The sequence below is a fragment of the Methylomonas rapida genome, assembly GCF_024360925.2.
GTDB lineage: Bacteria > Pseudomonadota > Gammaproteobacteria > Methylococcales > Methylomonadaceae > Methylomonas > Methylomonas rapida.
On record NZ_CP113517.1, the window covers coordinates 4106200 to 4161905 of the forward strand.

Sequence of the window (55706 nt, forward strand, 5' to 3'; positions counted from 1 at the left end):
CGACATTCAGCGCGGCAAAGTCACTGCGATCATGGGGCCAAGTGGCACAGGAAAAACCACGCTGTTGAAATTGATCGGCGGCCAGCTTTACCCCGACGCGGGAGAAATTCGCGTGGATGGCCAGAACGTGCATCGTCTGAAAACCAAGGAACTGTATACCTTGCGCAAGCGCATGGGCATGCTGTTTCAGAGTGGCGCGTTACTGACGGATATGAACGTTTTCGACAACGTCGCCTTCCCGCTTCGCGAACACACCCATTTACCGGAATCGATGATACGCACGCTGGTGCTCATGAAACTGCAAGCCGTCGGCTTGCGCGGCGCCCGCCATCTGATGCCCAGTGAATTATCCGGCGGCATGGCCAGACGGGTGGCCTTGGCGCGCGCGATTGCGCTGGACCCGTTGATGATCATGTACGACGAGCCCTTTACCGGCCAGGACCCCATATCGATGGGCGCATTGGTGCACTTGATCAAATCACTGAACACCACGCTGGGATTGACCAGCATCATCGTTTCCCACGATGTGCAAGAGACTGCCGCCATTGCCGACTACATCTACGTGCTATCCGACGGCAAGATCGTTGGCCAGGGCACGCCGGCCCAATTGGCGCAATCCGACTCGGCCTGGGTGCAACAGTTCATGAACGGCGACGCGGATGGACCCGTGCATTTCCACTATCCAGCCAAGGATTATCTGGACGATTTACTGACCACTCGCTGAAACGATCACACCATGCTCGAATACCTAGAACAACTGGGAAAAACCACCCGACACAGCTTTGCCAAGCTGGGCCGCGGCTCATTTTTCCTGCTGCATGCCTTGGCCGGCATCCGTGAAATCCTGCCTCGCCCCAATTTGCTGGTCAAACAAATATATTCGGTCGGTGTGCTGTCATTCCTGATCATCAGTATTTCCGGCTTGTTCGTCGGCATGGTATTGGGACTGCAAGGATTCAACATTTTGTCCGACTTCGGTGCCGAAGAATCGCTCGGAGTCATGGTCGCCGCCTCGCTGGTGCGCGAACTGGGCCCCGTAGTGTCGGCCTTGTTGTTCGCCGGCCGCGCAGGCTCGGCACTGACCGCCGAAATCGGCCTGATGAAAGCCACCGAACAACTGTCCGGCATGGAAATGATGGCGGTCGACCCCATCTATCGCATCGTCTCGCCGCGCTTTTTGGCCGGTTTTTTATCCATGCCATTGTTATCAGCGCTGTTCAGCGCAATCGGCGTAATGGGCGGGCACTTGGTCGGCGTGGGCATGCTGGGCGTCGATGACGGCGCGTTCTGGGCGCAAATGCAAGCCAGCATCGACTTTCATGAAGACATCGTCAACGGCATCATCAAGAGCATCGTGTTCGGCTTCGTCGTGTCATGGATCGCCTTGTTCGAAGGTTACGATGCCATTCCGACCTCCGAAGGCGTCAGTCGCGCCACCACCCGTACCGTGGTGAACTCCGCTTTTTCCGTACTCGGACTCGATTTCATCTTAACCGCTCTCATGTTTGGAGATATTTAACATGCAGCATTCCAAGACTCAGGACACCCTGGTTGGCCTGTTCGTCGCATCAGGCATTGCGGCCTTGTTTTACATGGCCCTGCAAGTCAGCAATCTCGGTACTTACACCAGCAATGACAGCTATACGGTGATCGCCCATTTTCAAAATTCCGGCGGCCTGAAAGTCAAATCTCCGGTTTCGGTCGCCGGCGTGCGCATAGGCCGCGTGTCCTCGATCCGACTGGACAAGGATTCGCACGAATCCGTCGTCGAAATGCGTATCGAATCGCAATACGACAACTTGCCGGTCGATTCCGGCGCCAGCATTTATACCGCCGGCTTGCTGGGCGAACAGTACATCAACATCGATCCCGGCTCCTCGGAAGAATTCTTGCATGACAAGAGCGTGCTCGACATCACCAGCTCCGCGATCGTGCTGGAAGAAATGATAGGCAAGTTCATGATGAACAAGGCAGATGGCAAATAATGGCCAAATTGAGCTTGATCGAGCAATCGCCGGGGCATTTCACGGTGGAAGGCAATCTGACCTTCGCCAGCATCGACAAGGAAACCCTGAAATCCTTCAAATTTCTGAAGGGAATCGATACCATTTGCATCGACCTGGCGAAAGTCGGCACCACCGACAGTGCCGGCCTGGCCTTGATGATCGAATGGATCAAGCAAAGCCGCATGATAAGAGCCCAGTTACGCTTCAAAAACATACCCGACCAACTCCTGGCCCTGGCCAAGCTGAGCGGTTTTGACGAAACAGAATACTACTCCGGCAGTTCTTCCAGACCTGCCCCCAACACTGTAAACAATATCCATGGATAAATTACTGATTACCGGCGGCCAACCGCTCGATGGCGAATTGAGAATTTCCGGCGCCAAAAATGCCGCCCTGCCGATTTTGGCCGCCACGCTGCTGTCCGAAGCACCGGTTAGCGTCGGCAACATTCCGCATTTGCACGACATCACCACCACGCTGGAACTGCTCGGCCAAATGGGCGTCAAGCTGTTGGTCGATGAAAAAATGAACATCGAAGTCGATTCCAACAGCATCGATAAATACGAAGCGCCGTATGAATTGGTTAAAACCATGCGGGCTTCGATCTTGGTGTTGGGGCCATTGCTGGCCCGTTTCGGCGAAGCCCACGTTTCGCTACCCGGCGGCTGCGCGATCGGCACGCGACCGGTCGACATCCACATCGACTCCTTGATCAAAATGGGCGCCGACATCCAGGTCGAAGCCGGTTACATTCACGCCAAGGTCAAGCGCCTGAAGGGTTGCCGCCTGGTGTTGGACAAGATCACCGTGACCGGCACCGAGAATATCCTGATGGCCGCCACGCTGGCCGAAGGCACCACCATCATCGAAAACGCCGCCAAGGAACCGGAAGTCAGCGACTTAGCGCATTTTCTAAACAAGATGGGGGCCAAAATCACCGGTATCGGCACCGACATTCTGACGGTCGAAGGTGTGGAAAAGCTCGGCGTGCCCGGCCTGCATTACGACATTCTGCCTGACCGCATCGAAACCGGCACCTATTTGGTAGCCGGCGCGATCAGCCGCGGCCGGGTCAAATTGAAAAATACCGACCCAAACACGCTGGATGCGGTATTGGACAAACTCAGGGAAGCCGGTGCCGACATTACCACCGGCGACAACTGGATCGAACTGGACATGCACGGCAAGCGCCCCAAGGCTGTCACCGTGCGTACCGCGCCTTATCCCGCCTTCCCGACCGACATGCAAGCCCAATTCACGGCATTGAACTCCGTGGCGGAAGGCGTGGGCCTGATCACAGAAACCGTTTTCGAAAATCGTTTCATGCACGTGCAAGAGCTGCAGCGCATGGGCTCGCAAATCAAGCTGGAATCCAATACCGCGATCATCACCGGCATCAATAGACTGACTGGCGCGCCGGTCATGGCAACCGATTTACGCGCCTCGGCCAGCCTGGTGCTTGCGGCCCTGGTAGCCGACGGCGACACCTTGGTCGATCGGATTTATCACATCGATCGTGGTTACGACCATATCGAAGAAAAACTGACCCAACTCGGCGCCACCATCCGCCGCGTGCCCAACTAAATTAGCCACAGCATCATGTTGACAATTGCCGTATCCAAAGGGCGGATATACGAAGAAGCCCTGCCGTTTTTGCAGCAAGCCGGCATCACGCCGATCGACGATCCGGACAAGAGCCGCAAATTGATTTTGCAAACCACACGACCCGATGTACAACTGGTCATCATCCGCGCCACCGACGTGCCGACTTTCGTCGAATACGGCGCGGCGGACCTGGGCATAGCCGGCAAGGATGTGTTGTTGGAGCATGGCGCCGAAAGCTTGTACGAACCGCTCGACTTAGGCATAGCCGGCTGCAGGCTGATGACCGCCGGCCCTGTGAATGTCCAACCGGTCAAGGGCCGGCTGCGGGTGGCGACCAAATATGTCAAAACCGCGCAACGTTATTTCGCCGATTTAGGGATTCAAGCCGAAATCATCAAGCTTTATGGTTCGATGGAATTGGCGCCGCTGGTGGGCCTGGCCGACTGCATCGTCGATCTGGTCGATACCGGCAACACTTTGAAAGCCAACGGCCTGGAACCGCGCGAACTGATCGCCAACATCACCTCGCGCCTGGTCGTCAACAAGGCGGCGATGAAGATGAAGCATCAAGCCATTCAGGCCCTGATAGATCAGTTCGAAACCACCTTAGCACAACGATAATCCCATGACTGCGATCAACATGCTCAGACTCGATAGCTCTTCCGCCGATTTCAACGCCCAGCTGAAACAGCGTTTGGCATGGGACGCCAGCGAAGATTTGGAAATCCACAAGCGAGTACTGGACATCATCGCCGACGTGCGCCAACGCGGCGACGCGGCATTGATCGACTACACCAACCGCTTCGACCATACCCACTTCAACACCGGCACCGAGCTGGAATTGAGCAAAGCCGTGCTGCAACAAGCCTGGGATAGCCTGCCCGCTGATCAAGCCCAGGCGCTGCAAACGGCCGCCGACCGCGTCCGCGCCTATGCCGAGCATCAAAAACTGCAATCCTGGCAATTCACCGAAGCCGATGGCAGCTTATTGGGGCAAAAAGTCACCCCGTTGGATAGAGCCGGGCTGTATGTGCCGGGCGGCAAGGCGGCTTACCCATCGTCGGTATTGATGAACGCGATACCGGCCAAGGTTGCCGGCGTCGGCGAACTGATCATGGTGGTGCCGACGCCACGCGGTGAAACCAACGCGATGGTGTTGGCGGCGGCTTATATCGCCGGTGTAGATCGAGTCTTCACGATCGGCGGCGCCCAAGCAGTGGCGGCGCTGGCCTATGGCACAGAGACCGTGCCGGCGGTGGATAAAATCGTCGGCCCCGGCAATATCTATGTCGCCACCGCCAAAAAACTGGTATTCGGCCAGGTCGGCATCGACATGATCGCCGGTCCTTCGGAGATCTTGATCATCTGCGATGGACAGACCAACCCCGACTGGATTGCGATGGACCTGTTCTCGCAAGCCGAACACGACGAGAACGCCCAGTCCATCCTGATCAGCAACAGCGGCGAATTTCTGAATCAAGTAGAAATCAGCATCAACAAACTACTGCCGGAAATGGAGCGCGCCGACATCATCCGCGCGTCAATGACGGGTCGCGGTGCGTTTATCAAAGTTGCAAACTTGTCCGAAGCCGCCGAAGTCGCCAACCGCATCGCACCCGAGCATTTGGAATTGTCGGTAGCCGACCCGGAGGCCCTGTGCGCACAAATCCGCAACGCCGGCGCCATCTTCATGGGCCGCTACACCGCCGAAGCCTTGGGCGATTACTGCGCCGGCCCCAACCACGTGCTGCCGACCTCCAGCACCGCCCGATATTCATCGCCGCTGGGGGTTTACGATTTCCAAAAACGCAGCAGTTTGATCAATTGTTCAGCTAAAGGTGCATCTGAATTGGGCAAAGTGGCTTCGGTACTGGCGCGAGGTGAAGGGTTGACGGCGCATGCGCGGTCGGCGGAATTTAGAATTTAATCACCAAACTGGCATAGGCAGGAATGCGCGCAAGCTTTTCCGACTTACCGAGACCTTTCGTACTCCCCCGCGCACTCAATAATTGCCCATATTTTAACCTCGCCAGAGCCGCCTTGAGCTTGCCAACCCTAGGCCAATGACCCACACTCGTACCATGAATTTCGAATGAGACGATGCCAAGAGTGAAAGCTGTTTCCGTGAACGCGGATTCGATTCCGCTTATGCAGCCAGGGCATTTTTTGATCGCAATCGCCTGGTTCGTGCCGACAATCGACGCTGTTATGGTGAAGATCGGTATCAGCGCTTCAACACCGCCTGTTCGTCGTGGTTTACACGCCTCGTCAAGACGCCATTCGTATTATCTCGACCCGGAAAGCCAATCAACGCGAGATTAAACACTATGAAAACAGTACACGTAACGATTGAGGCTGATTCTGATATTGGACGCATCGATCCCGCGCGTGTCGACGCTACGACGGAAGCCGATATTGTCCGACACATCGCCCAGGATGAAACCAATGCCATGCTGGACTCCGCGCGATTTGCCCGCAGCGTGAGTAAACACCGGGGTCTGAGCCAAGCGGAATTTTCCCAGCGCATCGATGTATCTCTGGAAACCGTACGCAACTGGGAACAAGGCAAACGCTCGCCCACCGGCGCGGCCAAAGCATTGCTCAAAGCGCTGGATAAAGCGCCCGAAGCGGCGCTGGCAACATTGGATTGATGTTGGTTCGCGGACCGACAGCCGCGATACTTTTCTTTGCTCGTCCTCGGCAATCGCTCCTGCATTGACCTACGCGAGGACTTTATCAGCCATAGATAGGAAAGGCTTAATGAATTGGAACGAATATGTACAACTGTTGGCCGGTTTGGTTTCGGTGGTGAATCCGATCAGCGCGATGCCGATTTATCTGTCCTTGACTGCGCGCAAAACTCCGGCCGAGCGTCGGCAGACAGCAATATCGACAGCGTTTGCCGTGGCAATGGTGCTGTTGACTTCGCTACTGGCTGGCGAACCTATCCTGCGTTTCTTCGGTATCGGGTTGCCGGCGTTCCGCGTTGCCGGTGGTTTGTTGCTGCTGTTGATGGGCATTTCGATGTTGCGGGTCAGTGACGACCGTTCGCGCCACACGCCGGAAGAAGAGGCAGAATCCTACGACAAAACATCAGTGGCGGTGGTGCCGCTGGCCATGCCACTACTGGCGGGACCCGGCGCCATCAGTACAACCATCGTTTATGCCCATCGCGATTTATCGCTGAACCACTACCTGCTGTTCAGCACGGTCATTGTATCGGTCAGCTTGATCGTACTGGTTACCCTGCTACTGGCACCGCGCATCGTCGCCATCATGGGCCAAACCGGCATGAACGTCGTCACGCGGGTCATGGGGTTGTTATTGACTTCGATCGCCGTCGAATTCATTGCGAATGGCGCGACGGCATTGTTCCTTAGAATTTAGATGTGGCGGCTTGGATTTGAAAACGGCCCGACGCCAAAGCGTCGGCACTATCTTCCGCATTCAGCGCTGCGACAACCCGCCGCGCGGCAATGCACCGCATTTTGGCGCCAAAACCGTTCTGATAAATTAAACGCGCTCGTTCGTTGGGGGAACGTAACAGGGTAAGTTCAAATCCATTTTTTAAGGAATGAAAGCATGAAAAAATCCGTGGTTACCTCAATGTCCATCCTTACGCTGGCCTTGGTCGGCTTAGCGATGTTCAACAGTAGCATTGCCGGCGAAACCAACGAAGACGCCAAGTCAGTTGCCTGGTACGTCGCCAATATTCAAGAGGCCCGTCAACAAAATAGAGTGTGCTACAACACGCCCAGCCTGAAGTCCACGCCAAACTGCGTCAACGCCTTACACGCCTTGGAAATCAGCTTCAAAGGCGGCAACTAATCCTTTCAGCCCGTTTCTCGATAGTACCCAACCTGCCCGATGGCAGGTTTAGCTTGGTATGCGCGTAATATCCTTCTCATATCCGGCTTTATGCTGGATTTTTTTCGGCGAACAGCATGGAAACGATGCGTTGGGCTACGAATCCCCGACCCGTTGGCGGCATAATGGCAAGGACTGGCGATCAATGTCAGCCGGAATCAGTGCCATAATCCGCCATTTTTGACCAAAAGGAGTCACGATGAACAAATCCGAATTGATCGATAGCATTGCCCAACACGCCAATCTGACCAAAGCCGAGGCCGGCAAAGCCTTGGACGGCTTGATCCATAGCATCGAAAACACACTGAAACAAGGCGATAGCGTAGCCTTGGTGGGGTTTGGCACGTTTGAACTCAAACACCGAGGCGAACGCAAAGGCCGCAATCCACAAACCGGCGCCGAAATCACCATAGCGGCGGCGACCGTGCCGAGTTTCAAACCTGGCAAGGCCTTGAAGGAAGCTGTCAACGGATAAAGCCGCGAAAGAAAAACGGTTACGCCATTCGAGCTATTGCATTCTTGCCCTAAAGGCTTAACCTACTATTTTTTCCGAATGCTGTGACCATCCTAAACCAAACCGATGACAGACTCCGCCTGGACTAAACAAGGATCAACTCTAAGCCTCAATAACGCGTGCAAGGAGTTTGGCCTTTCCGAACAAGAAATCATTCATTCCATCAAACAAGGCAAATTGCAATATCGGCTCAATTACGCGCATGGAAATCCTTATTACAAGTTACTCAGAAAGGAAGTACAGGCATTGGCCCAGGCATTATATGGCGATGATTACTTGAAAAGGCAGGCGCTTGAACATGAACTGCTGACAGTAAACAAAGAAATCAATAGCCTGAAAAGGAAGCTTTCAAAGCTCGAAAAACAAAAGGCAGACCTGTCCCAAAAACTGGGTATCGGTTAGAGCGGTTTTGTCCGCTCGGGGGAATGTAAGCAGATGCAAGCGAGCGAATGGTTCGGTTTATTGTTTGGCGTGCTATTGGCCGGCAGCGGGTATTTTTCCATCAAAAGAAAACGCTCCTCACACACCCAGTACGGCCGTTTTGAAGGACAGGGCGCCATAAATGTGGGCCATTTCTGGCTGGTGCTGGGCTTGATTTTTATTGCCGGCACCTTGTTTGATATTCCGATTTTCAACTCATTGATCGGATTTATCCTGGAAAGCCGGCGTTATTGAGGGCGTTGGTCTTCGCGAAAGTGGGTTTAAAAAGCGTATGCGTATGCTTGATATAGCTTATCGCAGGAACTCAGAAGTGTGCTTGACAACGCGAAGCCCATAATTGCCACCTATCGGTGAGTTTCCTTCGCCAGCTAATCCCCTTGCGACTATGAATTGTCAATACTGATCAATCTCATAAATGTTCTTTCATCGACTGAATATCCTCAAGTTCCTTCGCTCGTTTGGCCGTTTCGGTCATGAAACAATCGTTGACTTGTAGACGAGCCATCGTTCCACCATCGGGTTCGTAGTAAAAATCGCAGTTCGCCTCCCGGTATTTCAGCCAAGCCCGTTGTGCATCTCGCAAGGCTGTTTTACGCGTTGCCGGAAGTGTGTCCATCAAAGTCTTGTAGACTCGATTAAGCCTGACATCTTGACGTTCACTTTCCTGACCCATGCAGTCGATCATGCTCATCGTTCCGCCCCCAGACTGGTCCATGCAGATGGAAAACTCAGGATTAAGTTCGGCATCGGCGGCAGAAGCCGATTGACTCAATAGCAGCAACAAGGCGCAGACGCGGTATGCTCGATCTGTCATTTGAAAATTCATCGAAGTAAGTCTTATTTTTGTATGATGCTGAAGATAATTATATCCCTGTTTATTAAAACATCCCCTCCAACACACCCGGCGTCTCGACCTTGCCCGTCCCGCCATCAAACCTCAACTCCACCGCCTCATCCCCCGGCCAAAGCCAAAACTGCACCACTGCCTCGCCCCGGATTGCGGTCAGGTTCAGGTAGTCGCGCAAGTCCTCGACCTTGGCGTAATGCAGCTTGACCTTGTCGCCGCCCCACAGCACCGGATGGTAGGTTTCGATCTGGCTGACGTTGACCACCTTGTCGGCGTCGACGTAGAGCTCGCCCAGCAGGTAATAGGCGTGGCTGGCTTGCAGGTGGTCGACCAGCCAGCGCAACGAGCGACCTTGCAGGTTCACCCGCTGCGAGATCACGCGTAACGGCTCGCCCTGGATCAGCACCGCATCGATCGGGTACAGGTTGTGGTGCATCTGGCTCTTGCCCACCGAGCGGGCCTTGCCGTGGTAGTCGACGATCAGGCCGTTCTGCCAGGCGCCCAGCACCGGGCAGGTGCATTCGATATGCTCCAGGGTCAGGTTGTCGATGGCTTTGAGTTCCAGCGTGTACCAATGCGTCCCTTGCACCTCGACGAACTCGTCGTAGGCGATATCGAAGTCCTTGAGCAATTGATGCAGGCCGCCGCGCAGGCCCATATTGCTGATGGGATACAGTCCGACGCAGAACACCAGCAGCGCGCACAACAGGATCATTTCCGCCTTGCTGCCGACTTCCAGCCGGTATTTGATCTTGCCGGGCATGACCACGCGGATCGGCGATGGCCAGAACAAATCCACGCCGCGGATGTTGCCCATGTCGATCTGGATGTGCGACCAGTAGCCGCCGAGCATCGCCCAAAAATAAGCGGGATGGGAAAAATACAGCGGCGACAGCAGCACGGCCAGGCCGCCAAAGCCGATAAAGGAATGGGTGATAGTACGATGGCCGAAGCGTTTTTCCAGCGGCACCGAGAGAAAAAAAAGCGGTCGGCCTACCCGCGAGGTGGGGATGTCGATATCGGGCATGAAGGAGAACAGCACGGCCAGCGCCCAGTCCACGGGTTCCGCCTGGTACTCGAACACCGCCGCGCCGCCCAGATACAGCACGGTGGAAAAGGCGGCATGGGTGGCGGCTAACAGCTTTGCCTCCTGGATAGGCACTCAACCTAATTCAAAACTGGTCACACCATAAACGTATTCAATGGGAACCGCCGGCGCCTGACCTAAATACATCCGAGCCGTCTCGAAAACCGGTTGCATGGCATGGCGATTAACCAAATCAACGGCGTGCGAATTGATAGAAGGAATATCGAGAAAGTAGCTCGTGCGGTGCGGTAATGATGAGATTAAAGACAAAAACAATTGTTCGGCCTGCTCCGGGGTTTTGGCGAACAAGGGACCGATTTTGTAACCCACTCGGCATGGTCTCGCCACGCCGTAGCCTGCCAGCCGATTATCTTCGAGGTAAGCCAATGCGGTAGATCCCGGCTGTCTGAGCCAGTTCGCCAAAAAGACGCGACGTGCTTTTGAAAAGATGTGTCGATCAAACTGATTGATCTCTTCCTCATTGCGGGACAGTAGTTCGACGACGGCGCTGGATGGCGGAACGCTGAATACGGCCGATAGGCCTTGATAGCGGATGTTTGGATAGGCTAACTGGAAGCCATACTTTTTGTAGTTGTCCTGTTGACTCAGCACGCCATCCAGCCCAACCGTCCGTCCGGCAAGCGCATTCATGGCGGCTTGCCATATTTTGAGGCCATAACCATGGCCACGAAACTCGGGCTTGACTAGATAAAACCCAATGAAACCAAAATCATGCTCGTATTTCACCGCGGAAATGCAGGCAATCGGATTGCCGTTCAACAGGCCAAGCAAAAAGCCTGTCTCATCCGCCGCAAAGAAACTGTCCTGATCTTGTAAGCCTGGGTTCCAACCTTCACTGGCCGCCCAATCAATGGCCAAGCTCACTTCATCATGGGTCATGTTACGAATCTGGTAATGCTGACTATCCACTGTAGCTCCTGGTAAGTAACTGTCTAAAAAACTACTTCCCGATTTCGCTGGATTGAGAAGCCAAACAATGCGCAGGGAGGATTAGCACATCCACCAAGATGCACTCTCATCCGGTGGACGCGGCTAACGCCTTATCCGCCCTACCGAATTTGATGACGATTGATCGCGGATATTTTTAACCTGTTGATGACATCAATTAGGCTCATTTCAGGAGCCTTTTTTATACCCCAAATATGCCTTTAAGGCATTAAAACGGTATCATCCAACACGACCAAGGGATCGTTAACCCAATTGGCGTCTCTATATTTCGCCGCTGATCTTCCTTACGGTTCGGTGGTTTCACACGCGATAACGAAAGGCGGTTTCTTTCCGGAAATGCCAGCATGGTTATAGCCAACAGGTTCCCCGATAAAACGGACTATAAAACACAAGGGGAGCTTCTTAGCATGTTCGATGATCCTGCCTCGGTGAAGGAACTGAAAGAGATGCTTACCGACTACGACCCTAAAAAGGAAGGCATTTTGTTGTTGATCACCGACTACGCTAACGCCACGTTTTTTGTTACTCTGAAAGTAGCAAAATGTGAGGGTGCGGTTGCTTGTTGGACAGGCGTCGGCGGCAAGGATGCCGCCGTCGAGCCTACATGGATGTATTCACGGCGACCTGTCCGGCAAGCAACCTTACCCTGAAGACTATTTTCATTTGCCGGGGCGATGCACAGCCTTCATGAGCGTTACTTTCAAATTCGATGCGGCCAATGGATAGGGCTTGAAGCAATTCCGGCGTCAAAACGATACCCATTTGGCACATAACAGGCATTAAAAAGGCTCCTTTATGATGCCGTTTTGACTCACCGCCCTACCCCTTTGAACACGAAGTAACGGAAGGTCAGGAACAAGGCCGTACCCAGCCCGCCCATGATGTACAGCGTCTTGTCGCCGGTGCCCATGCCCACGTAGCGCATGGACACGATCACCGCGCCCAGTATCATCACCAGCGGCGTGAAATCCAGATAAAACACCCCGGCATCGTGGCGCATCTCGCGCACCTTGCGCTTGTCGATGATGCGTTCCTTGCCGGACTCGTCCAGCATGTCATGGATAGCCTGCGGCACCCCGCCCGACTGCTTGACGACGTGGCTGATGTACAAATCCGGCGATTCGATCAGTACGCCCTTGGCCTCGATGTACTTCCTGACAATCTCGCGGATCACCGGCGGCGGCAACGGTTTGACGGCGATTTCCTTCATCTTCCACCACAGCTTGCGCACGCGGGCCTTTTTCTCCGAGGCGCAGCCGATGACCTGGGCATGGTCGAAAATCGCCAGCCAGAACGCCATTTGCGTGGGCGTCAGCGTGGTCAGGTCGTCCACCGCGATCACCGGCCGACTCTCCGCCCTGGCCAGCGCCGGGATGATGGCCTGGGTCAAGTCCCGCATGCTCGCCCGGTTGACGTGGGTTTTTATCTCCCGCCAATCGATTTGAGGCCCCGGCACGCCCTGAAACTTAGCCGGCAAATCCAGTTCCACGGCGCTTATCAGGCCCAAGGCCAACATTTGCCGGGCCATGTCCACGAACTGGCCCTTGGCCTGGTGGTCGTGCAAGATGATCAGCAAGCCGACCTTGTCCTTGACTTTGGCCAGCGCCGCGCGGGATCGAAGGGGGGGGGGACCAAAATAACCAATTCTGCCCTAGGGTAGGGTTAGGCTTTCATCCCGCTCTTTGTTAAAATCCGCCCCCTGTTTAAATTACGCCAATCGCCTTTTTGGTCGCGCCCGACCCGCAACTTTTCAACATGCCAAACCAGCCACTTACATCCCTATTCCGCCCCGAAATTCTCGCCATGTCGGCCTATCATGTCGCCGATGCCAGCAATTTTATTAAACTCGATGCGATGGAAAATCCTTACGGTTGGCCCGAGGCCATTCAGCAAGCCTGGCTGGAGCATTTGAAAGATTGCCCAATGAATCGCTACCCGGACCCGGAAGCCAAAGCCTTGGCGGACGCCTTGCGTCAAAGCAATCAAATACCGGAACAAGCGGGGATTTTATTGGGCAATGGCTCGGATGAAATCATCCAGATTCTGCAAATGGCTCTGTCTAGCGACGCTACCGTACTCGCACCGGAACCCGGCTTTGTCATGTACAAACAAATCGCCCTCAGCCTTGGGCTGCGCTATCAAGGCGTGCCACTTTTAGCTGACAGCTTCGAGCTGGACATGCCCGCCATGCTGGAAGCCATATCCAGCCTGCAACCCGCTCTGATTTTCCTGGCTTATCCGAACAATCCGACCGGCAATTTGTTCGATGCAAAAACCATCAAGCAGATTCTTGCGGCCGCTCCTGGCCTGGTCGTGGTCGACGAGGCTTATGCCCCCTTCGCCGATGCCAGTTTCATGGATCAACTGCCTCATCACCCTAATCTATTGGTCATGCGCACGGTTTCCAAGCTGGGTTTGGCGGGCTTGCGCCTGGGCTTTCTCGCCGGAGATAAGTCCATCCTGGAGCAGTTGAATAAAATACGCCTGCCTTACAACATCAACTGCCTAACCCAAGAAACGGCCCGCTTTGCGCTGGAGCATCAACAATTTTTGCTGGAACAGACTCAAACGATTTGCCAGCAACGCACTGAAGTTTTAGCCGCCTTGCAAAAGATTCATGACATCAAGGCCTACCCGAGTTCAGCGAATTTCATCCTGTTCAAAACCCTGGAAAAATCAGCGAACGCCGTGTTCGACTCGTTGAAACAGCAAGGCATTTTGATCAAGAATTTGTCATCCCAGGGCGGCTTGATGGGCAACTGCCTGCGGGTGACGATAGGCAAGCCGGAAGAAAACCAGGCTTTCCTTGCAGCACTGCAGTACGCCCTGAATAATACGCCCTAGACAATCCTGCCGGGATTACTTCATTTCCATCGCAATAACGCTTTCAATAGTCAGGGACTGTAAGGTATATTTGCGCGAAAATTATAATAATTGATGCAGCTCAGCCGCATCATCATGCAACAGGAGCGATACTTATGATTCAAGAAGGCGTCGATACTTCAAAGCGCCAATTCCTAACCACCGCGCTATCGGTGGTTGGGGCCGTCGGGGCCGGCTACCTGGCCGTCCCATTTCTTTCCCAAATGCAACCCAGCGCCAAAGCCATGGCCGCCGGCGCCCCTGTTGAAGTCGACCTCAGCAAGATGGAACCGGGCCAATTGATCCGCGTTGCTTGGCGCGGCAAGCCCGTCTGGATTTTAAACCGTACCCCGGAAGTCATTTCCACGTTGTCCACCTTGGACAGCAAACTGGCTGACCCCATGTCCAACGAATCCAATCAGCCCGAGTACGCCAAAAACTCGCTGCGCTCTATCAAGCCGGAAATTTTTGTCGCCGTTGGTCTGTGTACCCATCTTGGCTGCTCGCCAACGTTCCGCCCTGAAATTGCTCCTAGCGATTTAGGCGAAGACTGGAAAGGCGGTTTCTTTTGCCCCTGCCACGGCTCCTGGTTCGACCTTGCCGGCAGGGTCTACCGTGGAGTACCCGCCCCTACCAATCTCGAGATCCCTCCTTACCGTTACGTTAAGGACACCTTGATCATCATTGGCGAAGACACCGAGGCAAGCGCAGCATGAAAGAGAGAATGAATCAATGCAGCAACTGGCTGCAGGAGCGTTTCCCAATCTCCGATTTGTGGAACGAACACATGGCGCATTACTACGCGCCGAAAAACTTCAATATCTGGTATTTTTTCGGTTCGCTGGCCTTGTTTGTCCTGGTCAACCAGTTCATCACCGGCATTTTATTGACGATCAACTATAAACCGGATGCGAAACTGGCGTTCGACTCGGTCGAATACATCATGCGCGACGTCAACTGGGGTTGGCTGGTGCGCTACATGCATTCCACCGGCGCTTCGGCGTTCTTCATCGTCGTCTACCTGCACATGTTCCGTGGCCTGGTTTACGGTTCGTTCAAGCAACCGCGCGAATTGATCTGGATCTTCGGCATGCTGATCTTCGTCTGTCTGATGGCCGAAGCCTTCATGGGCTATCTGCTGCCTTGGGGACAGATGTCCTACTGGGGCGCGCAAGTCATCATCTCGCTGTTCAGCGCGATTCCGGTGGTGGGCGACGAATTGTCCTTGTGGATTCGCGGTGACTACGTGGTAGCCGACGCCACCTTGAACCGCTTCTTTGCCTTCCACGTCATTGCCGTGCCGCTGGTGCTGCTGATTCTGGTGTTTCTGCACATCGTCGCGTTGCACGAAGTGGGCTCAAACAACCCTGACGGCATCGAAATCAAGGAAAACCTGAACTGGAAAGGACACCCGGTAGACGGCATCCCTTTCCACCCTTACTACACCGTGAAAGACATCGTCGGCGTCGGCGTATTCATGTTCTTCTTCGCCACGGTCATTTTCTACATGCCGGAAATGGGCGGTTACTTTTTGGAACACGCCAACTTCATCCCGGCCGACCCCTTGAAAACCCCGGAACATATCGCGCCAGTCTGGTATTTCACCCCGTTCTACGCCATCCTGCGCGCGGTACCGGATAAATTCGCCGGCGTCATCGCAATGGGCGGCGCCATCGTGGTGTTGTTCATGCTGCCTTGGCTGGATCGCAGCCCGGTCAAATCGATCCGCTACCGCGGCGGCATTTTCAAAAAAGCCGTACTGTTGTTCGTGATTGCCTTCCTGGGCTTGGGCTACTTGGGCACGCAACCGGCCACGCCCGGCGCCACCACCGTTGCCCGTATCCTGACTGCTATTTACTTTGGCTTCTTCTTGCTGATGCCGCTTTACACCCGCTGGGAAAAAACCAAACCGGTGCCGGAACGCCTGACAGAGCAACCGACCCTGGAAGACCGCATTCCAGCACTGAAGGCTTTGGTCGATGAAGTGGTCACGACCGAAACCACGCCGGGCGTATTGGGCTCAACCGTTGTCAAAAGAAGACCGAATTATGCAGGCATCAAAGCCGTCTTGATTCGTTTTGCCAAAAACTTGAAAGAGAGCCTGGATTAAGTCATGAAAAAAGTTCTTTACACCCTTTTACTGTTGCTGCCTTTGACTGCCGGCGCGAGCGGCGGCGGCATCGAATTGGAATCGGCCGACATCGACCTATCGGATAGCGCCTCGCTCGAACGAGGTGCCAAGCATTACGTAACCTATTGCCTAGGCTGCCACTCGGCCAAGCATATTCGTTACAAACGCATCGCCCTCGATTTGAAACTGGATGAAGGCGAGATCCTGAAAAACGTCGCCCCCCTGGGTGCGGGCATTTACGACCAAATGCACTCGGCCATGAACGGCCATGACGCGGAAAAATGGTTTGGTACCACACCACCCGACCTGTCGCTGATCGCCCGTTCGCGCGGCGCCGACTGGCTGTATAGCTACCTGAAGGGCTTCTACAGCGAACCCGGCAAGCCTACCGGCGTCAACAACGCCATCTTCAAAGACGTAGCGATGCCTAACGTGTTTTGGCAACTGCAGGGCACGCAAACAGCCGTGACCAAAATCGTCGACGGCCAGGAAGTCATCACGGACTTGAAACTGGTGGAAGCAGGACAATTATCGCCGGAGGAGTTCGACAAACTGGTCAACGACTTGGTGAATTTCCTGGTTTATGTCGGCGAACCCGTGCAACTGGAGAGACAGCAAATGGGTAAATATGTGCTGTTCTTCATCCTGATGTTCATCGCGCTGGCTTATCTGCTGAAAAAAGAATACTGGAAAGACGTTCACTAGCCCTCTCAAAACGGGGCGCCAATCGGCGCCCCGCCTTCACTAAAACCCTTGCTGGGCTTGGCCTTGCCTCCCCCAAATCCATGAGCAACCATGGTACAATCCGCCCGGTTTTGAACTCTGTTTATTATTAGAGGTTATTCTTCGTGGCAAACATCACCAGCCGAAAATCCGCAATGATTCTGTTTACCTCCGCGAATTGCATCATGAGTCACTGTGTCCGCCTCGTCGTCCATGAAAAAGGCGTCCCAGCCGACATAGAATATTTCGACCCTAATGACCCCCCCGAAGATTTGATTGAACTCAACCCGCACGGTAACTCGCCTACTTTTATAGAACGAGACTTGGTGTTATTCGATGCGCGCATCATCATGGAATACCTGGACGAGCGTTTTCCCCATCCGGCACTGCATCAAATGGACCCGATCGCGCGCGCCAATGCCCGCATGCGCATCAATCGCATAGACCGTGAGTGGTACCCTTTGCTGGAAGAAGTACAGATTCACGGCGACAAGAAAGCCGCCAAAGCCAAGAAAATGCTCAAGGAAAGCCTGATGGCCGCCGCGCCGGCTTTCGAAGCCACGCCTTATTTCTGCAGTGAAGAATATTCGTTGATCGATTGCGCGATGGCCCCGTTCTTGTGGCGCCTGCCCAGCATCGGCATAGAGATTACCAGCCTAGGCAAAGGCATCACCGCTTACGCCAACCGTTTGTTCTCGCGCAAGGCTTTTCAAGACAGCCTGACGCGTGAAGAAAAAGAACTCATGCCAACAAGCAAATGACACCTCTCAAACCTTACCTGATTAGATCCATCTATGAATGGATCACCGACAACAATCTGACTCCCCACTTGCTGGTCAATGCGGAATATCCCGGCGTCAATTTGCCGATGGACTTCGTTGAAGACGGCCGCATCGTATTGAACGTCCGCCCCGAAGCAATTCAAGGACTGATGCTTGGCAACGATGAAATCCAATTCAACGCCCGTTTTTCCGGCAAGCCGATGCGCATCAACGCACCCATTCAAGCCATCCTGGCGATTTACGCCAAAGAAAATGGCAGAGGCATGGTGTTCGACCCGGAAGAAATAGACGACGAGCCCCCACCGCCGCCCGAACCCGAAACCAAACCAGCGCACAAACCACAACTCAGAGTGGTCAAGTAGCGAATATGCCGCGCAGAGAACGGGTGCCGCATGCCCGCTCAGCGACCGCCACGCCCCTGAAGACATCGGCAAAGCAATTGCGATAGAATGCGGCATCATTTATTCGCAGAGTAATGCCGATGACTCATGACATTCAAGCACCGATGTCCGACGCCGAAATCATGGCTCGGCTCGAAACCGAACTACCGCATTGGTATTATGAAAACGGCTGGATACGCCGCAAGATCAAGACCAGCGGCTGGAAAGCCACGTTGATGGTCGTCAACACCGTGGGCCATTTGGCGGAAAAAGCCTGGCATCATCCGGACTTGACCGTGTCCTATGCCTTCGTGATCGTCAAACTGGTCACCCATGCCGCCAAAGGCGTTACCGAAAAGGACTTTGCATTGGCCAAAAAAATCGAAGAAGTCGTGCTATGGGATGCCGCAACCGAATCCGCCGGCGTCTTCGAAGGCACGCCCGACGATCCCCGTTTCAAATACATCAAAAAAGATTGAGGACAGCACGATGACTGAAATCACCGAGGTACCCAGCCCGTTCTGCGGTATCGGCACCGACGACCTGAGCATTCAGGTGGACGGCATCCATTTAAAAGTCACCGCCAACGGTTGCGCGGTCAATACACCGGCGTTCGAACAAGCGATTGGCGATACCAGTCCGCGTATCGCCGGGCAAGAAACGGATTTAGAAACAGCAATCCAAAAAGCCGCCGAGATCCTGCGCGACACCCAGCAACCCGTCATCGGCGGCTGCGCGACCGACGTGAACGGCATGCGCGCCCTGCTGGCCTTGGCCGACAAAACCGGAGCCGTTGTCGACAATATCAATTTCAACGCCGCCCGACGCAATCTGCTGGCGATGCAGGACTCCGGCTGGATGAACACCACTCTGTCAGAGGTGAAGAACCGCTGCGATCTGCTGTTGATCATCGGCACTGACCCTGAAGTATTTGCACCGCGTTTTTTCGAACACTTCCTGTGGAACGAACACTCGATGTTCCTTGAAAGCACCGACCAGCGTGAAGTGATTTATCTCGGCAAAACGCCGACAGGCAAGGCTGCGACATCGCCATCAGGCAAAAGCCCTAGCGTAATACCCTGTGAAGATGCGGATTTACCCGACGTTGTCGCCGTGCTATCGGCATTGATTAAGAATCGTCCCATACAAGTCGAAACGGTCGGCAATATTACGGTTACTGAATTACAAGCCATAGCCGAGAAATTACGCAGCGCACGTTATGGCGTTGTCCTATGGAGTGGCGGCAAGTTAACCTTCGATCATGCAGAACTGACCGTACAAACGATCTGCAATATCGTCAAAGACATCAACTTGCAAGATACCCGCTGTTCCGGCTTGCCATTGGGCGGCAAGGATGGCGATTACACGGCCAATCAGGTTTGCGGCTGGACGACCGGCTACCCAGCCCGAATCAATTTCGCCAGAGGCTATCCAGAATATGACCCATTTCTTTACGATAGCCAGACCATGATCGCCAACGGCGAAGCCGATGCTTTGCTATGGGTACATGCTTACAATTCGGCGGCGACGCCACCGCAAACCAAGTTGCCGACCATAGTGATTGGCCGTTCGGGCATGCAATTCGAACAAGAACCCGACGTCTTCATTCCGATCGGCACACCAGGCATCGATCATGCCGGTCATGTGTATCGCATGGACAGCGTAGTGGCTTTGCGACTGAAAAAACTGCGCGACGCCGGTTTGCCCAGCACCGCCGACGTACTGCACGCCATCGAACAAGCTCTTTAGGAAACCGACATGCTGATAAAACTCACAGGTGGCACCGTTTACGACCCAGCCAGCGGCATAGACGGCCAACAACTCGACATTTACATTCAGGACGGCCGCATCGTCGATGCACCGACCGACGGCCGCCCGGTCGATCAGGAATACGATTTGCGCGGCAAGGTGGTGATGTCCGGCGCGATCGACATGCACACCCATATCGGCGGCGGCAAGGGCAACATCGCTCGTACCTTGTTGCCGGAAGACCACCGCGCCGACCCGGTACATCGCACTCACCTGACCCGCTCCGGCACCGGCCATGCCATGCCGTCCAGCTTCGTCACCGGTTATCGCTACGCGGAAATGGGCTACACCGCCTGCTTCGAACCGGCGGTACTGCCGATCAACGCCCGCCAGGCGCACATGGAAATGGGCGACACCCCCATCATCGATAAAGGCGGCTACGTGATGCTGGGCAGCGACGATTTCTTGCTGCGCATGCTGACCGCCAAGAAAGACCAGAAAGCCGTCAACGATTACGTGGCCTGGACCTTGACTGCGGCCAAAGGCATAGGCATCAAGGTGGTCAACGCTGGCGGTATCAACGCGTTCAAATTCAACCAGCGTAAACTCGATTTGGACGAACAAAACGCCCATTACGGCGTTACCCCGCGCCAAGTGCTGCAAACCCTGGCACGCGCGGTCAAGGAACTGGGCATCACTCATCCGCTGCACGTACATGGCTGCAACCTGGGCGTGCCCGGCAACGTCGATACCACCTTGAATACCATTCAAGGCATCGACGGCCTGCCGATGCATTTGACCCACATCCAGTTCCACAGCTACGGCACCGAGGGCGATTTCAAATTCTCGTCCGGCGCCGCGCAAATCGCCGAAGCCATCAACAAGAATAAGAACATCACGGCCGACGTCGGCCAGATTTTGTTCGGCCAGACCGTCACCGCATCCGGCGACAACATGCGCCAGCACGCCAACCACAAGTTCGCCAGCCCGAACAAATGGGTGTGCATGGACATCGAGTGCGATGCCGGCTGCGGCGTAGTGCCGTTCAAGTATCGCGACCAGAACTTCGTCAACGCCCTGCAATGGGCCATCGGCCTGGAAATCTTCCTGCTGGTCGAAGACCCGTGGCGGATTTTCCTGACCACCGACCACCCCAACGGCGCGCCGTTCACCAGCTATCCGCATCTGATTCGGTTGTTGATGGATAGAAGCTTCCGCAACGACATGCTGGCGACCATACATCCGGAAGCGCAAAAAATGACGACGCTGGCCTCGATCGAACGCGAATACACCTTGAACGAAATCGCCATCATGACCCGCGCCGGCGCGGCCCGGATCATCGGTTTGAAAGACCGCGGCACATTGAGCACCGGCAACTGGGCAGACATCACGGTTTACACCGAAAATGCCGATAGACAGGCGATGTTCACCAAGCCGGATTACGTATTCAAGGACGGCGAACTGGTCGTCAAGGACGGCGAGGTAGTCAAGGTCACCTGGGGCACCACTCACATCGTCAAGCCTGAATACGACTTGTCTATCGAGAACGACTTGAAGCCTTATTTCGACAAATACCTGACCATGAAACTGGGCAACTTTAAAATCAGCGACGACGAAATTAGCGAAGACGGACGCGGCAGTTTGACGGCGCATCCGTTGCAGAGCGTAGTCTAATGACATCGCCGGCTTTCGGTACTTATGCAGAGGAAATAGTCAATAAGCAGGATTCGAAAGACACCTTATACGGATGGAATTAAAAATCGCCGAGACTAATTAGGATTGGATGCGTTGGATAGCGAGGGGACTGGTTTGCTTCAAACTGCATTAATTACAGCTTTGTTGCTTAAATTGAGTAGTGGGATATGAGCAGCGTACGGCACGAAGCGCATGCCCCTCAAGTCGTCGATAACTGTATTCATAAAGGTACGGCGCGCCCTTTATGCAGCTAGCACCCAAGGTCACTGCAACGCTGTTGACAAGGCTGTTTTTCATATTTATACGAACTTGCAGTTCTTGAAAAAGAGGCGGAATACAAATTTAGAATTTTGTTATCCGGCATGATTGAATTGCCTATGTAACAAGAAGCCTGAAACGGCTTAATGTTTCGGCGCATTTCGTGAGCACCTAGATGATCTCAAATGACACCAACCTCTTTTTCGATTTTAACGGAGATATAAAGTTATGAAAGTTTTTTGGGTGGTGTTTGCAATAGGATTGATAGGTCTTTATTTCGTCAATATGGCCACGTTGAGAATGCCGCTATTGAATTGGGATTGGGGAATGCATGCTGCAATCCGTTTTTTTCTCGGCTTTTTTATTTTGGGCATCAATGCTTTCTATGCACAGCACTTGAAATTCACAAGCGCGCTTAAAGTAATATTAGTCATAGCTCTTCTGGACTATTTGTACGACTATTATATTGAAGCCTATCGACTGAATTTAGAAATTATTTTGCACGGCCTGTACATGGTCACATGGGGTTCGATAATGGGCTATCTCGCCTGCAGAAACCTTAACAACAAGGAATATTAAAGGCTCTCCAAGATTTCCCGTGGCAATGGTCAATCGATACCATTTTAAAGTTGATTGAGCTATCGGTTGCATGCGTAAGCATATGAAATTGATAGGATTTAAAAATCCATGGAGTCATGCAAATTTCAATTTATCACCGATACCATCAGATACCACAGCAAATCTGGGAGAGCCAAAATCAAACCTTTGGTATAAGAATATGATTATTAGTGTAAAAGCAGCCAAATATCTTGAAGCCTATCGATTGAATTTAGTTTTTGATACGGGTGAATCGGGCGATGTTGATTTAAAAGATATTGTGTTTAAGTACGACGCCGCTTCGCCATTACGAGATACCAATAACTTCAAATTATTTCGCTTGGACGACTGGGCGACGGTGGTTTGGGATTGCGGCTTTGATGTTTCGCCCGAAACGCTTTATGAACGAGCTACCAGTAAACGAGTGGATTGGTTTCAACCTGAAAAGATGACTGAACAATGAGTACCCCCCATGATTATTAACGGCGTAACCATAGACAAAACCTTCGCTGAAGCCTTTCCAATGAAGGCGACGCGAGCCATCATCACCGCCCATAACGAGAAATGGGCGATGATTTCCGCGCAAGCCATGACCGGATTTGCGACATCCGTAATCGCATGCGGCTGCGAGGCAGGTATCGAACGAGTATTGTCACCCGAAGAAACCCCAGACGGACGTCCCGGCGTAGCCATCATGATTTACGCGATGGGCGGAAAAGGCCTGGCCAAGCAACTTGAAACCCGTGCCGGCCAATGCGTTTTGACCTCGCCGACCTCGGCGCTGTTCGCCGGCATCGAAGGCGGCAAGCCGATTCCTCTGGGTAAAAATCTGCGTTATTTCGGCGACGGCTTCCAGATTTCCAAAAAAATCGGTGGTAAACGCTATTGGCGCGTACCGGTCATGGACGGCGAGTTTCTAACCGAAGCCACCACGGGTATGGTCGATGCGGTCGGCGGTGGCAACTTCCTGGTGCTGGCCGAATCGCAACCACAAGCCTTGGCAGCATGTGAAGCGGCCATCGAGGAAATGAAAAAAATTCCCAACGTGATCATGCCTTTTCCAGGCGGCGTGGTGCGTTCAGGCTCCAAAGTCGGTTCCAAATACAAGGCCTTGGGCGCATCGACCAACGACGCCTTCTGCCCTACATTAAAAGGCGTCACCAAGACCGACCTGTCACCGGAAATCGAATCGGTCATGGAAATCGTCATCGACGGATTGACGAAAGAAGACATCGATAAGGCGATGCGGGTCGGCATTCAAGCAGTATGCGACTTGGGAGCGGCCAACGGCATCAAACGCATCAGCGCAGGCAACTACGGCGGTAAATTGGGACCGTTTCACTTTCACTTGCAGGAGATCATGGCATGACCACGTTGACATTCACTCTGATCGCACCGCCGGCCCAGCGTGTCGACATGTCGCCGCTGGTGTGCCAAAACCTGGAAGGCTTGGATCTTGACACCATCGCCGCCATCGAATTGCAATGCGGCAAACGCAAATTGCGCGTCGATCAATTGTTTTACATCAACGGCAGCAATACCCAGGACATATTGATTGCCGACAGTACCGATAAACTGGATTTCATCGGTAAAGAGTTGAACGGCGGCAGCATCAGCGTACAAGGTAACGCCGGCGCTTACCTTGGCATGCAGATGAAGGCAGGTACGATCAACGTCAGCGGTGATGCCGGTTTGTATGCGGCCTGCGAAATGAAAAATGGCCTGATTCAAATCGAAGGCGACGCGGGCGATTTCTTGGGCGGCGCGCTGCCCGGCAACAGGCAAGGCATGAAAGGCGGTACAGTGCTGGTGAAAGGCAACGTCGGCCAGCGCGCCGGCGACCACATGCGCCGCGGCCAGATTCTGATCGAAGGCAATGCCGGCGATTACTGCGGTTCGCGCATGGTGGCAGGTACGATAGCGGTGATGGGCACTGTCGGCCGTTACGCCGGCTACGCGATGCGCCGCGGCACCCTATTGCTGTGGAATCAGCCTCAACTTTCCGCGACATTCAACGACTGCGGCTCACATACTCTGGCATTTTTGCCGATGTTTTTCGCCTCGTTCAAATCGTTGAATTCAAAATTTGCCGATACCAGCGCTGCTTTCAACCGCGTACGCCGCTATGGTGGCGACATGGCGGAAACGGGACGCGGCGAGATTTTGGTGCGCATTTAACAATCTTTTGGTCCACGAAATACACAAAACCTGTATTTAGCGAAGTCGAAGGAAGCACGAAAATTTTCAGTTATTGGCTGATTATTTTCGTGTGTTTCGTGCTTTTCGTGGACGGATGGCTTTAAAAACAAAGTCTGCTCGATGACGCCTCAACTCACCACCACCAACCACGCCCGGGACATTGCCGGACTCAAATACATTTATCCGGTCATATCGCGGCGGGCGGGCGGCTTGTCGATAGGTGTCAATTTCAACACCAACAACGCCTGCAACTGGCGCTGCATTTATTGTCAGGTGCCCAATTTACAGCGCGGCACAGCCCCTGATCTGGATTTTGCTTTGCTGGAAGAAGAACTCACATTTTTCCTGCTTTCCGTAACGCAGGGCAATTTTTTTGATCAATTCAATGTTCCCGTAGAGCAACGAATCATCAAGGATATCGCCATCTCTGGCAACGGCGAGCCTACCAGCCTTAAACCATTTGCCAAGGTCGTTAGGTTGATTGGCGAAATCGCTACACGTTTTAACCTATTTCAAAACAGCAAGTTTGTATTGATCTCGAATGGCAGTTTGCTACATCAACCCGACGTCCAAGCAGGATTACATGAACTGGCGCACTACAACGGTGAATTGTGGTTCAAGCTGGACAGTGCGACGGCAGAAGGGCGCAGCCTGATAAACAATGCCAAACAAAGCCAGGAAAGACTGTTGGAAAATTTAAGAATCGCTGCCGAGCTGTGTAATACCAAGCTGCAGACTTGCATGCTGCATTTTAAGGATAAAGCTTGGTCGGCCGGGGAAAAAAAGATGTATCTGGATTTTTTGGCGGAGTTGCTAAAACAACGAACCAAGATAAAACAAGTGATGCTTTACAGCATCGCCCGGCAATCGTTTCAGCCTGAAGCCGCTGAGCTAAATCCGGCTGATGCCGAGGAAATGGAGGCCTTTGCGGCTGACATCAAAGCGCTTGGCTATGATGTCAGCGTCAATCCTTAAGCTTTTTCGTCAAACAAGCTGCCGATGGTTTCTTGCATTTCTTTATCGGCTTGAATGACTTTGACGGCGGCACTGGTTTCGAATTCGGCTTCCTTCAGGCTTAACACGGGCTTGAAGACATCGTTTGCTTTAAACGCTTCGCCGCTGCCCCCTACTTCCTGATCTTGTATCGGCATTCGCGCAATGGTTTGCGCGGCCGTGTCCGCCTTTTGCTGTGCCGACGTGATCAGATTGGTCGCGCTGGATAATGGGTTTATGTTCATCTCACACCTCCGGAATAACGATCCCGTTATCGACCAATTCCGCCAAAAACTCAAATAGGGTTTACGGTTTTGCAAACCCTGTCACATCGCCCATTAAGGTTTCTTTTGCAAAACTTTTTCCAACAACTGCTTCAACCGCGGCAGGCCGCGCTCGAGTAATTGTTGCCATAATCGCATCGTGGCCGATTTACCCATGCAACAGACGCGCTTGCCCACCGACACGGCGCTATCGCAGCCTGTCTGCTTCAATTTTGCCTCAACTAATGCGCTCCACTGCGGCCGAGGCTGACCGTTGGCATCGAGAAATACTTTGTCGTAAGCCCACATTTCCGCCACCGAAACCATCCACATGAACGCGAATGAAATCGCCATGCCGGCGCCGGCCAGGATTACCAAAATCGCGAACATGGGATGCAGCTTGGTTAGCCACCACGACAGTATGTCCACCAATAAAAACAAATACGGCATGCCGATGGCGATGGATTTGTATTTGACGGTACTGGTTTCGGCAAAACTGAAAATCAAACCCACGAACATGAAGATAAAGCTGATGCCGAACAAGTGGATGTGCGAAACCCGGGTCAAGGAACCAAAGGTCGCGCCTTCATCCTGCGTGGTCAGCGACTTCAGGACTTTGAAATCAGTGAAATCCGGCAATGAGGATTCCTTGTTGTGACACATCACGCAGCGTTCCTGAATGATCTTTTCGACGCCGGATTCGGCATATTCGTCTTCCTCGGCACCGTCGCGCACCCATTGTATGATAACGAAACGTTCGTGCTCCGAGGCATTTTCCTTCATCGAACCGTTCAGTTTGGTTTCCATCACGGTACCGGAACGGTTGCCGTAATAACTGTAAACGATGTCGTCTATCGACAAGCCGAACTTGCCATCCGCCATACCGTGAGTAAACAAAATCTGAATCAAGGCCATCAGATAACCCACCGCAACGGTAGTCAAATAGCCTGTGAACAATACCTTGACCGGAATATCCAGATTTTTTAACGATGAAAAGTCGCGTGCCATAGCTGCCAGGAGGGGTAGTTTTAGGATGATTTCGATTATAGCCTGCTTGATGGATAAGCACCCCAACTTTATGCAGGCAAAAAAAAGCCCTTGAATTCAAGGGCTTTTTTCTGTGGAGCTTCTATTGCTTATCTAGGCTGAACGTTGGCAGCTGTCAATCCTTTTGGACCAGACTCAATATCAAACTCAACGGATTGACCAGGGGACAAAGTCTTGAATCCTTCGCCCAAAATCACCGAGTGGTGAACAAAAACATCTTCCTTACCTTCGGAAGGCTCGATGAAACCAAAACCCTTGGTGTTGTTGAACCACTTGACTGTGCCTGTTGCCATCTTAAAACTCCTACAAAATAAAACTAAGTGTGACTCAGAAAACAATATTGGATAATCCGCCCCGTGGCGGCAGCGCTATTAGTCAACATCTATTTAGCCTGAGCGGCGCAATTGTACTGTGATTTATTTGCCAAGGCTACCCGCGAAAACCGTTCCCGTCCATGCCCTAACAATTAAAATACGGCGACACAATATAGCGACAATCGGTCCCAATCCCGCTAAAAACCTCCCGAAAACCATACTCGCCTACAGTATCCAGTTTTCGGTTACAGCCGCCAGCGGACCAAACGCCGGCATTTTGCATGGACAATCGCTTTATCGCCAATGCTACGTGCGCAAATTTTTCCAGATACCATAGGCATAGTTCAACACGGCATGATCGGCAAAGCTGCGTAGCAAACAGTTGTCATTCAACAAAGGCACGGGCCATGCTTGTAAGGGATATAGCCAGCGCGCTTTAAACCGATCGCGTTCGATAAACGTCTTGCCCGGTTGCGTATAAAGCGTACCGCCCGCATCGAAATATTGCAGGGTACCGGTATGCTGAAAACCCAGCCAAACTTTCAACGGGACTTGAGGAACCACATCGCTGCAATTGACGAAACGCTGAAAATTCAGCCCGGCCAGGCTGGCGCAAAATGCCGCATCGCCCACGCGCGGCGAGCCAAAATTATGGCTCTTCCGTATTTTGCGGAGAAACCACTACATGTAGTGCTATAGTCTTTGCCTGCCACAGTGAGTTTTGCTAAGGTCGACAATTTAACGCTGGAGTATCGTGATGACACAGTCGCTACTTCAAATACCGCTGGATATACCTGATGTTTGTATCGAAAAAGTTGAAACCACCGCCAAAGGCGAGTTCATCATCACGGTCAGTAGTACGTTAACCAGTGCAACCTGCCATCAATGCGGCCAGAGGATCGATAAGTTTTATGGCTATGGCAGAGAAATCACCTTGCGTCATTTGTCGATTTTCGATCGGCCGGTTTGGATCAAGCTAACCCCCAAGCGCTATCGATGCCCTGACTGCCCCAAAGGTCCGACGACCACGCAACAATGTGGCTGGTATAACTGGAAAAGCCCCCATACCAAAGCGTATGAGCAGTGGATATTGCGTGAATTGATCAACAGCAGCGTGACCGACATGGACGTGAAGCACGGCATCAGCGCCGAAGCGGCGGAAGGGATTATCAATCGGCACGTGGCCCAACAAGTTGATTGGTCTGCCATCCAAGGCATTCGCTTGCTGGGACTGGATGAAATCGCTTTGAAAAAAGGGCATCAAGATTTTGTGGTCATCGTGTCGGCTATCGATACCGAGGACCATAAGCGGATTCTGGCGGTGCTGCCCGACCGCAAAAAAGAAACGGTTAAAGCCTTTTTGCAGAATATTCCCGAGGCACAGCAACACGCGTTACAACGCGTCTGCGTGGACATGTATGAAGGGTATCGCAACGCCGTCTATGAGACATTGCCCGGCGTCGAGGTGGTGGTTGATCGCTTCCATGTCGCCAAGCATTATCGAGACGGCGCCGACCAGGTCCGCAAGGCGGAAATGAAAAAACTCAAGAATACCCTGTCTGCCGAGGATTATGCCAAGCTGAAAGGCGCGATGTGGGCTTTTCGGAAGCGCTGGATGGAACTCTCTGCCGATCAGCAAACCGTTTTGCTTTTTCTATTCCAGCAAGCCCCCATTTTGCGAGAAGTCTATATCCAACGGGAGCTTTTGACGGGTATTTTTGAGCGCCGACTCAATAAGGCTGAGGCCGAAAAAGCCTTGGATCGCTGGATGGAGCATATCAAAGTCTTGAAGTTGAAGGGCTTTGATGCGTTTGTCAAAACCTATCAAAACTGGCGAAATGAAATCACCAACTATTTCATTCGCCGGGAAACCAGTGGCTTTGTTGAAGGGCTTAACAACAAAATCAAAAGCATCAAACGACGCTGCTTTGGCATTTACAATACCGTCCGCCTGTTTCAGCATATCTGGCTTGATATCGAAGGGAGACGGTTGTTCGGTTATGCATAACCCTATATGTCGGGGCTACTCCGCGAAATACGGAAGAGCCAAAATTATAAACCCCTGTCGGCTCCAGATAGGCCGCCGCCATGGTCGCCAATGCCGCGCCCAAGCTATGTCCCGTGATCCATAGCGGCTTTTTCCTGATGCCAGGCCGCTCCAGTACGTCCAGTATGTGGCGCCAGCAATCACCGCTCAACGCATGATAAAACCCCGCATGCACCCTGCCCCTGCCCGGAAAATCAACCGGCATGAAGTACGCATCGGTCAATACATCCTTGAAAACATCCTGTTCGGTCCCGCGAAACACCAGCATAACCGCTTCGTCATTCGATACGATCAGCGCTTGAGTATCCTTGATGGGCTGATCCTGACTATCTTGCTCCTTTCTATCGTCGATAAAGGCTTCCAAAGTCAACCCCATGCGCTGCAGCACAGGCTCGGCATCCGCTTCATCGTAGTAAACCAAATGACTGAGATTACACAACCACCAGGCATTGACTAGCGACAACCCTTGGGCCTCGGGATCAAAACACCAACTGGCCTGGTGCTCAACAAAGGCTGGAAAACGTTCGGCGTGATAGACTGCATCGCGGGTAAAATTTGGCTGCATAAAGCCCCCGAACCGGAATGTGATAATGCACAAAGTCTAGACAAAATGGCTTGAACATGAAACTGGCGCTTGAAAAAAATCGATGGAGCCTCATCTCAGCGGCAACATCCCATTTTTTAGAGGTATCAACATGCGAATGGATAAACTCACCAGCAAATTCCAGCAAGCACTCGGCGACGCGCAGAGTCTTGCCCTGGGCAAAGACCATCAATTCATCGAACCGCTGCACGTGATGCTGGCATTGATCGACCAGGAAGGCGGCAGCGTCAAGCCCTTGTTGCAACAAATCGGCATTCAGGTCAATGCGTTGCGAGGCGATTTGCTCAAGGAAATCGATAGACTGGCCAGCGTGTCCGGCGCCGGCGGCGACGTGCAAATTTCCAACGAATTGTCACGGATGCTGAATTTGACCGACAAATTGGCGCAAAAGCGCAAGGACGCCTATATCTCCAGCGAATTGTTCCTGCTGGCGACACTGGAAACCACCGGCACCTTGCAAAACCTTCTGAAGAAGGCCGGCGTTACGACCGCGGCCGTCGAAAAAGCCATAGACAATCTGCGCGGCGGCCAGACCGTCAACGACGCCAGCGCCGAAGACCAGCGCCAAGCCCTGAAAAAATACACCATCAACCTGACCGAACGCGCCGAACAAGGCAAGCTCGACCCCGTGATCGGCCGCGACGACGAAATCCGCCGCACGATACAAGTCCTGCAACGCCGCACCAAGAACAACCCGGTCTTGATTGGCGAACCCGGCGTCGGCAAGACCGCGATCGTCGAAGGCTTGGCGCAACGCATCGTCAATGGCGAAGTGCCGGAAGGGATCAAAGGCAAGCAATTGTTGGCTCTGGATATGGCGGCCCTGATCGCCGGCGCCAAATTCCGCGGCGAATTCGAGGAACGTCTGAAAGCGGTGCTGAACGACATCGCCAAACTGGAAGGCCAGGTGATTCTGTTCATCGACGAGTTGCACACCATGGTCGGCGCGGGCAAGGCCGAAGGGGCGATGGATGCCGGCAACATGCTGAAACCGGCCCTGGCGCGCGGCGAGCTGCATTGCGTCGGCGCTACCACGCTGGATGAATACCGCAAATACATCGAAAAGGACGCCGCCCTGGAACGCCGCTTTCAAAAAGTGTTGGTCGACGAGCCCAATGTCGAAGACACCATCGCGATTTTGCGCGGCCTCAAGGAACGTTACGAAATCCATCACAGCGTCGACATCACCGACCCGGCCATCGTCGCCGCCGCCACATTGTCGCACCGCTACATCTCCGACCGCCAGCTGCCGGACAAGGCGATCGATTTGGTCGACGAAGCCGCCAGCCGCATTCGGATGGAAATGGATTCCAAGCCCGAGGCGATGGATAAGCTGGATAGGCGCTTGATTCAACTGAAAATCGAGCGCGAAGCCATGAAAAACGAAACCGACGCCGCCTCGAAAAAACGCCTGGAAACCTTGCAGGAGGAAATCGCCGAACTGGAAAAGGAATATTCCGATCTCGACGAAATCTGGAAGGCCGAGAAAGCCGCGCTGCAAGGCACAGCCACGATCAAGGAGCGCCTGGAACATGCACGATTGGAACTGGAGGCCGCCCGCCGCGCGCAGGACTACACCCGCATGTCCGAACTGCAATACGGCGAAATCCCCAAGCTGGAAAAGGAACTGGACTTGGCTTCGCAAGCCGAAATGCAGGAAGCCAAATTATTGCGCAGCAAGGTCACCGAGGAGGAAATCGCCGAAGTCGTCTCGAAATGGACCGGCATCCCGGTTTCCAAAATGATGGAAGGCGAACGCGAAAAACTCTTGCGCATGGAAGACGAACTGGCCAGACGCGTGGTCGGCCAGACCGAGGCCTTGAAAGCCGTCAGCAACGCCATCCGCCGCTCCCGCGCCGGCCTGTCCGACCCCAACCGGCCCAATGGCTCGTTCCTATTCCTGGGCCCGACCGGCGTCGGTAAAACCGAATTATGCAAAGCCCTGGCCGAATTCATGTTCGACACGGAAGAAGCCATGGTCCGCATCGACATGTCGGAATTCATGGAGAAACATTCTGTGGCTCGCCTGATCGGCGCGCCTCCCGGTTACGTCGGTTACGAGGAAGGCGGCTATTTAACTGAAGCCGTGCGCCGCAAACCCTATTCGGTCATTCTGCTGGACGAAATCGAAAAAGCCCACGCCGACGTGTTCAACGTGCTTTTGCAAGTCTTGGACGACGGCCGCCTGACCGATGGCCAGGGCCGGACGGTGGACTTTAAAAACACCGTCGTGGTGATGACCTCCAACCTGGGCTCGCACATCATTCAAGAGCTGGCCGGCGAGGAGAATTACGCAAACATGAAAGACGCGGTAATGGAAATCGTCGGCCAACATTTCCGCCCGGAATTCATCAACCGTCTCGACGAAGCCGTGGTTTTCCATCCGCTCGGCCAGGGCCAGATTCGGGCGATCTGCAAAATCCAGATCGAACTGTTACGCCGCCGGTTGCAGGAAAAAGAAATTGGTCTGGAAATCAGCGAATCGGCACTGGATTTGCTCGGCGAAGCCGGCTTCGATCCAGTCTACGGCGCCCGTCCGTTGAAGCGGGCGATTCAACGGCAACTGGAAAACCCGCTGGCCAACGAGTTGTTGTCCGGCCGTTTCATGCCGGGTGACATGATCAAAGTGGACAAGGCCACCGATGGGTTGACGTTCAGTAAATAAATCAACGGTTACGGGTTACGACGACCGCATCGGCTAGCAAGCGTCGTAACCCGGCACCTGAAGCTTAATCGCACCGTTGGTTTTACTCTCTCGCGTTGCTCAGTTCTTGCGCTAACTGCTTGGTTTTCCGTTGAATCAAACGGGTATTTTCCGGCCCCATGCGCAACATCAATTTAGCGACGGGGTTTAGTTTTTCCAGTTCTGCATCGGCAAACTTGTAAAACACCGACGGCCTGACCACTGGGATCGGCTGTTCGATGATCGGTGCCGCCAGGATTTGCGCCGCGGCTTTCAAAAACAGGTCGTCCATCGGTCGCTCCGGCGGGTAGCCAAATTGATCAAAAACCTGCGACAACAAGGGCTTGAATTTTTGATATGCCATTATGGCCGCCCTGGCATCGATGCCATCGATAGCCTGCGCCAGGCTGTCATAACGGCGGTAGCTTGCCTCGGCAATCACTGATCCGTTATCGGTTTGTTGCACGCTGAAGGCTGCGGGTGGCTGCAAAAATTGCCTGTGTTTTTCCAGCCACAAACCTTGCGAAAAGTCATTGGCGATGATCAGGTATTTTTTGATCAATTGGTCCGTCGCCAACCAGGGCGCCAGTTGCGGAGATACGCCGAGCATGGCTTGGCGCATCATTTCGTCGCTATCGGCAAGCTCCGGCAAAGGCTGCGCTACAGCAGGCGAGGCCTGAATCGCGAAATCAGGCGGGTCTGTTGGTGCTTGCTCTATTGCCAACTGATCGGCCGTCTGCTGGTCTGCCTGGACGGTGTCGGACGCAAGCGGCAGTTCGATCTGTTTGATTTCAGGCTCTGCCGCGCGTTGCTCAGTTCGGTCAAGATACAGCCAGCCGCCCGCCAGTAACAGCACGCCAATCGCGCCTATTACCAAGCCGTTCGATTTTTTGCTGTCTGTTTGATCATAACGCCCCATTGCAGCCCCCTTTTTGCCTTTCCAACCAGCAGCCTGTCACGATGCCTCAAACCTCTATCCGTTTGGCGAAAAACACACTGTCGACCGCCATCAGAGGAAATCTGGCCGGTAAAGCCTGTTTGTCGATTTCGATAAAGCCGTTTTTCCGATAAAAACGCTGAGCGGATTTGAATTGCTCCGTCGTGCCCAGATAAATCTCCCGCATGTGTTTTTGCTGGCACCAACACAACAGCGTATCCAACAACCGCCCGGCAACGCCGTGTTGACTACCGCGAAACGGCGCGGCGACGAACATCTTGCGCACCACGCCTTGGCCATCGCCTATGTCCAATAAGGCGATGCTACCAATGACGCGCGCATCCTGCAGCGCCAGCCAAAAGTTGCCGGCAGCGTGTTGATAAGACGCGGGGATATTCAGTAAGTCGGGTTGATCTTGCAGCGTGAGCGGAAGACCGAATTCATGTTGTTGAATCGGCAGAATCAGGGCTATCACGCCGGCTTGATAGTCAGCTGAAAAAGGGACGATGTCCATCACGCTGCCCTCGCTTTCCAAAATGAGTTTGGTCGTAGGAACGCCTTACAAAGCAGATTTCCCTGGCAGGGACCTCGTATCGACGACGTTAATGGCTCACACCGGACAAAAACGGCACGAAGGTCACGGGTTCGATGATTTCGTCGATAAAACCGTCTTCGCTACGCGTGATGCGATGCAATTCCTGACGCGTTTCGGTGCCGATAGGAATCACCATGACCCCGCCGACGGCCAATTGCTGTAACAAGGCCTCTGGAATCTCGCTCGGAGCCGCCGCCGCCAGTATCGAGTCGTAGGGGGCATGCTCCGGCCAGCCCCAGCCACCGTCGCTGTGTTTGAAGCCCACGGTTTTGATGTCCAGCTCCCACAGCAAGTCACGGGCTTTTTTCATCAATGGGGCGATGCGTTCGACCGAATAAACCTGTTCGGCCAACTTTGCCAAAATCGCGGTTTGGTAACCGCAGCCAGTGCCGATTTCTAACACCTTGCCCAGCGCGCGATTTTGCATCAGCAATGCGGTCATCTTGGCCACGATGTAAGGCTGGGAGATGGTTTGATTGTGCCCTATCGGCAGGGCCGTATCTTCATAAGCCCGGCTTTCCAAAGCCTCGTCGACGAAGACGTGACGAGGGATTTCCGACATCACCGCCAGCACCTTGCCGTTACCAATCCCTTGCTGCCTAAGCCGGCTAATCATGCGTTCCCGGGTGCGTCGCGAAGTCATGCCCATACCCTGCAAACGTCGCTTCATGCTCATGTCTCCAATGCTAGCCACTCGCGCAATCCTTCCATGCGGTCGTAGCGGGTCAAATCCAGTTGTAAGGGTGTGATTGACACGTAACCATTGCGTATGGCGTCGAAATCGGTGCCCGGCCCCGCATCCTGCTCGCAGCCCGGAGGCCCGACCCAATAAATGGTATGGCCGCGCGGATCGTTGGTGCGAATCACGGCTTCAGCCTTATGCCGCTGCCCCAATCGCGTCGAGAGCAAGCCTTTGATCTGGTCTAGCGGCAAGTCCGGCACATTGACGTTCAACAGGGTATCTTGCGGCAAGGGATAGGCTTGAATTTTCCGCATCAAGGTCACGGCCACCTCGGCGGCGGTATCGAAATGTTTGGGATCGCTGCCGACCAGCGAAATTGCTACCGCCGGCAAGCCGAGGAAACGGCCCTCGGTTGCCGCGGCCACGGTACCGGAATAAAGGACGTCGTCGCCCAGATTGGCGCCGTGGTTGATGCCGGCAAACACCATGTCCGGCTCGTGCTCCAATAGTCCGGTAATGGCCAAATGCACGCAATCGGTCGGGGTACCATCGACGCGCACGAAACCGTTGTCGCACAGCGTCGCCCGCAGCGGCATATCCAGGGTCAGCGAGTTGCTGGCCGCGCTACGGTTTTTATCCGGACACACGACCGACACCTTGGCATGCTGCGCCAGCGCGTTCGCCAGGGCATTAATGCCCTGAGCCAAATATCCATCGTCGTTGCTGATCAGAATGTGCATACTGTCGTGAAACACTTTAAAATTGCCGCATATTAGCAAAAAAACCGCAAAACCAGCAGCTTACGTGAGAAAAAAAACCACTTCCGCAGACGACAGCGCCTTGTTCAGAAGCACTGTCGGCAACGTCCGGCGCGTCGACACCAATACGGTGAATCTAAGGCCCGATAAAAAACCGCGCCCGGTGCCGGCATTCAAACCCTTGGAACAAGTCGATCCCTTGCAGAATGAAGTGGGCGAGAGCCTGGAAACCCTGTTTCAAGAAGACAAGGTCGGCTTTCTGGCCCCCGGGTTACAAAAAAGCGTGCTGAAAAAACTGCGTAAAGGCTATTACGGCCTGGATGCCGACATAGACCTGCATGGTTTGACCAGTCGCCAAGCCCAGCAGCAGTTATTGCGTTTTTTGCATTACTGCGTGGAAGATGGCTGCCGCTGCGTGCAAATCGTACATGGCAAAGGCTACAACTCGCCGGATAATCAGCCTGTGCTGAAAAACGACATCAATTTATGGCTGCGCCAGCACAAGGACGTGCTGGCTTTTTGCTCCACGCCGCCCAGGGCCGGCGGCACCGGCGCCCTCTATGTGCTGCTGAAATTGTCCGACAAATTCGGCCAGCCGGAAGACGAATTGTAAGCCGATGGCCGACATTCGGAGTTTCCCACCCATTGCCAATGCCGCCGCCCGCCTATTGATTCTGGGCAGCATCCCCGGCAAGGCCTCGCTGGAAGCCCACGAATATTACGCCCATCCTCGCAACCTGTTTTGGCGCATCATGGCCGACCTGTTGAACTGCGGACCGCTACAAGATTACCGCAGCAAAACCCAAGCCCTGCTGACGGCACATATTGCCCTGTGGGACGTCATGCAATCCTGTTATCGGCCGGGCAGCCTGGATGCGGCCATCGACAAAAACACCATTGTCGTCAACGACTTCAATGTTTTTTTTGCCAGCCACCCCAAGATAGACCGGGTGTTTTTCAACGGCGCCACCGCCGAGCACGCCTTTCGCCGCCTGGTGCTGCCGCAGCTAGTCAATCCAGCGTTGACGCTACAAAGACTCCCATCCACCAGTCCGGCGCACGCGGCGATGAGTTATTCGCAAAAACTGGCTGCCTGGCAAGCGCTAATGGATTGAGAAGCCGATCAATCGCGACAAGCCTCTCATGCGACATTCGATGCGCTTTGTTAGGCCCCCCTATGCGATACTAACGATCATGAAAAAGCAGCCTCACCCCGATAAACAAAAGCTTGCCCGCAAAGAGCTTGACAAAATCTTGAAAACAAAACCAAACTGACTTGCAAAAAGCCTGTCGGCTAACGCGAATCTCTAAGTCAATACCGCTGCGAGGCCCCATGATGAAACCACTCACTCAATCTGTCGCCATCGTTGTCATGGCTTGCAGCATCTGCGCGCCGAATATCGCCCACTCAAGTCTGGCGTCGGCCGAATTCCATTGGCTGGGCGACGGCGGCTACAAAGCGTCTGGAACTTTTACTTATAACGATACGCTCGAATCCATATCCGCCAAAGGTAGCAACTATGACGGCGGCTTCAACAACGGTTTGGACCATCTTGACATTAGCTTTTACGATCCCTTTGACAATCTTCTATTCAATACCACGAATGTACAAGATGGCGTGGTTTCCTACGAGTATCTACAGTTTACATTCAACCCCGGCACGATGGCGTTTGAAGATTATTTCGACTTGGGCGCCTATAGCGAAGACAGTGAAGCCCTCTATTACGTATGGGGACAAATGGGATCTGGAGATTCCTATCTGGAACGTAGCGACGGGGTAACCTTGGACTCGCAGGCCATTCCCGCGATCACCGTAAGGCCAGCCACCATCCCGTTACCGAACGGCCTTGCCCTCTTTGTCACGGGCATATTGAGTTTGCTGGGCCTCAGGAAATTGGCGTAAGCCCATTCTTGGAAAAGCCAGGGCCTGTTTTCGGCGATGGCCTTGGTTACGGCAGCCGTCAAACCGACACCTCCACCTCGTAACCCGCAAACTTGCGGATATTGATCACACCGGTATCGAATATCAAATACTGCCCTTTGATGCCTTGCAGCACGCCTGAAATCAGCGGGTTCTTATCGAAATTGAAGGACTTGACCTTGACGGGATATTGCTGCACCGGATAACGAATCTCGGAGGGCTTGGCATCGCGCAAAAACTGCAATGCCTCCGCGCCAAATTGCTCCACAACAGCAGCCAGACTGTCGCTGCATGTTGCCAGCAACTCGTCGCGCAATGCCGGCAAATCCAAGGGTTGCACGTTGTTTTTCAGCATCTGCTGCCAACTGGTTTTATCGCTGACATGTTCAGCCAAGGCCACTTCCACCAGACCCGACACATGCCGGGACAACACCTCAAACACCGGCAAGGCTTGCACGGCGCCCTGGTCTATCCAGCGCGTCGGAATTTGCGACTTGCGGGTAATCCCCACCTTGATGCCGGAAGAATTGGCCAGATAGACGATATGCGGCTGAAAGCAGAATTCTTCGCCCCAGCTCGGCTCGCGACAGGTGCCGTCGGCGTAATGGCAGGTTTCCGGCTTCATGATGCACAGGTCGCATTGCGCCAGCTTGATAAAGCATGGGTAACAATACCCCTGGTTAAAGCTTTTATTGGTCTTTTTTTGGCAATGCACGCAAAAGATTTGCCCTGTGTAGCGCAATTGCATGGATTGCCCCAACAAGGGATTCAGCTCCAGTTCGGCCTCGCCAACCGGCAAACGGTATTGCACCGGCTCCGCCAGTTGCGTCGTCATTTTTTCCAAACAGCCCTGCACGATGTCAATCTCGGTCTCGTTAAATCAGTCGGCTATAATGACAGCGTTTTTGATTTGTACAAGGCGGAAGTGAATGTCTTTTTTCCAGACGGGCCCGTTTTTTTATCCCCCGTACCAAGCGATTGCCGCCGATTTCATCTAGCCAATGGATTTTAATTTGGCCAGCCGTCCAACATCTTCGCAATCTCGACCAAAAAAACCAGCCCGCACCGACACCAAGCCGCAGCGCCCGCGCATTCCCCAAACCAGCCACAAACCGCGAAAAAGCGTAGCTCGGAAGCGCCCGCCGAAGCAGCCGTTCTGGAACCGGACCAATCTGCTTTTGATTAGCGTGGAATGGAGCGGGCTGATGGTCAGCGCTTTGCTGGGCACGATGCTGGCGCTGGGTTCATCCGCCAATGCGTTCTCGGGTTTGAGCTTGTTCAACAATATCTTGCCTTTTGCCGCCGGTATGGCCTGTTGGGTAATCGTTGCCGCGGCATTGCTGCTGGGCTGGCTGAAGTGGCGCCCCTGGCTGCGCCAGCGCTTGATTGCGCTGCCGGCGATCTTGTCCTTGGCGCTGAGCCTTGGGTTGATCTGGTTCGCGAGCCATGACGGCTCTCAGCAAGTGTTCAGCGATTTTCGCAGCCTGGTCGGCGGCAAACAGCAGGCGGCGAGAACTACCCTGGCTCATCAAGTCTATGCGGCTTATCGCCGTCATGACCAAGCCCTGTTGCAGAAAATGATAACGCGCGCCGAGCCCTATCAGCGCGACATTCAACAGGCTGCAGAGGCGTTTGGTTTGGACGAAAACATCCTGAACGGCATCGCCGCAACGGAATCGTCATTCCTGCCGCGCCCCAGCCACGACGGCGGCCAAGGCCTGTTCCAGATCACGGCGGTGCCCAAGCACATTTGGCAGCAAGCCAGCGAACGACTCAATGTCAAGCAGCTGGAACTGACGAATCCGCGGCATAACGCCTTTATCGCCGCCGCGACGCTGAAGTATTACTGGGCGGAAATGAAAGACGATCTCTTCCTCGGGTTATTGGCCTATAACATTGGCCCGCGCAACGGCGGCCTCAGATTCATCATGCAACAATATGGCGCCGACGACTTCATCAGCATGCAGCCCTATCTGCAGCAATTGCCGCGCGACTATCCGATACGGGTGTTGTCTTATGCCCTGGCCTTTAAACTATGGCGGCAGGATGGCGGATTACTGGCTTATCAAGACGGCGACAATGCGGTGCATATTCAGCGCGTCGGCATTCCCGGCTTGACCACGCTGTTTTAAAGCCTAAAAACAAACTCGTGCGACGCCACCGGCTTACCGAAATAAAAGCCCTGAAAAAACAGGCATCGTTTGGCACTCAAGAAGTCGATCTGCGCCTGGGTTTCCACGCCTTCGGCGATGACATTCAGACCAAGGCTCTTCGCCATCATGATGATGGTTTCGACGATCACGGCGGCGTTGGGATCGTCGATGTGCCGCACAAAGCTTTGGTCGATTTTCAACTGACTCAGCGGCAGGCTTTTCAGATAAGACAACGACGAGTAGCCAATGCCGAAATCGTCGATAGAGATACGGACGCCCATCACTTGCAAGGCATGCATCTTGGCGATGGTGTCGTCGATATCCTCGATCACGCAGCCCTCGGTCAGCTCTATGACCAGGCGCTCGGCGCCGATACCGGCATCCAGTAAAGCCAGTCTGACTTGCTGAACGAAACTGCTTTGGCGAAATTGTCTGGAACTGACGTTGACCGCGACATGATCGATCCGATGGCCCAACCTGTCCCATGCCTTGATTTGCCGGCAAGCCTCCCTTAACACCCAGGCACCGATAGGTTGAATCAATTGGGTGTCTTCCGCCAACGGAATGAAATCCAGCGGCGAAATCATGCCTTTTTCCGGATGCAGCCAACGAATCAAGGCTTCCGCACTGGCCACGCGCTTGTTCTGCATATCCACCTGCGGCTGGTAATACAGCACGAATTGCCCGTCCTGTAGCGCCTTGCGCATTTCTTTTTCCATCGTCAGCCGCTTGTCGGCCGCCTCTTGCATCGAAGGCCGATAGAAGCTGATGCCATTGCGGCCGCCTTCCTTCGCGCGATACATCGCGGTATCGGCTTGCTGAATCACGTCTTCCGGGTGCTCGATGGTTTCGGGATACAGCGTCACGCCGATGCTGGTGGAAAAATGGTGTTCGCTACCCTGTACGACGAAGGGCTGATTGATGGCCAGCAGGATTTTTTCCGCCAGCATGGCGGCATGATTGGTCGCCTGGTGCAAATCAAAAAGACGCCCCGGCATCAGGACGATGAACTCGTCGCCCCCCAGACGACACGCGGTATCTTCGTCGCGAATGATGGACTTCAAACGCTGCGCCACCTGCACCAACAGTTCATCGCCAACCTGATGCCCGCGCGAATCGTTCAGGTTTTTAAAGTGATCCAAATCCAGGAAAAACAAGGCCCCATAACAATGCTGGCGCTTGGCGGCGGCAATTTCGTGCTGCAACCTGTCCAGCAACAGCCGCCGGTTGGGCAGATTAGTCAAGGGGTCATAAAAAGCCAGATGGTGAATTTCCTTCTCCGCGGCCTTTTGCGCGCTGATATCGGAAAAAATCGCCACATAATGCGTCAGCCGGTTTTGATCGTCGCGCACGCCGGTAATCGTCAGCAACTCCGGATATAGCTCCCCATTCTTGCGCCGATTCCAGATTTCGCCTTTCCACTGATTGTTCTTCGCCAAAGCCCGATACATTTGCAGAAAAAAATCCCTCTCGTGCCTGCCAGACGACAACAAGCGCGGGTTCTGGCCTATGACCTCTTCGGCACCGTAGCCCGTTATCTCGGTAAAAGCCTTGTTGACTTTCAGGATACTGCCCTCGGCATCGGTCACCAGGATGGCCTCATGCGACTCGAAGGTAGTGGCCGCGACCCGCAATTCGTTTTCATGCCGCCGGCGCAACGCGATTTCCTGATTCAAGGCGGCGTTGCTGCGCGACAAATCGACGGTACGCGCCGCCACCAAATCCTCGACCCGCGCGGTGCGCCCGGTCAGCAATAACAAACCGAAGGCCGTCAGCCCGCTCAGTAAAAAGCCGCCTAGCAACAGCCAGCCGCTCAAAGGCGACTGCTGTAAATGAAAAAATTCCGCCGCCGGCAGAAAATACAGCCGCCAGTGACGCCCGGCAAATTCTATGTTTCGGCTGGCGCCGAACTTGGCAGAGCTTGGATTCCGGTGAAAGTCGGGTGGCAGGTTGCTGTAAATCAGCTGATCTTGATCGTAAATATTCAGCAACAGCTGCAGTTGATTGCGGCCCAGCCAGCTCAAGATCGCTTGCATGTCATTCTCGATGCGAAATGCCGTAGCGACAAATCCCACAAAAGCCGCGCGTCGCTCTTCCACAGTCTGCAAAGGTCGATGTTTGGCGTAGACCGGGGCATAGATGACGCTACTCCTTTTGTCATCCGTGTCCTGGATCAAATGCACCGGCCCGGTCGCCAACATTTCGCCGGTGTCGATGGCCTTGAATACCACCGGGGCGACTTGCGGATTGCTGCTGATGTCATAGCCCAGCGCTCGTTCATTGCCGGCTTGCGGCACGACATAGGTGACGGGAAAATACAAGCCACTCGCATCCGCAAGCTTCAAATCCTGTTTGCCGGTCAATTGGCGAATCGGCCTGCCGTTGACCTGCTCCCAGCGCGCGCGCTCGGCCCGGCCGACACGCTGCGTCCATTCCAGAATGCCGCTGTGCTGGTGACGAATGGACTCGGAAAAACTGATGAATTCCTCGCGCGATACGGTTTCGGAGCTGTCGAAAAAGGATCTCAACGCCATGTTGGTTGCTACATGGTCGCGCAAGTGCTCCTCTATCGTCGTGTGCAACAGCTGAACTTGGCGAGCGAACAGATTTTCCAGACGCAAATCATCCTGGCGGCGGCTGAATTCAAAGGCCCCCACGACCAACACGATCACCAGCAACAACGGATAAAGCACGAAGCGGCGGCGGGCCTGCCAAATAGGCCGGGGCCGTCCCACGAACAATAGCAGTAACGGCGTGACGGTAGCCGCGCCAATGGCATCGCCAGCCCACCACGTACTCCAGCTGCCGGCCAAGTGATGCACGCTGATGACATCGCGACTGTAAAGAGACAGTACACCCACCGTCGGAGCCAACAGGCAACTGATCACTATCAGCAAGAAGAAGCGCAGGATCTTGCCGTCCTCGATCAAGGCGTCCTGCTTTCCAATCCAGCGTTCAAACAGCCACAGGCCGAACCAAGCCTGCAGACAGGAGCCAATGCTGGCCATGGCTCCGATACCCAAGGACTCGACAATCCTTTCGAGGCTGGAAACATCGAGAAACGCGTAAAATTGAGCCGTCAATGCCCCGATAAAAATACCGGGCAAGACAGCCGTGCGATAACTCAGCATTGCCGCCAACGCCACGCCGGCCGCAGGCCAAACCGGACTGATATTGGTCAGCGGCGTCGCCAGCAAAGTACCCAGCCACCCGCCGATAAAATAAGCAACGGCCGCTATCAGATTCAGCCAAATCCGCTTTTGCAGTTTGTCCATGCCGTCTCCGCCCTAATTTCGCCGCAACGGAGCTTGCAAGGTTATTTGCGCATCGACCGCAAAAGCCTTGCCAAAACCCGCAACGAATTGGCCTTGATTGGGGCTCAAGGCCAGCAGGTGAAAATCCGGCAAGCTTGTCAACAATCCGATGATGTCGCCGAATTTTTCCGCCATGGCTTGCAGAATTCGCTGATGCTCGGAATGGGTTTTGGGGATTTCCCTCGCCCGGCATTCCAGCGTCAAGCGCCGGCGCGCGAATGGATTGCCAGCGTCGGCCTCGTCTTCGATGAACATGATGGAAGCCTGCGGATGAGCCAATAGATTTTTCGTGTGTTTCGCCAGTTCACTGACGAAAATATAAAAGCTTCCGTCCGTCCTCAAATAAGGCGCATAACTGATGTCGGCGTTGCCATCCGCGTCCCGACTGGCCAACAACAAGGTTTGCCGGCTGGCGATCAGGCGATCGCAGGCCGCTTGCAGGACTTCAAGCTCGGTTTCCATCATGGGTGCAAATTAGTTAACTGGGAATGGCGATAGCAGTCGATGGTGTGGTCGTTGACCATGCCCACGGCCTGCATGTAGGCATAGCAAATCGTCTTGCCGACGAATTTGAAACCGCGTTGCCGCAAATCCTTGCTCATGCGCTCCGATTCGGCGCTGAAAGCCGGCAACTCGGCATGCGTGCGCCATTGATGCTGTATCGGGTTACCGTCGACAAAGCCCCAGATATAGGCAGCGAATCCACCAAACTGCTCGCGCACCTGCAAAAAGGCCCTGGCATTGATGACGGCGGCCTGAATTTTCAAGCGATTGCGCACGATGCCGGAGTCATTCAGCAATGCCTCTAATTTAACGGCGTCATAAGCCGCAATTTTTTCGGCATCGAAGTCGTCAAAAGCCCGCCGGTAAGCCTCGCGCTTGTCCAGAATGGTGCGCCAGCTCAATCCGGCTTGCGCGCCTTCCAGGATCAGGAATTCGAATAACTTGCGATCGTCGTGTAGCGGTACGCCCCATTCCAGGTCGTGATAGCGCTCCTCGTTGGCGCTGGCGAGCGCCCAGCGACATTTAGTCATCCGTCTTTTGCAGCATTTTCTTCAGATCGGCGAAGGGATTGAAGGTGGCGACAGGGCCCTTGCCATCGGAACTAGCTTTGCCGCCGTAGCGCACCTGTTCCTCGAAACGCTGGTGTTCGTTATCGTGACAGTACAAACACAGAAGCTCCCAGTTGCTGCCATCGGTCGGGTTGTTGTCGTGATTGTGATCGACATGATGCACGGTCAGTTCGCGCAGGTTTTTATGGTCGAATTCGCGCGCGCAGCGGCCGCAAATCCAGGGAAACAGTTTCAAGGCTTGCTCGCGATAGCCCTTTTCCCGTTCTTCCTTGTAGCGCCGGGCTTCGGCGACGATATGGTAGGCTTTGTTGTCGGTCATGGTTCGGCTCCGTTTATCAACCGCCGGTAACGCTCATGTGGCGCAGAATGACGGGTTGTTCATGGATATTGAATTCGTGTTTTTCGGGTTTGATTTGCATCGCGTCAATGATAGCCTGCTTTAGCGCGGCCATATCGCCGGGATGCTGTCTTACCACGGCTTTCAAATCGATCGAATGCTCGTTGCCGAGACAGAGTAACAACCGCCCTTCCGCGGTCAAGCGCACGCGATTGCAACTGGCACAAAAATTGGCGCTGTGCGGCGAGATGAAACCCACCCGGCTATCGCTGCCGACGACGCGAAAATAATCCGAAGGGCCGCCGGTTTTGTCCGCAATGGCCTGCAGATCGAAGCGTTGCAGCAAATCCTGTCTGATCAAATGGCTGGGATAATAGGCTTCGGCGCGATCATGCTTATCAACCACACCCAGCGGCATTTCTTCGATGAAGCTGATGTCGATGCCGCGATCGACGGCGAATTGCACCAAATCGCAGACTTCAAGATGGTTGCGGCCTTTCAAAACCACCGCATTGATTTTGATACGTTCAAACTCGGCTTCACGAGCCGCGTTGATGCCCTTCAGCACATTTTCCAAATCGCCGGTACGGGTCAGGACCTTGAATTTGACAGGGTCCAACGTATCGAGGCTGATGTTGATGCGTTTGACGCCGGCGGCGCGCAAATCTCTCGCCATCGTCGCCAATTTGGAGCCATTGCTGGTCATCACCAGTTCATTCAGGCCAGGGATACGGCCGAGCTGTTGCAATAAATCCAACGCACCGTTGCGCACCAGGGGCTCGCCGCCGGTAATGCGGATTTTAGAGACGCCCAATTCGACAAACGCCTGACAGATGAAATGGATTTCCTCCAAGCTCAAAATCTGGCTGCGCGGCAGAAACACCATGTCTTCCGCCATGCAATAAACACAGCGAAAATCACAGCGATCGGTAATCGATACTCGCAAATAATTGACCACGCGACCGAAGCGATCGACGAGTCGATGGGATTGAGCAGAATCAGTCATGGGCATGCTTAAAAAATAAACCTGGAAATGGTAACACAGCACGGTCAAACCGCTGAAAACGCCGCATATGTCCGCATGAAAAGTAAAAAAACCAGCACTATTCGGCAATAGCTGAAGTTATTGCACGCCAGAGTTCCGACTGGGGGTCAAAAGCGTTTGATCCACGAAAGACACAAAAATCACGAAAAATTTCAAGCAGCAACCATAATCAATGGTGAAACCCTATCGGTGAGCGCATAAGGTTGAATAAACATGAAATAACCCATGCAAATATTCGGCGCAGGTACGGATTTATCCGCACAGTGCGAATGAATTCGCACATACCATTGCCGAGCTCATTTCTCACCTATTTCTTAACAACTTGCTGATCATTTGCGTGTATTTCCTGGACTACTGGTCTTTTTAAATCTGTCGCTGAATCGCGTCGGCTTCTCATTCCCGCGCGGCTGAGTCATTGAGCACCGATGTCGGCGGTTGGTTCCCGCTATCCGTCATCCTTATCGTATGAACTGACCATGGCAACCATCTACAACCGAAAAAAGCGGCCGCGGATTGCAATTTACCAGACTATCGGCTAAACCTAATACAGCCGAGAACTAACGGGAGAAAAATCATGAAAACCGTTGATTTTTTTTATCGGAGCATCCTAAAAAACAGACCGATTTTAATCGGCTTGCTCTGCTGTATAGGGCTTACAGCCAATGCAGAACCACCGCCGGCGGAAACCTTTACGCAACCCGATGAATTAGTCTTGACGCTTTCGGATGAATGGCTGGATGCCGGCGCCAATGACCATCACAGCTTGAACAAGCCCAAACACGCGCAGGATGCGGCGCTGCTGAATCGAAAACAGGAATCAAGACCCGCCAACCTTGGTTGCGGCATGGATGTCAGTGACATTGACAGCGCGGAAACTTCATTGACCAGCCGTGTGGTCGGCAAATGTGACCTCAATTTCCGTTATTGAGCGCAGGCCGGAAACATCAGGTCTACACTCTCCGTCACGCGCGCCGACCGACGCCGACATCCTTGCCGGCATTGCCGCCACACTTGCAACCCGCTCATTCCACACAAGCCATTGATTTCATTGACCTAAGCCGACTAGATTCTCGCACCCTCGCTGCCTGCGTTAAAATTGGGCTTTGGTCGCGAAAAATCGGCAGGGTTTGATGATGAAAATAAATAGATTGCTGTTGCTTTGTTTGTTGTTGTGTTCGAATCTCGTCCTGGCGGCGGAAAACACGACGATACGCCTGGGTGTGATGGCCTCCGGCACGCTGGCCTGGGAGCTGGCCGCGATGAAAAACGAAGGCTTGCTGGAAAATTCCGACTTTAGGCTGGAAACCGTCGCCATCGCCAATCAACAGGCCGGCAAAGTCGCGCTGCAAGCTGGCAGCGTCGACATGATCGTTTCCGATTGGATTTGGACCTCTAGCATGCGCGCCGAAGGCCATGATTACAGTTTTTATCCCTATTCCGACACGTCCGGCGGCTTGATGGTATCTGGCGATAGCCCCATCAAAACCTTGGCTGACCTGAAAGGCAAAAAACTGGGCATCGCCGGCGGCGAGCTCGACAAGAACTGGCTGTTGTTGCAAGCACTGGGCCGGCAACAGGGCATAGACTTAAACGCTTCGGTGGAAAAAGTCTACGGCGCCCCCCCCTTGTTGAGCCAGCAACTGACCAGCCAACGCCTGGACGCGCTGTTGACCTACTGGCAATTTGCCGCCCGTTTGGAAGCCCAAGGTTATCGTCAACTGCTGAGCGGCGAAGACCTCATTCGCCAACTAGGCATACAGGAAAGCGTCCCCAGCCTGGGTTATGTCTTCAAACAAAGCTGGGGCGAACAACATAAAGCAGCATTGCAATCTTTCCTGCAAACCGCGCAAACAGCCAAAGAGACGCTTTGCACCTCGGAGCCAGCCTGGCAAAAAATCCTTGCGCTGACCGAAACCGATAATGCCGCCACCCAACAACAATTGCGAACCCGTTATTGCGCTGGCCGCGTCAAACAATGGGGCGAGGCCGAACAACAAGCCGCCGCAAGGATTTACCAGTGGCTACATCAATTGGGCGACAACAAGCTGACCGGCAAAACCGATCAATTACAACCCGGCACATTCTGGACCAGTCACTAGATGCGATCGGACGGAAGTTTCCGGGAAAAACTGCTGGCGATTTCGTCGATAGCGGCATTATTGGCAATCTGGCAAATATCGGCTTTGGCATTGCAAAGCCCGACCTTACCAAGCCCGGCCCGCGTCGCCGTCGTATTCTGGCAAGCCACGCTGTCGGGCGAGCTCCCCTATCACCTCGGCATCACCCTATTGCGCTTGATCGGCAGCTTCAGCCTGGCCATGCTGCTGGGCTGCGCGATTGGTATCGCCTTGGGCAAAAACAAGACCCTGAATGCCTTTTTCGACAACTGGCTGGTGATCTTTCTGAACATACCGGCCCTGGTCACCATCATCCTGTGCTATGTCTGGTTCGGCCTGGTCGAGTCGGCGGCTATCCTGGCGGTCGTGATCAATAAACTGCCGAATGTCGTCGTCACGCTACGAGAAGGCGCGCGCGCCCTGGACAAGGATTTGCTGGAGATGGCCCAGGTTTACCGCTTCGGCAAACGCAAAACCTTTGTGCATGTGATCTGGCCGCAACTGCATCCGTTCGTGATGGCGGCCACCCGCTCCGGTTTGGCGTTGATTTGGAAAATCATCTTGGTCGTCGAATTACTCGGCCGCAGTAACGGCATGGGCTATCAATTACACCTGTTTTTTCAATTGTTCGATGTCGCCAGCCTGCTGGCCTACAGCATTGCCTTTGTGGCGGTGATCCAGGCCATCGAAGTGGCGGTCTTGAAACCACTGGAGCGCAAGACCCAAAGGTGGCGGCGATGAGCGATATTCGCATCAATATCAACAATAAAACCTATGTACTAGAGCACGATAGCGCGCAAACCCACCACGCAATTGCCGAACTCGATTTCAGCGTGCATCCGCACCAATTCGTCTGTCTGGTCGGACCTTCGGGCTGCGGTAAAACCACATTGCTGAACATGATCGCCGGCCTGGATAAACACTACGACGGCGAGATCAGCATGGGGCGACCAGAGCACGTTCCGACGATAGGCTATGTGTTTCAAAACCCACGCTTGTTGCCCTGGCATACGGTGCGGCAAAACATCGAACTGGTATTTGCCGATCGAGCGCCGGCGACTTTGATAAATAACCTGCTGGAGAGCATGCAATTGCTGGAGGCTCAACACCAATACCCGGAAAGACTGTCGCTGGGCATGCAGCGTCGGGTAGCGATCATCCGGGCCTTTGCGATCGATCCCGATATTTTGTTGATGGACGAACCCTTCGTGTCGCTGGATGCGCCCACGGCGCGCCAAGTCAGAAGCCTGCTATCTTCGCTATGGCGGCAACGGCCGCATACCGTGTTGTTCGTGACTCACGACTTGCGCGAGGCCATCGCGCTGGCCGATAGGCTGATTTTTTTATCGCCGTCGCCGATGCGCATCGTCAGCGACATCCAAGTTGATATTGCCCGCGACCAGCGCCACGACGAAAGCCAAATCGAAGCCTTCCGCGAGCGTTTGCTAGGAAATCATCCAGAAATCAGCGGACTGTTGTAACGTGAAAATCGTCACCCAAGCCTCGGAATACGAAGAAATCATCAAGAAATCGCGCTTCATCGGCATCATCAGTCCTTGCGTGTCCGAGCGGGATGCCTTGCTGCTATTAAAAAGCCTGCACGAACGACACCCCAACGCCAGCCATATCGTCCATGCCTACCGCATTCAATCGCCGGATGGTTTGATCTGCCGCTTTCATGACGCCGGCGAACCCAGCGGCACGGCCGGCAAGCCGATTTTTCAACATCTGGAAGGCAAACGACTGATCAATCTGACCGTGGCCGTGATCCGTTATTTTGGCGGCGTCAAACTGGGTGCCGGCGGCCTGACACGGGCTTATGGCAACATCGCCAAACACGTCATCGACAATGCCGACATCGTCGATTACATCGAAATGGCTGATCTGAAATTGAGCCTGGATTACAACCAGCTGCAAATGCTGGAATATCAACTCAAAAAACTGGACGGCGAAATCATCCAGCAAGAGTTTGCCGAACAAGTCCATTGCCAAATCAAAATCCCGCAAACCAATCGCGATGCCCTGCTTGCGATATTCCAATAGGTCGACGGCCTACTAAAGATTCATGACCGATTTATGACTTATTGTCGCTCATAAAGAAACAATGCATAAACCCGATCGGCCATTGTAAATAAAAAAATAGCCGTTATAGTGAAATCGTCTTCATTGAACCGACTGAAATCAGTCTAGGAGCTTCACATGAACAAATCCAACAATCTTTACAGAGACATTCTGACCGGCATATTTTTTACCACCGGCGTGTTCGGCTTCATGTCAGGCGAGTTCATCCTCTCCACCATGCTGTTCGGTGCCGCCACGATCTCCAGCAATCTGGATTTCTCGGGCTCGTTCAAGGCTTAGTAATCACGCACGGATTAACATCGCAACGATTGCGATGTGATTTTTGTGTAGACATCGATGGCTTCAGTTGCGCTCATGGCCTTGGGCGTAAACTGAAGCCAAATCTGCCCATGCCAGCGGAATGCTTTTTACCGCTATCTGCCCCCTCCAGCCGAACGCGTTACGAGTCAGGCGGGCTCGCTGCAACCGGCGAATGCCTTATTTATCGGCAACCACCACCCTGATTAAGTATCGGTAAATCCCGCGGTCGAGACGTTTCGCCAAACAAAAAAGGGCTGCACTTTTCAGTGCAGCCCGCCGTGAGGGCAAAGCCCTAAGTGGAACGACATCGATAAAAATGTCCGGCTGACAGATCAATGTCCCGTCGGCACGACATTTTCCACACTAAAACCTTGTATTTCGACATTGATATTGTCGTCCGGCGCCGCCAACAAAAAGTCAGCAATGGTCTCCAAGATATCCTGGTCGATGAACAACGCCTTGTTGCCGTCAATCAACAACGTGCTGTCTTCGGGTATACCGCTCAAATGTTTGCGCAGCAAGGCTTTGTTCAGGAAGGAAACATCCTTGTGCAAGCGCAGCAAATAATGCGAGCCATGTTGGGTCAAGGTCATTGCCTCGTGGAAGTTCGCACGCAACACGAAGATGATACCCACGACCATACCAATGACGATACCTTCCAACAAGTCGGTAAACAAAATGGCGACCACGGTAATCGCGAACGGCAAGAATTGGTTCCAGCCCTTGTTATAAAACTCGCGAATCATCGAGGGCTTGGCCAATTTATAGCCGGTTTGCAGCAGAATCGCCGCCAAGCAAGCCAGTGGAATCATGTTCAGGTATTTAGCAAAGAACAATACGCTGATGGCCAGAAAAATACCGTGGAAGAAACAAGACATGCGCGTTTGACCACCAGAATTGATATTGGCCGCGCTTCGCACGATAACGGCTGTGATCGGCAAGCCGCCCACCAATCCACTGAGCATATTGGCAAAACCTTGCGCTTTCAGTTCGCGATTGGTTGGTGAGATACGCTTGTGAGGGTCCAGCTTGTCGACGGCCTCGATACTCAGCAGGGTTTCCAGGCTGGCGATGATCGCCAGGGTGGCCGCAATGCTATATATCTTGGCATTGCCAATGTAGCTGAAATCCGGCATGCGTAATTGGGCCACGAAGTTGGAAATGGAACCCAGCTCCGGCAAGGAAACCATGTGCCTCTCGCTGATGGCCAACTCTGGGGCAAAGTTTTTCGCCCACAGGGAAAAACCGACGCCCCAGACAACCACGATCAGAGGGCCGGGGACCAAGCGTACCAGCTTCAAGCGTCTCAATAAATTGGTTTCCCACAGAACCAAAACCACCAAGGCCACGATGCTGACCACTGTGGCGCCGGGCGAAACCCCATGAATCATACCGTGCAAGGATTGCAGCAGTTCGGTAAAACTCGAATGCGCGCTCTCCTGCATATAGCTTTCGTCACCGACGAAACTGGCGTCAAAACCAGTCGCGTGCGGCGTTTGCTTGATGATCAAAATCATGCCGATAGCAGCCAGCATGCCTTTGATCACCGACGCGGGAAAAAACGCCCCGATCAAACCCGCCTTCAAAAAACCTAATGTCATTTGCAGGACACCCGCAATCACCAGGCTCAATAAAAAGGCCTTGAAATCGCCCAGCGTGGCAATGGCATCGAATACGATCACCGTCAGGCCGGCCGCGGGCCCGGATACGCTCAAATGCGAACCGCTTCCCCAAGCAACAATCGTCCCGCCTATGATGCCGGCAATGACGCCCGAAAACAGCGGCGCACCCGACGCCAACGCAATACCCAGACACAGCGGTAGCGCCACCAGAAACACCACGATGCTGGCGGGAATGTCTTTGCCAAGATTGCTCAAATAATAATTTACATGCGATTTCATATTGATCTCTCAATCGTTGCTCAAGCTAAGGCTCAATTGGCGTACTGATAAATGGGATTGATCTGAGTCGTGTGATCCAAACTGATCAGTTGATCGATCAATCCATCCTTCAGGCCGTACACCCATCCATGCAACGAAGGCTTATGACCGTGTTTCCAGGCCGCTTGAATGATGGAAGTATGCGCCAAGCGATAAACTTGCTCGATGATGTTCAATTCAATCATCCGATCCAGTTTTTTCTCCGGGGTAATGGATTCGAGCTCTTCTTGATGCAGGCGATAAACATCCTTGATGTGCATCAGCCACTTGTTGGCAATAACCAAATCCGCGCTTTGCGGCTGCAAGGCCGCCTTGACGCCGCCACAGCCATAATGACCGCAAACGATGATGTGCTTGACCTTCAACACGTCAACGGCGTACTGCAACACACTCAGGCAGTTGAAATCGGTAATGATGACCTGATTGGCGATATTTCGATGCACGAAAATCTCACCTGGCTGGGCGTTGACGATGGTGTCGGCCGGCACGCGGCTATCGGCGCAGCCTATCCACAAGAATTCCGGCTTTTGTTCCTTGGCCAATAATTTGAAGAATTCAGGATTTTTTTTACTGACTTCTTCGGACCAGGCTTTGTTTTCTAACAGTAATTTTTCAGGTGTGTGCATAACGATCATCCTTCATTAGCTAAATTAAAAATCATCTCAACGGTTTGAGCATCGGTGTTCACTCATACGCCGAGCCAGCTATATGGGTTTTTTGCCTAACTATATCGAATCGAAACTATATGTCAAGAGAGCGCATATTTCAACATTTAGTTTCGATTCGATATAAATAAAATTTCCTTGCTCTTTTTTTACGCGCCGTTTTGTCAATTTGCTATCACCCAACCTCTGGTTTAAAACAATCGCACAAGCCACCATCAGTCAATTCAATGTGCAGCGAATCAACGCCCCATCCAGCTCGATATGAGACCTTCATTGGATAACATCGGTCTTTGATTGGCGTGCGTCAACAATATGACGGGCTGATGAAAGCGCCGCAACCAGACAGTCAGCGTAGCTTCTTGGCTAGAAAAAAGAGATTGCGGCCACATCCCCAACAACAAGACCAGACAAGCGGGAACAAGCAACAACAAGAATTCTCGCACCCTGACATCCTGCATGCCGGCAACTTCCGCATGCAAAATCGGACCGAAAAAGCCGCGTCTGACAAAATTCAGGCAATAGCCGGCGCCGACTACCGCGGCGAACAACACGACCACGCTTAGCGCCGGATAGGTTTTTAACGTACCGATAAACAACAACAATTCGGCCGGAAAACCATTGGTAAGCGGCACGCCCATGCTGGACAGGACAAACAGGAAAAATAGCACCGTCAGCCGCGGCATGGGTTTGGCAAGACCGCCCAAATGCACCAGCTCATTGCTCCCCAAGCGCTGCTGTATCATGCCCGCGATCAACATCAAGCTGCCGGCCACGATGCTGAAATTCAGCAATTGCATGACCGCGCCCTGCAGCCCCTGCAAGGTAAACGAGGCAATCCCTACCAACACCAAACCGACATGGCTGATGCCGGCATAAGCCAGCAAGCGACGCAGATTGGTTTGTTTCAGCGCAATCAAGCCAGCGTAAATCATGGTGCTCGCGCCCAAGATCGCAAGCAGCCAGCGATGCTGCATGGCCGCTTCCGGCGCCAACGGAATCGCAAAGCGAATGAAGCCGTAAACGCCGAGTTTAAGCGCCATCAGCAACGCGCTGATTTGCGTCGGCGCCTCCATCGCCACGGTCGGCAACCAGGTATGAAACGGCAACAACGGCGCCTTGACCGCAAAACCCAACATCAGCAGCAGAAAAATCAGCTCTTGCTCGGCCAAGCCTAGCGGCGTATTCAACAAAATCGGCAAACTGAACTGCAAGTCTTGCGGTATGGCACCGCCGGTTAGATGCGCATGATTCAGCGCCAGCAGGATGATCGCGAATAATAGCGGCACGCCGCCGAACAACATATATAAGGTATATTTCATCGCCGCATGACGCCGCTCCGCGCCTATGCCCCACAAACCGATCAGGAAAAAAATCGGCGGCAGCGTCAATTCCCAGAACAGGAAAAACAACGCCAGATCCAGCGCGGTGAACACTGCCAGGGTGACGCTTTCCAATATCAGCAGCAGAGCCAAATGAAAGCGGGTTAAATGCCGCACCGTGTTCCAGCCAGCCAGCAAAGCCATCACGGTCAGCAATGCCGTCATCGGTAAAAACCACAGCGAAATGCCGTCCACGCCCACCTGATAATGAATATTCAGACCCGGTATCCAGGCATAATCTTCCAACAATTGAAAGCCGCCATAGTCGGGATTGAATTGCTTGACAACCAGCAAGGTCAGCAGCAGCTCGATGCCCGCCACGCCCAGGGCCAACCCTTTGGCCGTCGGCAAGTGCCTGACAAAAGCCAGCGCCAGGGCCCCCAGCAATGGCCAGCCCAAACAAAGCGTCAATATGGGAAAGGTCTCATTCATGGTCGTTCCGATGCTGACCGCGATGCCGGGGATAATGCTGGCCGATTTCACTGGCCTCCTGATCGATGAACTTCAACCACGGCGTGGTGTAAAAACCGGTGCCGATCAGCAATCCGCAAATGATCAAGGTAATGAGGCGCTCTTTCAGCACGGGATGATGTCGGCTGCTGTATGGCTGGATGAAGCGTTTCGGATGGGCGATGAACACGCGTTGAAAAGCCCACAGCAAAAAACCGGCTGCCAGCACATTACCCAACAAAATGGCAATGGCGACGAACCAACCGTGTTCCTCTATGGCGCCTTCTATCAGCAAATGCGCCGCATCGAAGCCCGGCGTGCCCGGCATCACCATCGTGCTGAGCGCCGAAATCAAAAACAGCAACGCAATCGACGAATTGGCTTCGAACAAGCCGCCGAGACGCGGAAAAAACGAGGTGCGGGTGCGCTCATAAATCAGCCCGATGCTGAAGAACATGCCTGCCGTCGCCAAACCATAAGCCAGCGACAGCAATATGCTGCCTTCCAGCGCGAAGTCATTGAAGGAAAACACGCCTATCACCAGCATGCCGGTATGACTGATCACCGCGAACGCCAGCAAGCGCCGCATGTTGATCTGCATCAAAGCCAGCAAGGCCCCGTAAAAAATACCGATCAATCCCAGGCTGACGACAAACGGCGCCCATTGTTCGGCGGCGCCAGGCACCAATGGCAGGATGAAACGAATCAGCGCGTAAATCCCCAATTTCAGACCGATCAAAAAGGTCGCGGCACTCGCCACGGTGCCGTGCTCGGCCAGGAGCGGCAACCAGGCATGGAACGGAAACAGGGGCATCCGTACCGCAAATCCGAAAAACAGCAAAATGAAGATCAGGGCTTCGTTCGGTATCGCCAGTTTATGCTGTTTCAGCGTCAACCAATCGAACGTCAGCGGCGCGCCGTTTTCGCTCAAACCGTATCCCAGCAGCAAAAAACCGACCAAGCTCATGATCAAGGCCGACCCCCAATATTGCAGCACGACATTGATGACCTGGCTCCGCTGCCGGCCAGTACCGGCCGACAAGGTCAACAGGACCACCGGTACCAGTTCCAGCAAACACCAAAACCAGAACTGCATCGCGTTCAAGGCCGCGAAGGCACCGATCAAAATCCCCTGATAGGCCAACAAACACGCCACGAACAAGCGGTCGTTGCGATGCCGGGTAATCAGTGTATAAATCAAGGCCAGCAGCCCCAACACGGCGGTCAACGGAATGAACAGAACATTAGTGCCATCGACGCCAACCCGATAACCCATGCCGAACAAATAAAAATGT

General features: G+C 53.7%; 64 protein-coding genes (2 of these 64 only partly in view). 41 read left to right on the plus strand and 23 right to left on the minus strand.

Going from position 1 to position 55706, the window contains the following annotated elements; genetic code table 11:
• From NM686_RS19420 to NM686_RS19480, 14 genes are all read left to right on the plus strand, one after another.
• Positions 1–724: the 3' portion of an ABC transporter ATP-binding protein gene (locus tag NM686_RS19420; protein ID WP_255189469.1), read on the plus strand. The gene continues 95 nt to the left of window position 1, outside the view; only the last 724 of its 819 coding nucleotides appear in the window; the start codon falls outside the window, past its left edge; the stop codon is at positions 722–724.
• Positions 725–736: 12 nt separating this feature from the next.
• Positions 737–1519 (plus strand): lipid asymmetry maintenance ABC transporter permease subunit MlaE, encoded by a 783-nt coding sequence (gene mlaE / locus NM686_RS19425; protein ID WP_255189470.1) that lies wholly within the window; start codon positions 737–739, stop codon positions 1517–1519.
• A 1-nt stretch (position 1520) separates the two neighbouring features.
• On the plus strand, positions 1521–1985 hold the full coding sequence (gene mlaD / locus NM686_RS19430; RefSeq protein WP_255189471.1) for an outer membrane lipid asymmetry maintenance protein MlaD: 465 nt from the start codon (positions 1521–1523) through the stop codon (positions 1983–1985).
• Positions 1985–2332: an STAS domain-containing protein gene (locus tag NM686_RS19435; RefSeq protein WP_255189472.1), complete on the plus strand. Its 348-nt coding sequence runs from the start codon at positions 1985–1987 to the stop codon at positions 2330–2332. The genes mlaD and NM686_RS19435 overlap by 1 nt, the downstream gene beginning before the upstream one ends.
• Positions 2325–3590 carry a UDP-N-acetylglucosamine 1-carboxyvinyltransferase gene (gene murA / locus NM686_RS19440; protein ID WP_255189473.1) on the plus strand — a complete coding sequence of 422 codons (1266 nt, stop codon included), beginning with the start codon at positions 2325–2327 and terminating at the stop codon, positions 3588–3590. The genes NM686_RS19435 and murA overlap by 8 nt, the downstream gene beginning before the upstream one ends.
• Before the next feature lie 15 nt (positions 3591–3605).
• Positions 3606–4232, plus strand: a complete 627-nt coding sequence (gene hisG, locus NM686_RS19445) for an ATP phosphoribosyltransferase (protein ID WP_255189474.1) — start codon at positions 3606–3608, stop codon at positions 4230–4232.
• A gap of 4 nt (positions 4233–4236) precedes the next feature.
• The gene (gene hisD / locus NM686_RS19450) at positions 4237–5538 is read left to right on the plus strand and encodes a histidinol dehydrogenase (protein WP_255189475.1); all 1302 of its coding nucleotides are present in this window, start codon (positions 4237–4239) and stop codon (positions 5536–5538) included.
• A 324-nt stretch (positions 5539–5862) separates the two neighbouring features.
• Positions 5863–5964: a BrnT family toxin gene (locus NM686_RS21845; RefSeq protein WP_407942365.1), complete on the plus strand. Its 102-nt coding sequence runs from the start codon at positions 5863–5865 to the stop codon at positions 5962–5964.
• Positions 5939–6262 carry a helix-turn-helix domain-containing protein gene (locus NM686_RS19455; protein ID WP_255189476.1) on the plus strand — a complete coding sequence of 108 codons (324 nt, stop codon included), beginning with the start codon at positions 5939–5941 and terminating at the stop codon, positions 6260–6262. The genes NM686_RS21845 and NM686_RS19455 overlap by 26 nt, the downstream gene beginning before the upstream one ends.
• 109 nt (positions 6263–6371) lie before the next feature.
• A complete protein-coding gene (locus NM686_RS19460) occupies positions 6372–6998 on the plus strand; it encodes a MarC family protein (protein ID WP_255189477.1) in 627 nt (208 codons plus the stop codon).
• A gap of 195 nt (positions 6999–7193) precedes the next feature.
• Positions 7194–7439 carry an EexN family lipoprotein gene (locus tag NM686_RS19465; RefSeq protein ID WP_255189478.1) on the plus strand — a complete coding sequence of 82 codons (246 nt, stop codon included), beginning with the start codon at positions 7194–7196 and terminating at the stop codon, positions 7437–7439.
• Between the two features lie 238 nt (positions 7440–7677).
• The gene (locus NM686_RS19470) at positions 7678–7953 is read left to right on the plus strand and encodes an HU family DNA-binding protein (RefSeq protein ID WP_255189479.1); all 276 of its coding nucleotides are present in this window, start codon (positions 7678–7680) and stop codon (positions 7951–7953) included.
• Positions 7954–8058: 105 nt separating this feature from the next.
• A complete protein-coding gene (locus NM686_RS19475) occupies positions 8059–8394 on the plus strand; it encodes a hypothetical protein (protein WP_255189480.1) in 336 nt (111 codons plus the stop codon).
• A gap of 33 nt (positions 8395–8427) precedes the next feature.
• A complete protein-coding gene (locus tag NM686_RS19480) occupies positions 8428–8667 on the plus strand; it encodes an LPXTG cell wall anchor domain-containing protein (RefSeq protein WP_255189481.1) in 240 nt (79 codons plus the stop codon).
• A 175-nt stretch (positions 8668–8842) separates the two neighbouring features.
• On the opposite strand, the gene NM686_RS19485 is transcribed toward NM686_RS19480, so the two are convergent.
• From NM686_RS19485 to NM686_RS19495, 3 genes are read right to left on the minus strand one after another with little or no spacing between them, the layout of a single operon-like run.
• A complete protein-coding gene (locus NM686_RS19485; protein WP_255189482.1) occupies positions 8843–9259 on the minus strand; it encodes a lysozyme inhibitor LprI family protein in 417 nt (138 codons plus the stop codon).
• A gap of 52 nt (positions 9260–9311) precedes the next feature.
• Complete coding sequence (locus NM686_RS19490; protein ID WP_255189483.1) at positions 9312–10442, minus strand: metal-dependent hydrolase; 1131 nt, start codon at positions 10440–10442, stop codon at positions 9312–9314.
• A complete protein-coding gene (locus tag NM686_RS19495; protein WP_255189484.1) occupies positions 10443–11297 on the minus strand; it encodes a GNAT family N-acetyltransferase in 855 nt (284 codons plus the stop codon).
• 383 nt (positions 11298–11680) lie between these two features.
• Between NM686_RS19495 and NM686_RS19500 the strand changes: the two genes are divergently transcribed.
• Positions 11681–11986, plus strand: coding sequence for a hypothetical protein (locus tag NM686_RS19500; RefSeq protein WP_255189485.1), 306 nt, complete (start codon positions 11681–11683; stop codon positions 11984–11986).
• Positions 11987–12147: 161 nt separating this feature from the next.
• Here the strand turns inward: NM686_RS19500 and NM686_RS19505 are convergent, their stop codons facing one another.
• On the minus strand, positions 12148–12912 hold the full coding sequence (locus NM686_RS19505; RefSeq protein ID WP_255189486.1) for a hypothetical protein: 765 nt from the start codon (positions 12910–12912) through the stop codon (positions 12148–12150).
• Positions 12913–13091: 179 nt separating this feature from the next.
• Between NM686_RS19505 and hisC the strand changes: the two genes are divergently transcribed.
• The 14 genes from hisC to NM686_RS19575 all read left to right on the plus strand — a co-directional run bounded on the left by hisC (position 13092) and on the right by NM686_RS19575 (position 25687).
• Positions 13092–14180, plus strand: a complete 1089-nt coding sequence (gene hisC / locus NM686_RS19510) for a histidinol-phosphate transaminase (RefSeq protein WP_255189487.1) — start codon at positions 13092–13094, stop codon at positions 14178–14180.
• Between the two features lie 134 nt (positions 14181–14314).
• Complete coding sequence (petA, locus tag NM686_RS19515; protein ID WP_255189488.1) at positions 14315–14914, plus strand: ubiquinol-cytochrome c reductase iron-sulfur subunit; 600 nt, start codon at positions 14315–14317, stop codon at positions 14912–14914.
• Positions 14911–16308 carry a cytochrome b gene (locus NM686_RS19520; RefSeq protein ID WP_255189489.1) on the plus strand — a complete coding sequence of 466 codons (1398 nt, stop codon included), beginning with the start codon at positions 14911–14913 and terminating at the stop codon, positions 16306–16308. The genes petA and NM686_RS19520 overlap by 4 nt, the downstream gene beginning before the upstream one ends.
• A gap of 3 nt (positions 16309–16311) precedes the next feature.
• A complete protein-coding gene (locus tag NM686_RS19525) occupies positions 16312–17034 on the plus strand; it encodes a cytochrome c1 (protein ID WP_255189490.1) in 723 nt (240 codons plus the stop codon).
• A gap of 173 nt (positions 17035–17207) precedes the next feature.
• The gene (locus NM686_RS19530; protein ID WP_255190452.1) at positions 17208–17813 is read left to right on the plus strand and encodes a glutathione S-transferase N-terminal domain-containing protein; all 606 of its coding nucleotides are present in this window, start codon (positions 17208–17210) and stop codon (positions 17811–17813) included.
• The gene (locus tag NM686_RS19535; protein WP_255189491.1) at positions 17810–18196 is read left to right on the plus strand and encodes a ClpXP protease specificity-enhancing factor; all 387 of its coding nucleotides are present in this window, start codon (positions 17810–17812) and stop codon (positions 18194–18196) included. Before NM686_RS19530 ends, NM686_RS19535 begins: the two co-directional genes overlap by 4 nt.
• Positions 18197–18315: 119 nt before the next feature.
• The gene (locus NM686_RS19540) at positions 18316–18693 is read left to right on the plus strand and encodes a 4a-hydroxytetrahydrobiopterin dehydratase (RefSeq protein ID WP_255189492.1); all 378 of its coding nucleotides are present in this window, start codon (positions 18316–18318) and stop codon (positions 18691–18693) included.
• 10 nt (positions 18694–18703) lie between these two features.
• Complete coding sequence (locus NM686_RS19545; RefSeq protein WP_255189493.1) at positions 18704–19963, plus strand: formylmethanofuran dehydrogenase subunit B; 1260 nt, start codon at positions 18704–18706, stop codon at positions 19961–19963.
• Positions 19964–19972: 9 nt separating this feature from the next.
• Positions 19973–21637 carry a formylmethanofuran dehydrogenase subunit A gene (locus NM686_RS19550; RefSeq protein ID WP_255189494.1) on the plus strand — a complete coding sequence of 555 codons (1665 nt, stop codon included), beginning with the start codon at positions 19973–19975 and terminating at the stop codon, positions 21635–21637.
• A 507-nt stretch (positions 21638–22144) separates the two neighbouring features.
• Complete coding sequence (locus NM686_RS19555) at positions 22145–22495, plus strand: hypothetical protein (RefSeq protein ID WP_255189495.1); 351 nt, start codon at positions 22145–22147, stop codon at positions 22493–22495.
• Between the two features lie 82 nt (positions 22496–22577).
• Positions 22578–22976: a DUF2442 domain-containing protein gene (locus NM686_RS19560; protein ID WP_269021942.1), complete on the plus strand. Its 399-nt coding sequence runs from the start codon at positions 22578–22580 to the stop codon at positions 22974–22976.
• Between the two features lie 9 nt (positions 22977–22985).
• Complete coding sequence (gene fhcD / locus NM686_RS19565) at positions 22986–23882, plus strand: formylmethanofuran--tetrahydromethanopterin N-formyltransferase (RefSeq protein WP_255189497.1); 897 nt, start codon at positions 22986–22988, stop codon at positions 23880–23882.
• Positions 23879–24691, plus strand: a complete 813-nt coding sequence (locus NM686_RS19570; RefSeq protein WP_255189498.1) for a formylmethanofuran dehydrogenase subunit C — start codon at positions 23879–23881, stop codon at positions 24689–24691. Before fhcD ends, NM686_RS19570 begins: the two co-directional genes overlap by 4 nt.
• A 231-nt stretch (positions 24692–24922) precedes the next feature.
• Positions 24923–25687, plus strand: a complete 765-nt coding sequence (locus tag NM686_RS19575; RefSeq protein ID WP_329959193.1) for a radical SAM protein — start codon at positions 24923–24925, stop codon at positions 25685–25687.
• On the opposite strand, the gene NM686_RS19580 is transcribed toward NM686_RS19575, so the two are convergent.
• The 4 genes from NM686_RS19580 to NM686_RS19595 all read right to left on the minus strand — a co-directional run bounded on the left by NM686_RS19580 (position 25684) and on the right by NM686_RS19595 (position 27995).
• Entirely contained in the window at positions 25684–25950 is a 267-nt protein-coding gene (locus tag NM686_RS19580; protein WP_255189500.1) for a hypothetical protein, read from the minus strand. The two genes, NM686_RS19575 and NM686_RS19580, sit on opposite strands and share 4 nt — an antisense overlap.
• A gap of 93 nt (positions 25951–26043) precedes the next feature.
• Complete coding sequence (locus NM686_RS19585; RefSeq protein WP_255189501.1) at positions 26044–26976, minus strand: hypothetical protein; 933 nt, start codon at positions 26974–26976, stop codon at positions 26044–26046.
• Between the two features lie 128 nt (positions 26977–27104).
• On the minus strand, positions 27105–27308 hold the full coding sequence (locus NM686_RS19590; protein ID WP_255189502.1) for a cold-shock protein: 204 nt from the start codon (positions 27306–27308) through the stop codon (positions 27105–27107).
• 327 nt (positions 27309–27635) lie between these two features.
• On the minus strand, positions 27636–27995 hold the full coding sequence (locus tag NM686_RS19595) for a lipase family protein (protein WP_255190453.1): 360 nt from the start codon (positions 27993–27995) through the stop codon (positions 27636–27638).
• A 91-nt stretch (positions 27996–28086) separates the two neighbouring features.
• Between NM686_RS19595 and NM686_RS19600 the strand changes: the two genes are divergently transcribed.
• Positions 28087–29337, plus strand: a complete 1251-nt coding sequence (locus tag NM686_RS19600) for an ISL3 family transposase (protein ID WP_255187011.1) — start codon at positions 28087–28089, stop codon at positions 29335–29337.
• Here NM686_RS19600 and NM686_RS19605 read toward each other — a convergent pair.
• Positions 29243–29941, minus strand: a complete 699-nt coding sequence (locus NM686_RS19605) for an alpha/beta fold hydrolase (RefSeq protein ID WP_255189503.1) — start codon at positions 29939–29941, stop codon at positions 29243–29245. The two genes, NM686_RS19600 and NM686_RS19605, sit on opposite strands and share 95 nt — an antisense overlap.
• Before the next feature lie 130 nt (positions 29942–30071).
• Between NM686_RS19605 and clpB the strand changes: the two genes are divergently transcribed.
• Positions 30072–32645 carry an ATP-dependent chaperone ClpB gene (gene clpB / locus NM686_RS19610; RefSeq protein WP_255189504.1) on the plus strand — a complete coding sequence of 858 codons (2574 nt, stop codon included), beginning with the start codon at positions 30072–30074 and terminating at the stop codon, positions 32643–32645.
• Positions 32646–32727: 82 nt separating this feature from the next.
• On the opposite strand, the gene NM686_RS19615 is transcribed toward clpB, so the two are convergent.
• From NM686_RS19615 to surE, 4 genes are all read right to left on the minus strand, one after another.
• A complete protein-coding gene (locus NM686_RS19615) occupies positions 32728–33582 on the minus strand; it encodes a DUF3014 domain-containing protein (RefSeq protein ID WP_255189505.1) in 855 nt (284 codons plus the stop codon).
• A gap of 46 nt (positions 33583–33628) precedes the next feature.
• A complete protein-coding gene (locus NM686_RS19620) occupies positions 33629–34114 on the minus strand; it encodes a GNAT family N-acetyltransferase (protein ID WP_255190454.1) in 486 nt (161 codons plus the stop codon).
• An 88-nt stretch (positions 34115–34202) separates the two neighbouring features.
• Positions 34203–34865, minus strand: a complete 663-nt coding sequence (locus tag NM686_RS19625) for a protein-L-isoaspartate(D-aspartate) O-methyltransferase (RefSeq protein ID WP_255189506.1) — start codon at positions 34863–34865, stop codon at positions 34203–34205.
• 2 nt (positions 34866–34867) lie between these two features.
• Entirely contained in the window at positions 34868–35617 is a 750-nt protein-coding gene (gene surE / locus NM686_RS19630) for a 5'/3'-nucleotidase SurE (RefSeq protein ID WP_255189507.1), read from the minus strand.
• A 64-nt stretch (positions 35618–35681) separates the two neighbouring features.
• Between surE and NM686_RS19635 the strand changes: the two genes are divergently transcribed.
• The 3 genes from NM686_RS19635 (at position 35682) to NM686_RS19645 (ending at position 37538) form a co-directional block, all read left to right on the plus strand.
• A complete protein-coding gene (locus NM686_RS19635; RefSeq protein ID WP_255189508.1) occupies positions 35682–36248 on the plus strand; it encodes a Smr/MutS family protein in 567 nt (188 codons plus the stop codon).
• Between the two features lie 4 nt (positions 36249–36252).
• A complete protein-coding gene (locus tag NM686_RS19640) occupies positions 36253–36750 on the plus strand; it encodes a DNA-deoxyinosine glycosylase (protein WP_255189509.1) in 498 nt (165 codons plus the stop codon).
• 218 nt (positions 36751–36968) lie between these two features.
• Positions 36969–37538 carry a hypothetical protein gene (locus tag NM686_RS19645; RefSeq protein WP_255189510.1) on the plus strand — a complete coding sequence of 190 codons (570 nt, stop codon included), beginning with the start codon at positions 36969–36971 and terminating at the stop codon, positions 37536–37538.
• 58 nt (positions 37539–37596) lie between these two features.
• Here the strand turns inward: NM686_RS19645 and NM686_RS19650 are convergent, their stop codons facing one another.
• Positions 37597–38391 (minus strand): DUF2797 domain-containing protein, encoded by a 795-nt coding sequence (locus tag NM686_RS19650; RefSeq protein ID WP_255189511.1) that lies wholly within the window; start codon positions 38389–38391, stop codon positions 37597–37599.
• Between the two features lie 370 nt (positions 38392–38761).
• Here NM686_RS19650 and NM686_RS19655 point away from each other — a divergent pair, with 370 nt between their 5' ends.
• Positions 38762–39688 carry a lytic transglycosylase domain-containing protein gene (locus NM686_RS19655; RefSeq protein WP_255189512.1) on the plus strand — a complete coding sequence of 309 codons (927 nt, stop codon included), beginning with the start codon at positions 38762–38764 and terminating at the stop codon, positions 39686–39688.
• Here NM686_RS19655 and NM686_RS19660 read toward each other — a convergent pair.
• The 5 genes from NM686_RS19660 to moaA are packed head-to-tail and all read right to left on the minus strand — an operon-like array spanning position 39685 to position 45439.
• The gene (locus tag NM686_RS19660) at positions 39685–42984 is read right to left on the minus strand and encodes an EAL domain-containing protein (RefSeq protein WP_255189513.1); all 3300 of its coding nucleotides are present in this window, start codon (positions 42982–42984) and stop codon (positions 39685–39687) included. The two genes, NM686_RS19655 and NM686_RS19660, sit on opposite strands and share 4 nt — an antisense overlap.
• 12 nt (positions 42985–42996) lie before the next feature.
• Positions 42997–43488, minus strand: a complete 492-nt coding sequence (locus NM686_RS19665; RefSeq protein WP_255189514.1) for a HugZ family pyridoxamine 5'-phosphate oxidase — start codon at positions 43486–43488, stop codon at positions 42997–42999.
• A complete protein-coding gene (locus NM686_RS19670; protein WP_255189515.1) occupies positions 43485–44057 on the minus strand; it encodes a DNA-3-methyladenine glycosylase I in 573 nt (190 codons plus the stop codon). Before NM686_RS19670 ends, NM686_RS19665 begins: the two co-directional genes overlap by 4 nt.
• Entirely contained in the window at positions 44050–44415 is a 366-nt protein-coding gene (locus NM686_RS19675; RefSeq protein WP_255189516.1) for a YajD family HNH nuclease, read from the minus strand. Before NM686_RS19675 ends, NM686_RS19670 begins: the two co-directional genes overlap by 8 nt.
• A gap of 16 nt (positions 44416–44431) precedes the next feature.
• A complete protein-coding gene (gene moaA, locus NM686_RS19680) occupies positions 44432–45439 on the minus strand; it encodes a GTP 3',8-cyclase MoaA (RefSeq protein ID WP_255189517.1) in 1008 nt (335 codons plus the stop codon).
• 613 nt (positions 45440–46052) lie between these two features.
• Between moaA and NM686_RS19685 the strand changes: the two genes are divergently transcribed.
• The 6 genes from NM686_RS19685 to NM686_RS19710 all read left to right on the plus strand — a co-directional run bounded on the left by NM686_RS19685 (position 46053) and on the right by NM686_RS19710 (position 49956).
• Positions 46053–46406, plus strand: coding sequence for a hypothetical protein (locus tag NM686_RS19685; protein WP_255189518.1), 354 nt, complete (start codon positions 46053–46055; stop codon positions 46404–46406).
• Positions 46407–46611: 205 nt separating this feature from the next.
• A complete protein-coding gene (locus NM686_RS19690) occupies positions 46612–47577 on the plus strand; it encodes an ABC transporter substrate-binding protein (RefSeq protein WP_269023011.1) in 966 nt (321 codons plus the stop codon).
• On the plus strand, positions 47578–48336 hold the full coding sequence (locus tag NM686_RS19695; protein ID WP_255189520.1) for an ABC transporter permease: 759 nt from the start codon (positions 47578–47580) through the stop codon (positions 48334–48336).
• Positions 48333–49076, plus strand: a complete 744-nt coding sequence (locus tag NM686_RS19700) for an ABC transporter ATP-binding protein (protein WP_255189521.1) — start codon at positions 48333–48335, stop codon at positions 49074–49076. The genes NM686_RS19695 and NM686_RS19700 overlap by 4 nt, the downstream gene beginning before the upstream one ends.
• A 1-nt stretch (position 49077) precedes the next feature.
• Positions 49078–49638 carry a YigZ family protein gene (locus NM686_RS19705; RefSeq protein WP_255189522.1) on the plus strand — a complete coding sequence of 187 codons (561 nt, stop codon included), beginning with the start codon at positions 49078–49080 and terminating at the stop codon, positions 49636–49638.
• Between the two features lie 156 nt (positions 49639–49794).
• On the plus strand, positions 49795–49956 hold the full coding sequence (locus NM686_RS19710; RefSeq protein ID WP_255189523.1) for a hypothetical protein: 162 nt from the start codon (positions 49795–49797) through the stop codon (positions 49954–49956).
• 353 nt (positions 49957–50309) lie between these two features.
• On the opposite strand, the gene NM686_RS19715 is transcribed toward NM686_RS19710, so the two are convergent.
• From NM686_RS19715 to NM686_RS19730, 4 genes are all read right to left on the minus strand, one after another.
• Positions 50310–51878 (minus strand): SulP family inorganic anion transporter, encoded by a 1569-nt coding sequence (locus tag NM686_RS19715; RefSeq protein WP_255189524.1) that lies wholly within the window; start codon positions 51876–51878, stop codon positions 50310–50312.
• Between the two features lie 32 nt (positions 51879–51910).
• Positions 51911–52543 carry a carbonate dehydratase gene (gene can, locus NM686_RS19720; RefSeq protein ID WP_255189525.1) on the minus strand — a complete coding sequence of 211 codons (633 nt, stop codon included), beginning with the start codon at positions 52541–52543 and terminating at the stop codon, positions 51911–51913.
• Between the two features lie 278 nt (positions 52544–52821).
• Positions 52822–54393: a complex I subunit 4 family protein gene (locus NM686_RS19725; RefSeq protein WP_255189526.1), complete on the minus strand. Its 1572-nt coding sequence runs from the start codon at positions 54391–54393 to the stop codon at positions 52822–52824.
• On the minus strand, positions 54386–55706 hold the 3' portion of the coding sequence (locus tag NM686_RS19730; protein ID WP_255189527.1) for a complex I subunit 4 family protein. The gene runs 212 nt beyond the window's last position; the window shows 1321 of its 1533 coding nt (coding positions 213–1533); its start codon lies off the right edge, out of view — the gene reads right to left on this strand; its stop codon occupies positions 54386–54388. Before NM686_RS19730 ends, NM686_RS19725 begins: the two co-directional genes overlap by 8 nt.

What these genes read in the sequence shown, in the direction of transcription:
- mlaE (WP_255189470.1), top strand. Translation starts at nt 737, where the DNA reads ATGCTCGAATACCTAGAACAACTGGGAAAAACCACCCGACACAGCTTT.
- mlaD (WP_255189471.1), top strand. Translation starts at nt 1,521, where the DNA reads ATGCAGCATTCCAAGACTCAGGACACCCTGGTTGGCCTGTTCGTCGCA.
- NM686_RS19435 (WP_255189472.1), top strand. Translation starts at nt 1,985, where the DNA reads ATGGCCAAATTGAGCTTGATCGAGCAATCGCCGGGGCATTTCACGGTG.
- murA (WP_255189473.1), top strand. Translation starts at nt 2,325, where the DNA reads ATGGATAAATTACTGATTACCGGCGGCCAACCGCTCGATGGCGAATTG.
- hisG (WP_255189474.1), top strand. Translation starts at nt 3,606, where the DNA reads ATGTTGACAATTGCCGTATCCAAAGGGCGGATATACGAAGAAGCCCTG.
- hisD (WP_255189475.1), top strand. Translation starts at nt 4,237, where the DNA reads ATGACTGCGATCAACATGCTCAGACTCGATAGCTCTTCCGCCGATTTC.
- NM686_RS19455 (WP_255189476.1), top strand. Translation starts at nt 5,939, where the DNA reads ATGAAAACAGTACACGTAACGATTGAGGCTGATTCTGATATTGGACGC.
- NM686_RS19460 (WP_255189477.1), top strand. Translation starts at nt 6,372, where the DNA reads ATGAATTGGAACGAATATGTACAACTGTTGGCCGGTTTGGTTTCGGTG.
- NM686_RS19465 (WP_255189478.1), top strand. Translation starts at nt 7,194, where the DNA reads ATGAAAAAATCCGTGGTTACCTCAATGTCCATCCTTACGCTGGCCTTG.
- NM686_RS19470 (WP_255189479.1), top strand. Translation starts at nt 7,678, where the DNA reads ATGAACAAATCCGAATTGATCGATAGCATTGCCCAACACGCCAATCTG.
- NM686_RS19475 (WP_255189480.1), top strand. Translation starts at nt 8,059, where the DNA reads ATGACAGACTCCGCCTGGACTAAACAAGGATCAACTCTAAGCCTCAAT.
- NM686_RS19480 (WP_255189481.1), top strand. Translation starts at nt 8,428, where the DNA reads ATGCAAGCGAGCGAATGGTTCGGTTTATTGTTTGGCGTGCTATTGGCC.
- NM686_RS19485 (WP_255189482.1), bottom strand. Translation starts at nt 9,259, where the DNA reads ATGAATTTTCAAATGACAGATCGAGCATACCGCGTCTGCGCCTTGTTG.
- NM686_RS19500 (WP_255189485.1), top strand. Translation starts at nt 11,681, where the DNA reads ATGGTTATAGCCAACAGGTTCCCCGATAAAACGGACTATAAAACACAA.
- hisC (WP_255189487.1), top strand. Translation starts at nt 13,092, where the DNA reads ATGCCAAACCAGCCACTTACATCCCTATTCCGCCCCGAAATTCTCGCC.
- petA (WP_255189488.1), top strand. Translation starts at nt 14,315, where the DNA reads ATGATTCAAGAAGGCGTCGATACTTCAAAGCGCCAATTCCTAACCACC.
- NM686_RS19520 (WP_255189489.1), top strand. Translation starts at nt 14,911, where the DNA reads ATGAAAGAGAGAATGAATCAATGCAGCAACTGGCTGCAGGAGCGTTTC.
- NM686_RS19525 (WP_255189490.1), top strand. Translation starts at nt 16,312, where the DNA reads ATGAAAAAAGTTCTTTACACCCTTTTACTGTTGCTGCCTTTGACTGCC.
- NM686_RS19530 (WP_255190452.1), top strand. Translation starts at nt 17,208, where the DNA reads ATGATTCTGTTTACCTCCGCGAATTGCATCATGAGTCACTGTGTCCGC.
- NM686_RS19535 (WP_255189491.1), top strand. Translation starts at nt 17,810, where the DNA reads ATGACACCTCTCAAACCTTACCTGATTAGATCCATCTATGAATGGATC.
- NM686_RS19540 (WP_255189492.1), top strand. Translation starts at nt 18,316, where the DNA reads ATGACTCATGACATTCAAGCACCGATGTCCGACGCCGAAATCATGGCT.
- NM686_RS19545 (WP_255189493.1), top strand. Translation starts at nt 18,704, where the DNA reads ATGACTGAAATCACCGAGGTACCCAGCCCGTTCTGCGGTATCGGCACC.
- NM686_RS19550 (WP_255189494.1), top strand. Translation starts at nt 19,973, where the DNA reads ATGCTGATAAAACTCACAGGTGGCACCGTTTACGACCCAGCCAGCGGC.
- NM686_RS19555 (WP_255189495.1), top strand. Translation starts at nt 22,145, where the DNA reads ATGAAAGTTTTTTGGGTGGTGTTTGCAATAGGATTGATAGGTCTTTAT.
- NM686_RS19560 (WP_269021942.1), top strand. Translation starts at nt 22,578, where the DNA reads ATGAAATTGATAGGATTTAAAAATCCATGGAGTCATGCAAATTTCAAT.
- fhcD (WP_255189497.1), top strand. Translation starts at nt 22,986, where the DNA reads ATGATTATTAACGGCGTAACCATAGACAAAACCTTCGCTGAAGCCTTT.
- NM686_RS19570 (WP_255189498.1), top strand. Translation starts at nt 23,879, where the DNA reads ATGACCACGTTGACATTCACTCTGATCGCACCGCCGGCCCAGCGTGTC.
- NM686_RS19580 (WP_255189500.1), bottom strand. Translation starts at nt 25,950, where the DNA reads ATGAACATAAACCCATTATCCAGCGCGACCAATCTGATCACGTCGGCA.
- NM686_RS19585 (WP_255189501.1), bottom strand. Translation starts at nt 26,976, where the DNA reads ATGGCACGCGACTTTTCATCGTTAAAAAATCTGGATATTCCGGTCAAG.
- NM686_RS19590 (WP_255189502.1), bottom strand. Translation starts at nt 27,308, where the DNA reads ATGGCAACAGGCACAGTCAAGTGGTTCAACAACACCAAGGGTTTTGGT.
- NM686_RS19600 (WP_255187011.1), top strand. Translation starts at nt 28,087, where the DNA reads ATGACACAGTCGCTACTTCAAATACCGCTGGATATACCTGATGTTTGT.
- NM686_RS19605 (WP_255189503.1), bottom strand. Translation starts at nt 29,941, where the DNA reads ATGCAGCCAAATTTTACCCGCGATGCAGTCTATCACGCCGAACGTTTT.
- clpB (WP_255189504.1), top strand. Translation starts at nt 30,072, where the DNA reads ATGCGAATGGATAAACTCACCAGCAAATTCCAGCAAGCACTCGGCGAC.
- NM686_RS19615 (WP_255189505.1), bottom strand. Translation starts at nt 33,582, where the DNA reads ATGGGGCGTTATGATCAAACAGACAGCAAAAAATCGAACGGCTTGGTA.
- NM686_RS19620 (WP_255190454.1), bottom strand. Translation starts at nt 34,114, where the DNA reads ATGGACATCGTCCCTTTTTCAGCTGACTATCAAGCCGGCGTGATAGCC.
- NM686_RS19625 (WP_255189506.1), bottom strand. Translation starts at nt 34,865, where the DNA reads ATGAAGCGACGTTTGCAGGGTATGGGCATGACTTCGCGACGCACCCGG.
- surE (WP_255189507.1), bottom strand. Translation starts at nt 35,617, where the DNA reads ATGCACATTCTGATCAGCAACGACGATGGATATTTGGCTCAGGGCATT.
- NM686_RS19640 (WP_255189509.1), top strand. Translation starts at nt 36,253, where the DNA reads ATGGCCGACATTCGGAGTTTCCCACCCATTGCCAATGCCGCCGCCCGC.
- NM686_RS19645 (WP_255189510.1), top strand. Translation starts at nt 36,969, where the DNA reads ATGATGAAACCACTCACTCAATCTGTCGCCATCGTTGTCATGGCTTGC.
- NM686_RS19650 (WP_255189511.1), bottom strand. Translation starts at nt 38,391, where the DNA reads ATGACGACGCAACTGGCGGAGCCGGTGCAATACCGTTTGCCGGTTGGC.
- NM686_RS19655 (WP_255189512.1), top strand. Translation starts at nt 38,762, where the DNA reads ATGGTCAGCGCTTTGCTGGGCACGATGCTGGCGCTGGGTTCATCCGCC.
- NM686_RS19660 (WP_255189513.1), bottom strand. Translation starts at nt 42,984, where the DNA reads ATGGACAAACTGCAAAAGCGGATTTGGCTGAATCTGATAGCGGCCGTT.
- NM686_RS19665 (WP_255189514.1), bottom strand. Translation starts at nt 43,488, where the DNA reads ATGATGGAAACCGAGCTTGAAGTCCTGCAAGCGGCCTGCGATCGCCTG.
- NM686_RS19670 (WP_255189515.1), bottom strand. Translation starts at nt 44,057, where the DNA reads ATGACTAAATGTCGCTGGGCGCTCGCCAGCGCCAACGAGGAGCGCTAT.
- NM686_RS19675 (WP_255189516.1), bottom strand. Translation starts at nt 44,415, where the DNA reads ATGACCGACAACAAAGCCTACCATATCGTCGCCGAAGCCCGGCGCTAC.
- moaA (WP_255189517.1), bottom strand. Translation starts at nt 45,439, where the DNA reads ATGACTGATTCTGCTCAATCCCATCGACTCGTCGATCGCTTCGGTCGC.
- NM686_RS19685 (WP_255189518.1), top strand. Translation starts at nt 46,053, where the DNA reads ATGAAAACCGTTGATTTTTTTTATCGGAGCATCCTAAAAAACAGACCG.
- NM686_RS19690 (WP_269023011.1), top strand. Translation starts at nt 46,612, where the DNA reads ATGAAAATAAATAGATTGCTGTTGCTTTGTTTGTTGTTGTGTTCGAAT.
- NM686_RS19695 (WP_255189520.1), top strand. Translation starts at nt 47,578, where the DNA reads ATGCGATCGGACGGAAGTTTCCGGGAAAAACTGCTGGCGATTTCGTCG.
- NM686_RS19700 (WP_255189521.1), top strand. Translation starts at nt 48,333, where the DNA reads ATGAGCGATATTCGCATCAATATCAACAATAAAACCTATGTACTAGAG.
- NM686_RS19710 (WP_255189523.1), top strand. Translation starts at nt 49,795, where the DNA reads ATGAACAAATCCAACAATCTTTACAGAGACATTCTGACCGGCATATTT.
- NM686_RS19715 (WP_255189524.1), bottom strand. Translation starts at nt 51,878, where the DNA reads ATGAAATCGCATGTAAATTATTATTTGAGCAATCTTGGCAAAGACATT.
- can (WP_255189525.1), bottom strand. Translation starts at nt 52,543, where the DNA reads ATGCACACACCTGAAAAATTACTGTTAGAAAACAAAGCCTGGTCCGAA.
- NM686_RS19725 (WP_255189526.1), bottom strand. Translation starts at nt 54,393, where the DNA reads ATGAATGAGACCTTTCCCATATTGACGCTTTGTTTGGGCTGGCCATTG.